This window comes from Mangrovibacterium diazotrophicum, assembly GCF_003610535.1.
In the GTDB taxonomy this organism is placed as follows: domain Bacteria; phylum Bacteroidota; class Bacteroidia; order Bacteroidales; family Prolixibacteraceae; genus Mangrovibacterium; species Mangrovibacterium diazotrophicum.
This window is the reverse complement of sequence record NZ_RAPN01000006.1, coordinates 1-57,671: the sequence shown is the minus strand read 5'-3', so window position 1 is coordinate 57,671 and position 57,671 is coordinate 1. Positions and strand designations below refer to the sequence as shown.

Below are 57,671 nucleotides of genomic sequence, written 5' to 3'. Positions count from 1 at the left end.
GCAGCGCCGCCGTTCTGCGGAAAGTCTTCTACTGCCGCAGCTTTCACCCACTCTTTTACTGTTGTGATTACTTGTGTTTCCATAGTTGTTATGCTTTGGCGGGCATTTTTTGGCCACGCATCGGTACGTATTTGATGTTTTCGTCGATTTGATCTGAGTTGACAAAGTGGCGGAATTTCTGGCGCATTTCCGGGTTGCGGACAACAGTCGTCCACTCACATTGGTAATGCGAAATCAGTTCTTCCATTTCCTGCTCCAGTTTTTCGCCAATGCCCAGTGAGTCTTTCACAATGACGTCTTTCAGGTAGCCCAATCCGCCTTCCAGTTCCGACAGCCATTTGGAGGTCCGGGTTAACGGGCCGGCTGTTTTGATGTAGAACATCAGGAAGCGGTCGAGGTATTTGATGCAGGTTTCTTTGTCGAGGTCGGAAGCCAACAGGTCGGCATGGCGCGGGTTGGCACCACCGTTTCCACAAACGAACAAGTTCCAGCCTTTATCGGTAGCAATGATGCCGAAGTCCTTGCCGCGTGCTTCAGCACATTCGCGTACACAGCCCGAAACGCCGCCTTTCAATTTGTGCGGAGAACGAAGTCCCTTGTAGCGGTTTTCAACGTCGATAGCAAAAGTCACCGAGTCGTCCATTCCGTAGCGGCACCAGGTTGAACCAACGCAGCTTTTTACGGTTCGCAATGCTTTACCGTAAGCGTGTCCGCTTTCAAATCCGGCATCAATCAGTTCTTCCCAAATGTTAGGCAGCTGATCAACCCGTGCACCAAACAGGTCGATACGCTGGCCGCCGGTGATCTTGGTGTACAAGTCGTATTTCTTTGCTACTTGTCCAATCACAATTAATTTGTCCGGGGTAATTTCTCCACCCGGAATACGCGGAACAACGGAGTACACGCCGCGTTGCTGGATGTTTGCCAGGAAGCGGTCGTTGGTGTCCTGAATGGTATCGTGCTTGGCAATCACTTCGTTCCAGATGCTGGCAAGCAGTGATGCTGTAACAGGCTTACAAATCTCGCAACCAGAGCCTTTCCCGTGGGCATGCAACAGCTCATTGAACGATTTAATCTCGTTCACCTTGATCAGGTCATATAATTCCTGGCGGGTGTAGTTGAAGTGTTCGCAAATGGTTTTGCGTACTTCACGTCCCTGAGACTTCATGTAATGTGTCAGCAAATCGTCGATCATGGGCACACAGCCACCACAACCGGTTCCGGCTTTGGTACACCTTTTAATCAACGGAACTGCTTCGGCACCGTCTTTTTCAATGGCCTGCAAAATCTGACCTTTGGTGATGTTTTCGCAGGAGCAAATGACGGCTGAGTCGGGCAGGTCGCCAACGCTGATGCCGGCACCACCTTCGCCACCGCGGGCACCCAAAATGAAATCTTCCGGGTTTTCAGGCAGTACCATTTTGTTGTTCACCACCTGCTTCAGCATATTGTATTCGTCGGCCTCGCCAACCAAAATTCCACCCAACAGGTATTTGCCGTCAGCCGAAAGATTGAGTCGTTTATACACGCCGCGCGCCTTGTTTTCGTACACAATTGTTTTCATTCCTTCCTGTGCTGAAAGAGCGTCGCCGAAGCTGGCCACATCGGTACCGATCAGTTTTAGTTTCGACGACAGGTCGAAGCCAAGGAATTCGGCAGAGTCGCCTTGCAGGTTTTTAACCAGCACTTCAGCCATTTCGTAGCATGGCGCAACCAGGCCCCACACCATATTATGCACCACCACACATTCACCGATGGCAAAGATGTTGGGGTCCAGTGTTTCCATTTTACTGTTTACCACAATTCCACCACGAGCGTGCACTTCCAAACCTGCATTTTTAGCGAGTTCGTCACGCGGACGAATCCCGGCTGAAATCACGAGCAGGTCAGCGTCGATGCTGCTTCCGTCGGTAAATTTCAAACCTTGAATTGATCCATTCCCAACGATGCATTCGGTGCTTTTATTCAGTAAAACTTCCAGGTTGAATTCTTCCAGTTTCGACTTTAGGATTTCGGCGCCTTGCGGGTCAAGCTGACGCGGCATCAGGCGGGGAGCGAACTCCACTATGCTGGTTGGCAATCCGTCGTCGAGTACTGCTTTTGCAGCTTCCAAGCCCAAAAGTCCGCCGCCGATTACCGCCGCCTTTTTGGCTTCGGGGATGTAAGCTTTTATTTTGTCGATATCGTCGAACGTGCGGTACACGAACACACCTTTCTTTTCAACTCCCTGAATGGGAGGAACAAATGCAGATGAGCCGGTTGACAGCACGAGGATGTCGTAATGATAAGTCAAGTCTCTTTCCGACTGGATGGTTTTGGCTTCGCGATCGATGCCCGTAATTCGTTCATGCGTGCGCAGTTCAATTCCGTGTTCGGTATACCAGCCGGCCGGAGCCAACAACAATTCCTCCGGAACAGTTCCGGTGTAGTAGGAGGTCAGGTGCACCCGGTCGTAAGCAGGGTGAGGTTCTTCACCAAAAACAAGCAGTTCGTAGTCCTGAACCAGTGGAGATGCCACAAATTTCTCGCAGAATTTGTAGCCGGTCATCCCGTTTCCGATTAATACAATTCGTTTTTTCATGTGAGTTTTGTGTTATTTTGTTTTTATTATTTCGACGTTATTTCAGGTTGCCATGTAACTTTTTGGTTGGCATCCTGTTATTTCTTTTAAAATTGACAAGCATGTATAGTTCTGTTTACCCTGTTGCTGTTGAGGCTTTGAAAGCGGCTCATCAGCAAGATCCTAACCTGGAGGCCGAAGGCACACCGGCGGAGTTGTTGTATAGCCAGCGTTTGGCTGATTGTTTGCAGAAAGTTTATGCCGACGCTTCTGAAGCTTTGGCGATTTCTGCCTGGTGCCAACACCTGTTTCGCTGGGAAATTGCCCGCAGCACTTATCCAGAAGGACGAATCGGTTATTACCAGTGGCGTAACTTTTTGGGCGACTACCAAGCCGACAAGGCTGCTGTTATTCTGAAAGAAGCCGGTTACGCGGACGACTTTATTTCCGAAGTGCGCGACATCCTGAAAAAGCTGAATATTCATCGTTTGGATGAAGCCCAGAAATTGGAAGATGTTGTTTGCCTGGTTTTCCTCGAGAACTACATGGCTGATTTCATGCCCGGAAAAACGGACGAACAGCTGGTTCAGATTGTGCAAAAAACCTGGGGTAAAATGTCTGCTCATGGTCATGAAATTGCTTTACAGTTAAACTTGTCCGAGCCGGTAAAACGAATCGTTGGTATGGCTCTGGCTTAGTAATTAAAAACCTGAAAACGGTTTTCGTTAATGGCGAAAACCAACAGTTTTCGGGAGAGCACCTCACCATATCCGGTGATGATTTTCAGTACTTCGTTGGCTTGCAGGCAACCGGCAATTCCGGGTAGCACGCCTACCAAACCAATTTCATCAGTTTTGTACAGGCCGTCTTTCGGTAAGCTTGGATAAAGCTCGCCGAAAGACGCTCCTTCGCTATAGTTGAAGACAGTCACCTGTCCTTCGTAATTCAATACCGAAGCGTAGGCTAGCGGTTTTTTCAGCCTCGCGCTAACATTTCCAATCAGTGCGCGGGTGGCGTAGTTGTCGGAACAGTCGGCAACCACGTCGCAATCCGAAATCAATTCTTCTGCGTTTTCGCTTGTCAGCCGCGTGTTGTAAGCCAAAATCCGGATTTCGGGATACAACTCGACCAACCGTTGTGCGGCCATCTCCACTTTCCGTAACCCGACCTGGGCCGTGGCATACAGAATCTGTCGCTGCAGGTTCGAAGCACTTACCACGTCATCGTCAACAATGGCAATGGAGCCGACTCCGGCAGCAGCCAGGTAAGTCAGCAACGGGCTGCCCAAGCCACCGGCGCCAATTACCAGCACCCGTGCATTTTTCAGCTTTTGCTGACCGCTTTCGCCAATCTCGGCCAGCGAGATGTGACGAGAAAAGCGGTTGTGATCTTCTGTCGTCAAGGTTCTCATTTGGCGTATTGGTGTTTGTGTTCGTGATGATGCGGATGCGATGGAGAGCTGCAATCGCAGTTTTGTCCCCACTCGCTGGTTCCGTCAGCAAAAAACTCATGTTTCCAAATCGGCGCCTCGTATTTCACCCGGTCGATGATGTAACGATTTGCTTCGTAAGCAGCTGCACGGTGTGCCGAGCTCGTGATCACAACCACAGCACAGCCCGAGATTTCAACTTTTCCAACCCGGTGCACACAAATCGCTTTGTTCAACGGCCATTTTTCGAAAGCATCGCGCAGAATATCTGCGATCATTTTCTCAGCCATCGGTTCGTAAGCCTCGTACTCCAAATGGGTCACAGCTCGTCCTTTGTTGTTGTCGCGAACTTCACCGCTGAACAGGACAACAGCACCGCTGTTCGGATCGCGGAAATCGACGAACAGATCAGCATAATTGATGGTATCTGGCGTTAGATGTTGCATTTGAGTTTGGGTTATGTGTTACAAGTTTCGAGTTAATCGGCAATCACTAATCGTTAATCATTCTTCAATTCGCTTATCCTCCGCTTGAAGGAGGAACGATGAAAATCGGTTCATCCGAAGTCATTAGCGACTTGAGCGGAACGAAAGTCTGGCAAGCGGCGATGCGACAGCTATCCAGAATCTCGGTTGCTTCGGGATTGATCCTTTTCATTTCTTCCAACACGTTCTCGTAAGCCGTGGGAAGAACTAGGTTTAAGGTCAGCTCTCCTGCAAAGTATTTTTTTAAGCCGGCGAAACAGGTTACTTGAATGGTTGATTCCATCTGTTATCCTCCAATATTGCGCATCGACAGCTTGCTCCCGTGAAATTTCACAGGTTGTTTCAACAGCAGCAGTTGACGAAGCTTTTGTATTAATAAGTCCTGATCTTCAATGAACGGCGCCAGCTTTTCGCCATGGGCGTTACTCAGGCAGCCGAAAAAGTATCCGCGGCTGTCCATGCGCAGCCGGTTGCAGTCGTGGCAGAATGGGGTCGACTCGTTGGCAATAATGCCAAAGGTTCGTTGTCCTCCTGCCGACCAGTAGTGTGCCGTGTCCGAAGCTTTACGCTCCAGTGGTTGAATGTTGTAGCTCCGGGAGATCGTTTCGAGAATCTCTTTTTCGGAGAAGAACAATTCATTCTGTCCTTGGAAAAGGTGTCCCATTTTCATCAGCTCGAGGAAGCGAATTTTAACGCCAATTTTTGCTGCGTAGTCCAGCAGCGGAATGATTTGCGAATCGTTTTGTCCGCGCATAATCACGGCGTTCAGCTTCACATTCAAGCCTGCTTCAACAGCCGCTTCAATGCCATCAAAAACCTTTTGCGGATTCTGGTGGCGGGAAATGGTTTTCATTAAATCTGCATCAATGGCATCGAGGGACACGTTGATGGAACGCACGCCTGATTTACTCAACTGATTGGCTGTCTGCTTCAGGTAGTAGCCGTTGGTTGTCAGGCGAATATCTTCAATTCCGATGTTCCTGATCTGTTCGATCAGCGGGAACAAATTCATATAAAGCAGCGGTTCGCCACCGGTCAGGCGGATGCTCTTCAGTCCGCAAACACGGTGCACGGCTGCAATCAGTTTGGCAAAGTCGTTGGTATCCAATTGTTCCTCGCGGAAAGCCGGCACCAGGCTGTTTTGCGTTGCATCCGGTCCGGAGCTCACACAGTAGGTGCACGAAAAATTGCAGGTGTTCAGCAAGCTAACCCGCAGCTTTTCAAAACGTCTTCCCATATGATCTTCAATTCGATACATCTATTTTAGTTTTAAGCACTGATGGCTTCGGTTATTTCCAATTCGTTAAATGTTGATTTTGGCGATTCGCACACCTGACAGCAATAGGTCTCCGGTAACAGCACGAATGAAGTGCCGGCCGGGACATCGGCGAGCTGATCACCGTAGCGCTCGTCGTAAACCGTTTTGCAAAAGCTACACTGGTGAACCAGGCGTTTTGCACCCTTATTTTCTTTCTGGCGTCCGGTTATCTCCGGGTTTTTCTGCACAAACAAGCGGGCGTAGTAGCGTTTGGTCAATTCGCTCAACGCATTTGGTAACTCACTTTTACTGAGGCGTGATTGAAAAGTCAGGTAGTGGTTGCTGTTTGGGTTGAAATCATATGCATGTTCGACACTGTAATTGCTGGTGAAATCGAACCTTCCCAGGAAAGGCAACCGACCATTTTTGCGAATGACCACGGTTGTGAAATTTCCCGCGGTTTTGTTTTGAATGGCAAAGGAGAGCCCGAATGTACGGATGTCGAACTTGTCGAACTCGGAAACCAGGTAGCGTTTCAGCTTCAGAGCTTCCTTATCCAGCAATGGCAAATGCCAGTTCAGCTCGAACGATGAGTGGCGCATGTTAATGCCGTAGCGACCAATCAACTCGTCCCAATACTTTTTGTCTTTAGCCTCAATATCCTTGATCAGGAACGTTTTCCAGGGGGTAAAGCTGATCTTTCCCACATTGGTTTTCATGCACAGCTCGCAAACCTCCTTCAAAAATTGAATTGGATATTGGTTGCTTCGCCAGTAAAAACCAGCCCAATACTGGCTTTTGCCGTCCATTTTTACCAGCCCCTCGTAGTACGGGAAAAAGCCTTTTGGCAGCGTTATCTTCGAATCCTTGTCCAGCGTGTTTTTTTGCAGGTTGGTCGAAGCCAAGGCTGTGCTTAGTTCGTTCACCGATTTCAATTGATCGACTAAAATCAGGTTTTCAAGCTTCGCTGCAAATTCTGCAATGTCTTCGGTAAAAACCAAACCCGGCCAGCTTTCAGGGCTCTTGCCATCTTTCAGATTTAAAAACAGGTGCCAGTAGTTGGGCACATCTGAAGCAATGAAATTAATCTGGCCGTAAAATAGCGGAACCATGTTCTGCCGCGGATCCACAATGTTCACCCGAAGCTGGTGATCGAACGTGAATTGGTCGAGTATTTTCAGGAAGGTTCCTGAATACACCCAGTTGGTAGAAGGCAAAATATCGACACAAACGTAGGATGAAACGACATTTTGCAGCCCCGAGCTTCGCTTTTGGATTGAAATGCCCGAGCCTTCAATCTTTGGCGTAGCATCTTTGGGCAGATCGAAAAGGATGTCCTGCCGCGAGCCGAGCAGCACATGCTTGTTGCTGGCTTCTTCAGCCAGTTTCAGCACGTCGGCAAACAGGGCAGGCGACAGAACACCACCTTTGCTGAGTACACGGTAAAGATATTTGTTGTTTGTCTTTTTCATTTTAGTTACTGCTAACAGGTTCGAGTTCTTCTTTTAACAGCTTTTGAACCTCGGGGCGGCAGCTTCCGCATCCCAATCCGGCACCGGTTGCCTCGCAAACAGCATCCAGATTCTGACAACCGCCACGGATGGCTTTTTGAATATTGCCGGCTCCCACGTTGTTGCACGAGCAAAGCAATTTGCCCATGACCGGTTCCACCGGTTTGCCTGTTCTGAGCAGTTTGTTGCGTAGCCCGGCCAACTCCGTTTTTTGCACAATCAGTTTTTTGAACTCGGCAAATTCGGCTTTGTCACCCATCAGGATCGCACCCATTAAAACGTCATCCTTCACAATACATTTCTTGTAGTAGCGGGCAGCTTTATCGATGAAAACAACTTCCTCGAAACCTTTCGATCCGTCAGGAATGGAGGTCAGTCCAACAGAACAAAGATCAATGCCCGGGAATTTGAGGATGTTCATGGAAACCGTGCCGTAATATTCGCTCATCGGGTTGCCCAGTAGGTGGTTGGCCAATACGGTGGCTTGTTCCTCGGCAGCGGCAGTAATGCCGAAAAGGTTTCCGTTCAGTTCTGCAATTTCGCCAATGGCATAAATATCTTCACGGCTGGTTTGCAGATGTTCGTTAACAATGATTCCACGACGGGTGTCGACGACATTTTTCGCAAAATCGATGTTTGGTTTTGTACCGATGGCGAAAACAATGGCATCAAAATTCAGTCGTTTACCACTTTTAAAGCTCACCTGGTGTTGATCCTGCCAGTCATAATTGATTTGACTGAGTTCGTCGTTGAACAGGATTTGTACACCTTTTTCAGTGAGAATTTCTTTTAGAAGGATGGCCGAGTCGTTGTCGAGCTGGCGATCCATCAGGCGCGGGTTCCGATTTACCAGGGTTACGTTGACATCTAGCTCAAGCAGTGATGCTGCCATTTCAAGTCCCAGCAAACCGCCGCCCACAACCAATACGCGTTGATCCGCTTTGATCTCTTTACGGAAGCGATCGGCATCATAACGGTTCCGGATGGTGTAAGTTGACGGGAATTGCATCCACGCTGAGTTGGCAACATTGGGGCTCGAACCGGTTGCCAAAATGAGTTTTCCGTAGGTATAAATTTTACCGTTCGAGCATTTCACCGTTTTTGCCTCGGCATCAATCGACTTCATGCTCACACCAGCTTCAAGCTGAATATTCAGACTTTTGATTTCGTCGTCGTTCGTTTTTTGCAGGGCTTGCCAGCTTAGGCTACCTGAAATATAATCGGGCAACAAAACCCGGTTGTAGAACGGATGCGTTTCTTTTGAAATGACCAAAATCTGGTCGGCCTGATTTTTCTCGCGATAGCTGCGTACAAATTGAAGGGCAGCTGCGCCCGCACCAACAACAATGATTTGCTCGGCTGGCTTGGCATATTTTTCAATTTGAACAGTACTGTATTTGAAATCTGGTTCTTTCGATTTTGGGTCGACGCGATCGAAAGTCAAGTTATTTGTTCTTGCATGATTCCCGGCCAACACTTTTCCCCAGTGCATGGGCAGGAAAACAACGCCCGGACGAACTGTCTCGCTCACTTTGGCCGCAGCGTTCACTTCGCCCATCCGGTTTTTAATGGTGACGACATCGTCGTTTTCAATTCCCAGTTTTTCGGCATCGGTTGGGTGAATTTCCAGGAATGGTTTGTCGATGTGCTGCTGCAAACGTTTCACTTTACCTGTGCGCGTCATGGTGTGCCATTGGTCACGAATCCGGCCGGTTGTCAGGATGAACGGATAGTCATCGCTCGGTTTTTCCGAATCGTTGGTTGGCTCCACCGCAAACAGGTTTGCTTTTTGCGTGGGAGTGTAAAATTTCTTGTCTTCGAATAAACGAGCGGTGCTTCTGCCGTTTCTAAAAGGCCATTGCACCGACCCTTTTTCACGAAGGTGGTTGTAGCTCAACTCACCAATTGAAATGTTGGTGCCGAGTGTCAGCTGTTTATATTCGTCGAATACTTCTTGTGCATTTTTAAAGTTGAAGCCGGAGTAGCCCATTTTCCGAGCCACACGGCACATGATTTCAAAGTCGGGGAGTGCTTCGCCTGGTGCTTTTACGACTTGGCTCAGGTAGGTGATTCGGCGTTCCGAATTGGTCATTGTACCTTCTTTCTCTAACCAGCCGGCAGCCGGGAAAACAACGTCTGCAAAAGGCACGGTGTCCGAGTTTTTTGAGATGTCCTGAACCACGACGAACTTGGCGTTTTTCAAGGCACGCTCTACTTTGTGCGAGTTCGGCAGGCTCACCATCGGGTTGGTGCAAATCACCCAAACTGCTTTCAATTGGCCGCTTTCCAGAGCATCAATCATTTCGGTTGCACTGTAGCCCGGTTTGGCTGGTACTTCGGCAACGTTCCAAAATTCAGCTACTTCGCGGCGGTGTTTTTCGTTGTCCAAATTGCGATGTGCTGGTAATAGGTTACACATGCCGCCCACTTCGCGTCCACCCATGGCATTGGGTTGCCCGGTGAGCGAAAACGGTCCGTTACCCGGTTTGCCAATTTTGCCGGTGATGAGCGAAAGGTTGATGAGCGACAAGTTCTTTTTCACCCCAATCACACTTTGGTTGAGGCCCATGGCCCACATCGAAATAAAGCCTTTTGCTTCGCCGATGTACTTTGCTGCCAGTCGAATGTCGTCAGCTTCAAGACCACAAATTTCAGCGGCCTCTTCTACCGAAGTTGCCATCACTTCAGCCTGCATTTCTTCAATGCCGTTGGTGTGGTGACGGATGAAATCCCAGTCGGCATAGCCGTTTTCAAGCAGCACTCGGGCGATGGCATTGTTGAGATACACATCGGTGCCCGGTTTTAGTTGAAGGTGCAGGTCGGCCAATTCGCAGCTTTGTGTGCGGCGAGGGTCAGCAACGACGATCTTCACGTCCGGATTGGCGTTTTTTCGTGCTTCAATGCGGCGAAACAAAATAGGGTGGCACCAGGCCGGGTTTGCTCCGGTAATGAAGAAGCAATCAGCCAGGTCGATATCTTCGTAGGAGGCCGGAACAGCATCCTCTCCAAGTTGCATTTTGTAGCCAACTACTGCGGAACTCATACAGAGGCGCGAGTTGGTGTCGATGTTGTTGGTTCCCCAAAATCCTTTGGCCAGTTTCGAAGCCACGTAGTATTCTTCGGTGAGGCATTGGCCGGATACATAAAATGCCACCGAGTCGGGACCGAATTTCTGGATTAATGAGCTAAAAACGGTGGCTACGCGGGCGATTGCCTCGGGCCACTCCACTGTTTTAAGCGGGTGACCTTTCCCCAAACGCATTTGCGGAACCAACAGGCGGTCGTCCTGGTTGTTGACAACGTAGTGCAGATTCAAACCTTTGGAACACAGTTTTCCCTGGTTCACGGGGTGCTCCCGGTCGCCGCGCACTGTCACTTTCCCGTCGGGCATTTTTGAGACAATGATTCCGCAGCCTACTCCGCAATAAGAGCAAGTTGATTTGTATTCTCCGGCCTTCATGGTCTTAGATTTTATACATTCCTTTTTTAGCGTAGCTGTAGATGAAAACAGGCTTTGGCTGAACGACATCGTTAAGCGAATACACCTCTGAAAGTTCTTTGCGGGCTTCTTCTTCAGCCTCTTCTGTAAATCGAACCAGGAAGGCAAACAGAGAGATGACGCAGACAATTATCCCGATGATAAACAAAGCCTGCGGGTAGGAAACGTTTTCCATTTTGAACAGGAATCCTGCAGCAACTGCACCCGCGTTTCCGCCGGCACCAACGATTCCGGAAACAGTTCCGATAGCCTTCTTATTAATGAAAGGAACAACCGAGAAGGTGGCGCCTTCAGACATTTGGACGAACAGGCTGAACACAATCATGCTGAAAATGGCGATTGGCAGGATTGTCATTTTACTGAAGGCAATCAAGGCGAATCCTTCCAGCAAAAGAACAATAAAGAGGAAATAAACCCGGCCTTTCAATCCCCATTTGATACCGGCTTTGTCGCCGAAGATACCGCCCAGGGATCGTGCAAACAGGTTCATCAATCCGAATAAACCGGCAATTAAACCAGCTGTTTTTACATCGAGGTTGAAATAGTCTTTGTAATAAAGTGAGGCAATATTGTTGATGGTAAGTTCAATACCGAAACAAGCGCCGTAAATCAGGAACAAGCCCCAAACACGGTAATCTTTCAGCGCCGCCAGGAATTGTCCTTTTTCAGCTTTTTTCTTGATGGCAAAATCCGGATCTGCTTTCTTCAGATCTTTCAGGTTTCCTTCCGGGGTGTCGGTCGTAAATTTATAATAGACCAGCCCCATAATAATCATGAGTACTCCCGGAACAACCATGGCATAGCGCCAGGCCTCGCTGCTAACGTAGCCGAGAGACACAAAAGCAGCGAAAATAAGTGGCATCACCATTTGCGTTACTCCTCCGCCCAGGTTTCCCCAGCCTGCAGTAGTTGCATTGGCTGTACCAACCACATTGGGAGCAAACATCAGCGAGGTGTGGAATTGGGTAATCACGAAAGATGCGCCAATGACACCGATGAGCAAACGGAAAATCAGGAAAGATGTATAATCATTACTGAGCCCAATTAGCATGACCGGAAGCGACCCGATGATCAGCAGCCAGGTGTAAGTAATTCGAGGTCCTATTTTATCGGCAATCCAACCGATGAGCAAACGGGCGAAAATGGTAATCATCACCGAAGAGATGATGATGTTTCCGATTTGTGATTTGGAGAGCATCAATTCTTCACGAATAACAGCCATCAACGGAGCTACCCCAAACCATCCGAAGAAACAGAGGAAAAAAGAAAACCAGGTAATGTGAAAGGTTTTCATTTGGACAGATTTCAAACTGAACAAGTCAATTTTAGTTGCTTTTGAAGATTTAAAATTTTCCATACCGATCTGCTTTTTTACAAATAAAGGACTGATTTGTCTTTATATCTACAAAGAAACAAAATGAATTCTTTCAAAAAGATTAGAAAGAGGTAGATTTGCTTAAAAAGTGATTTAAAATCACAAATAAATACGATTAAAAGACAATAAAAACATGTATAAAAACCATAAAATAAAATGACTCGTGGCTTGTTTTTATGTCGTTTGTCTGTGTTAATAAACTGTTTTATAGAGTTTTAGGTGTTTTTGTCCTGCTGGTGGTTTTGTTAGTTGGGTAGATTTTCATTGAAATTAAGATCAAAATGCGCTTAGTGTTAAGAAAATATTAACAAGATGATTTGGAAGTGAGGCTGAATTTGTCAATTTGAAATGTGTCAGTGGCGATTGACGAAAATGGTCTAAAACAGATGCTGTAACTTGCATTTTGACAGATCACAAAAACAAAAAAAGTCCGGATTCAATCGAATCTGGACTTTCAAGGAATTATTTCCCGAATTATTTGAATAATTTTTTCAGTTCATCACCAATTTTCTTGGCTGATTTTTCAAGTTCTTCTTTGGTCGACTTTTTAACTTCCTCCGCAATTTGATCTTTGGCTTTGCTCAAATCCAGCGAAACTTTGGGCGAGCTCAATTCTCCGGTAACACCAACACCAATATCGAGCTTCGAAATATTACTACTTCCCGGCAGGAAGCTTAGTGCATTGGAAATATCGCCGGTCAGGTCGTCCTTGTTGACTTTGAAAGCTAAATCCATGTCGAGCGTTTGGTCAACCAAAACCTGGCCGGATACCGTGACTTCCTGGTCGGCAATATTTGTTTGGAACGGATCAACAAGCAGGTTTCCGTTCTCCAATCGGAATTTCGACGTGAAATCTTCAACCTTCACATTTTTCAATTTTTCACTTTTGATGAAGTTTTTCACCTGGTCGAAAGTAGGAGAGTCGACAATCTGCAAATTCTGCGTACTTAAAAAGCCATTTCCGTTCAATGAAGTTGGAATTATCGATAGCGACTCGTTCATTTTCCCTTTGAACTTGATCTGCGAGGAAATTTTACCGGTACTTTTCGCAGCAATCGGCATGTAGTGTTGCATGGTTCCGATCGACTGGTAGGCCACCGGAATATCGAAAGAATTGATTTGCACATTAAAATCGAAATCGGGTTGGTTTTTCTCGCTGCTGATGTAATTGCCGTCGATGGTTAACTCGCCACCAAGCATATTCATATCCAGTTTTTGGAGTTGCAGCATTTTATTTTTCACGACAATCAAACCGTCGATATTGCTAATGTCCATTTGGTCAAAACTTGCTTTGGCTATCTTTGAGCGGAACGTCAGATCGAGATTTCCCGGAACCTGAAAAGCGATTACGCTGTCGCTGGTTGCGGTTGTTGTCGTTGTATCTTCCGCCATCAGCGACGACAATTCATCCAGATTAAGGTAGTTGGACTGCAGGTTGAAATCGCCGCGAAGCGTTTGGTCGTTCAGGAAATAAGGGAGGTAATTAGACAGTTTTCCGTTAAGTGTAAAATCGCTGCTTCCGGTTTTGGCAGCAAAAGAACTCACTGCAATTTCCTGATTATTTATTTTCACCGTTCCCGAGCTCAGTTCAAACGGCTTGGTAATTTGTGGCGTTTGAACATGGATGTTACTGAAGGTGAAGTTTCCATTCGAGGTAATTTTCGTGAAATCTTCTGCTTCAACGGCCGACATGGTTCCTTTCAAACTCAGGTTACCCGCTAAAACACCCGACAGGTCGATGCTGTCCATCGGAATGGCTCCGGCCAACGTACTGAAATCGATTTTACCGTTTAAGGCTGCGTCAAAGGCCATATCACTCATTGGTGTTGTTAGCAGCAGGTGCATATCGATCGGGTTTTCACGTATCTGTGCATGGGCTTTCGAAATTTCAACTTTCAGCAGATCCAGGTCACCTTGAGGCTTTGTAATTGCAGTTTCCAGTGCAATTGCGCTGATTTTCTCCGGGAGGTCCTGGTATTTCAGATCTGCATTTTTAATGTACAGGCGGGCATTGATCTCCGGATAATCTTCCTCGTAGAACCAACCTTTCACGCTGGCTTCGAAACCGGCATCACCATTTGCCGTTACACCGTCGAGGTAAGATTGATAATCTTTCGGAACCAAAGCCAGTAAGGTTTTGAAGCTACTTTCGGGTTGCTTCAGCTGAAGATCGAAATACATACTGTCGGACGGCATTTCGAAGCGGCCACTCAAGTCGAGCGGCAGGTCATTCAGGTAAAGGCGGGATTCGCCAAATTCGAAGACCATTTTATCGTAATCGGCTGTCAGCTCACTGTTCGCTTTCAAAACTGTATTCGCGATGTATTGCGTTGAATCGTAATTCAATACAAATTCACCAACTTCAGCATCGAGCTTAAAGCGGGTAATTGTACCTTCCACTTCACCCGAAGCATCGAGGTTGGCATCTTTTAGTTGAACGATTGTGGTTGTGGCTTCATCGTTATAGGTCAGGTTGAGTCCACGAACTTCGATTGATTGCAACGAAATTGCCATGTCTGATTGGGTCGTGTCAACAGTTGTTTCTTCCTCGGTTGGCATGGCGATATCCCAATTCACCAGGCCATCAGCTGTCGATAACAGGTTAATGTTCGCCTTGTCGATCAGGATGGATGAGATCTTCAAATCGTTGGCGTTAAATAAATCTGACAGCGAAAGATTCGTGGCAATTGAGCCGGCGCTGAACAAGGTATCGGTTTGGAACTGGTCTTTCCCGGTTATGCTGAGGTCGACGATTTCCGCCTGAACTTTCGGGAAAGCTTTGAAAAGACTTAGGTTGAAATCATTGAATTCGACTGTGGCATTCACATTCTTGTTGATCGCGGTTTTCACCTTTTCCATCAATGTATCTTTAAACAATACCGGAATTAAAACGGCAGATCCGATTAGAACAACAAAAATGATGGTAATAATCAGCAGGACTTTTTTCATGGCGATATGTATTTCAAGTTTTAAGTTTCGGGTTGCTACTGCCTCAATAACGTTGAAAGCTTCGTTTTCGTTCGTTATTTAACTCATTTTAATTCAGACTTCATTTCCGAAATCAATAACTGACGTAACATATTTAGTGCCGTTTGGCTGCTTCGTTGAATATTGCGTTCGCGGTTATGATGAAAAACGAAGCGTTCCACGACGGTTTCCTGTTTTCCGGAAACGGCAATCCAAACTGTTCCAACCGGCTTGTCGGCACTGCCTCCGTCCGGGCCTGCAATGCCTGTCGTTGCAATGCCATAATCGGTGTTGAGGGCTTTTTTTACACCCTGCACCATTTCCAGTGCGGTTTCGCGGCTCACTGCTCCGTGAGCTTCCAATGTTTCCGGTTTTACACCCAAAGCAGCCATTTTTACTTCGTTGGAGTAGGCTACTACACCTCCCCGGAAGTAGGCCGATGAACCGGGGATTTCTGTATACAGGTGTGCAATATTTCCGCCAGTACAGCTTTCGGCAGTTGCAACGAAAGAGCCCGTTTTTTGCAACAGTTTTCCGGTGATGCCCGAAATAGTGTCATTGTTGTAACCAAAAATATTATTGGGGATGAGTTGCTCCAACTCCCGAACTTTTTGATCAACCAACGCTTTTAGTTCTTCCATATCGTTTCCGTAGGCGCTGAGCCGAAGTCGGATCATCAGTTGGTTGGGCAGGTAGGCCAGTTTAACGAAAGAGGGGAGGGCGGACTCCCATTCATCGAGCTGTTCGGCGAGCATCGATTCGGGAATACCGTAAACCAGCACAGTTTGGTGGTAAATTGATTTTAGTTTGCCGTTCTTTCTTAAACGGGGTAAAACTTCCTCCACCATTATTCCTTGCATTTCAAAAGGCACGCCGGGCATGGAAACGAAAATGGTGTCGTCCTTTTCAAACCACATTCCCGGTGCAGTTCCGTTCGAATTTTGCAAAACGGTGCAAACGTCGGGCACCAAAGCCTGGTCCTTATTCAATTGGTTGATGGTGACGTTTCGTTTCGATAATCGCTCGATAACTTGCTGCAATGTTTTTTCGTCGCGATGCATGCCACATTGAAAGTAATCGCACAGCGCTTTTTTCGTGATATCGTCCTTCGTGGGACCAAGGCCTCCGGTAATCAGGATCAAATCTGCGCGGCTTTCTGCATCGGCGAAGGCTCTCAGAATATGTTCGTGGTCGTCGTGAACTGAAGTGACCTGATAAACTTCAATGCCATTCAAGTTCAGTTGTTCAGCCATCCAGGCCGAGTTGGTGTCAACGATTTGACCGATCAGGATTTCGTCGCCTATGGTAATTATTTCTGCTTTCATGTATTGAGTTACTAGTTACGGGTCACGAGTTTCGAGTTTTCTTTGATTGCAATCGTTTATACAAGCTCTCAAAAAATAGAAATCTATTGTGAACTCTGTGTCTATGTGTTTTTTTGCATCGCATTTAATCGTTGCAATAAAGTTGGATGCGAGTAGTGCACGAATACATAGGCCGGGTGTGGGCGGAGGTTACTCAGGTTGTTCACCGAAAGTTTTTTCAGCGCGGTTGCCAACGGTTCGGCACTATAATTTTTTGCAGCGAATTCGTCAGCTTCATACTCGTTTTTACGCGAAAAGATATTCATGCCAATACCGATGATTGAAGACAACGGAGAGTACAAAATTCCAAATGCAATCAGCCCGATATGGAAATACGCTTTGTCGACGCCCAGGGCTTGCGATAACTCCGGACTATCGATAACCAGCGAAAAAATATAAAGCATCAGCCCGGTTTGCAGAATTCCCAGAATCAGGCTCCAGATGATGTGTTTCTTTTTGTAATGCCCAATTTCGTGCGCCAAAACTGCTACCAGTTCGGGGATTTCCATGTCCTTAATTAGCGTGTCGTATAATACGATGCGCTTTTTACTGCCCAGCCCGGTGAAATACGCATTGGCTTTGGTTGAGCGTTTCGATCCGTCAATCACAAAAATATTGTCGAGTTTAAAACCGACTTTCGTGGCAAATTCATTGATCGCCGATTTCAACTCACCATCTTCCAACGGTGTTTGCTTGTTGAATAGTGGAACAATGAGGCTGGAATAGAACATGGCCATGAATATCGAAAATCCGCTAATGACCAACCAAACCCACAGCCAGAAGTTCTCGCCTGTTTTCGTGTAAATCCAAATGATCAATGCCATGAGTCCTCCGCCAATTAGTCCGCCGAGGATCCATGCTTTCAATTTATCCAGAATGAAGGTTTTTAATGAGGTTTTGTTGAAGCCGAATTTTTCTTCGATAACGAAAGTGCTGTAGAGGCTGAACGGGGTATTTAAAATATCAGAGGCGAGAATCAAAATTCCGAAGAAGACCATCGCCGACAGAATCGGGTTTTCTGAAACAGACAAGGCCCATGCGTTAACCAGGGCAAAGCCCTGGAAATAAAGCATCGCCATAATCAGCAGAAAGCTGAAGGAACTGGTTAACATACCGAAGCGGTGATTGACTTTTGAGTAAGCTTGCTGTTTGCGATATTTTTCTTCATCATATATCCCTTTCAGTTCCAGAGGTACCTGATCGCTCCATCGGGTGGTGTTCAAATAATCGAGTACACGTTCCAACACAAAATCAAAAACAAGGATGGCAATGATTAGCCAGAAAATCGTAGTCATTCTATCTTAATTTATTAAGCACTCAAAGTTAGAAAAAGGAAGATGATGAGGTAGCGTCGTGGTCAATTCTTTTGGAGACGCTTTTTAAACGGTACTCGCGGATGAGCTTTTTTAGGCTAAAATTTACCCTTAATGTATTTTTAACGTTTAGTTAACGGCTTGACATGTTTTTCAGCATATCTTTGTCGTAGATTTTATTTCATAAGTTTAGGTTTGATTAGTTTTATTGGTTTAGTTAGGTTTGAAAAGGGTAGATAGAGATCTACTCTTTTTTTTGCTCTAAACCGAGATCAACTACTTTTCTCGTCTTTCCCGAAACTACCCCGATTCTCCTCTTTTTTACCCCAATCTGCTAACAGCTTTCTTCATTGTCTATAGCAAAGAAAGCCAACAACATGTCGCTATCGGCCTTCTTCTATTTAGAATGACAAGGTGTTTATTTTCGGATTAATTTACCGCTGTAAGTTTCGTTTGTCAATGTTACCCGGTAAACCAGGACATCGTTGTTTAAACTTTGGGCATTGCATTCGATCCTGTAGGATTGATTTGCTTTTATCTCCTGTTCTTTCACCAGTTGAATCAGCTTGCCGTTGAGGTCGAATAGTTCGATTCGAAGATTGTCGTCCGTCGTTCGGCTGATTTCAAAATAAATATTGTCTGTGAACGGGTTTGGATAGACGTTGAAAAGTTCATCGGTTGCAGCTTTCATACTGGCAGACTTCAGACTGCTTTCGCAAGCACTAACCGGTGAGTTAAACTCGAATCCTGCTTTGGAAACTCCTGTAATATCGAGGCACCATTCACCAACCGGGCTGCGGATTGAACGCGATGTTAACGTAACAGTTCCATCGGAACCTGTACTTCCGCTTACACTTTCGTTTGTTGCCCCGGAGAAACTGCCGGAGACCAAAGCTCCGGAAATACCTGCTCCGTTATCGTCGGTCATGTTTACAAGGGCCGTAACATACTCTTTGCTGCCTTTTGCTGATCCCCGGGTGAAGCTCAAAATATTGGCATAGATCGGCATAAGGGGAGGAGTCGGTGGAGTTCCCCACTCTTCTTCGCACATAACGACAGGAGCCGATTTCCCGTTTGCTGCCCATAAATCGAAAAGGAGCTGCCCGGCATTGTTGGTTGCATTTTCATCCCGTAGAAATTCGACGTATTCTTTCGAAACAGTCTGATACAGTAAACTTGCTTTCACATAACTAATTCCCGACGGCAGCACGTATTGTGAGATGTCGTAGTTTTGGCCGTCAGCGTAACTGTAGCCGACAACCGGCGATTGAATGGCAATGAATTTCTCGTTGGTAAATCCCAGGGGAGGAATCCGGTTATCTTTAACCACTTTGTTATTCAGTACAAAATGGAAAGACTCACCTGTAACCGGGTCACCTGATACGCCCGCAGCGGCTTCGACTTCATCCGTCATCCCTAAATTGATTTCATAAATCTTGGTGTTTTCCTCATCCAATTCAGCAGTTCCCGTGTCGTAGGCTCCTGATTCGAAAACCAGGTTGTCCGATGTATCGTAAGCTTTCAGGTTAATCCAGATTCGTCGTCCTTCCGGATAGCCAGATGGGAGTTTATGTCCCGTGTTGTTGGTAACCGTTACGGTTGCCACATCGTTGGCGACGGATAGATGGAGACTTGCCGCATGCTGCAGCATATACATGGCGCGTTGTTTGCCTGCATCCAATGCGGATGCATTTACTTCGTCCGGGTATAGCAGGGCAACAAGATCCGGAATAAATGTATTGCCACCGGTCATGTCGTGCAAGGGTAAATTGTCCCGATACACTGTTCCTCTTTTGTTGGCAGCATATCCCGAAACATCCATCATGTGACAGTCCTGGCAGGTGGAGACGTTGGTTTTATTGCCACCGAAATCGGCAGAAGCGACTCCTGAGGACGAATTGAAAGCACTCATTTCCCATTCGCTGAAAGTTCGTTCAATGGGGAGCATATTGGTGGTTTGGAAAGCGCTGATGTCCTTGTTGATTCCACCCAGTGAGAAATTACCGTCCTTATCGATAGCGGGGCTACTTACATCGTGGCAGGTTCCGCACAGATCTGATTGACTATGGAATGGTGAATAGAAGATCTGGTGTTTTGCAGCGGCATCCGTAAACGGACCTCGTTTGGCATTGGAAGAATGAGCAACGTACATGCCGTTTCCCGACTGGGGAGGAATCAGGGTAATGACCCCTAAATAGTCCTGGTCTGATTGATAGGTTCCGGTGGTGTAAGCAATGTCATCTGGAAAAGGATTAAGCCCGATATCGGTTGGCTTGACCAATTTGTGGCAAAAGTCGCACTGCACACCTTCGCGGTCGTTGTTGTTTAAAGCTGAGCCGTCAGTTGGTGTAGATCTTCCTGCCAGCCAACCATCGGGAGCATGGCAACGAATACATAGATCTCCCGAACCGGGTGCATCCTGTTCGGCAATTGCCAGACAAGCATAAAATAAAGGATCACGGGCTGCCTGTGCCATCATGCTTCCCCGCCAGTTAAAGGCAGGTTCTATAGCCTGGTCATATCCTCCGTGACAGTTATCGCATTTATCGGGATGTTCAATGTTCCCGGATTCGCCGGGCTGTGATCCTGGCATGAAGAAGTCGATGAGGGTGGTCGATACTGCTGCAATGAGAACAACAGCCAGAAATATCGGTAGCAGGCTAAGTAGACGTTTTCTCATAAGCTGATGGTTTTTTTATTATATATAGCTTACGGAAAAACGAGCGCCAGGGCTGACTTTTATGTTTGGCAATCAGTAGTTTGTATTCGATATAAATAAAATAGCAAAGGCACCCGCTTGGATGCCTCTGCAATAGGAAATCTATCAGCGAAAACGTGTTAGCGTTTAAAAATTACCTTGCCGGTGAATGTTTCATTACCAATGGTGCAATGATAGAGGTAGGTTCCGGAAACCTGTTCTGCCGGAATAAAGTCCGCCTGATTCATCACATTACCTTCGATGGTGCCTTCGAACACCGTTTTTACCAATCGCCCATTCATGTCGTACAGATCGATTCGTGCATCAACCGTTTCCGGCGAAGCAAACTCAAAACGCAAACGGTCGGAGAATGGATTCGGGTACACGGTGAGGGTCGGGGACTCGACGGTCGAAATTAAAGAAGAAGTAATTTCCGCAGATTTATTTTTACTTCCGGTATGAACCTGAATATTGCCGCCATCTAGAAATTCGAGAGTATTTGCCTGATCTGGCGTAGTGTAATAGGATACTAATAAGTTTCCTTTACTATCCTTTATTACAATACCAATTTCATCAGGCCCACCATCTGGTGTCCCATTCGAACCAGGTTCACTCCGATCAACAACTGAAATAGCTATCGTCCCGCTACCTTCAGCGCCGCCGGCATTGTTGGTTTCCAATTGTCTGACATTTGCACTTGTGTACAAAACCTCAGCGCGATAAACACCCTCCTCGTCAGTTAATTCATAAATTAAAAATGGTAGAGAAGCACTATTCGATTTTGCCTGCCACTTTTCGCCACCTTTTCTCCAGATAATATTTACTCCGCCGGTAACTTTTTGATTTTTGCCTTTTGTTGTCATTTTAGCTGCTAAGCCGAAGTTGACTCTAGATGTTTCATCCGCTCCTATAGAACCACCTGTATTTGCAGGATCAGGATAATAGTAACCTCCTCCAGTAACAAAATTATCTGTTGGTCTTGCAACTGCCCCGATAGCCATCACCTCATCGCAATCTCCAAGAGTATAATTTCCTGATAATTCCCAGGTAATCTCTAAAGGTGAACCCTCGATATCATCCAAATCAATTGACCAGTCTTGAGAATATGTATACAGACCATTATGTAATTCTGAGCGTTGAACAGAACTCGACGATTCAGCATCTGCTTGATTATCATCTGGTTTAATATTGAAGGTGACAATAACATCATCTGGATTCATACTTCCAACTAGATCATTTGCTTGTACATCAATGCTTACCGTGAAAACAGCGGGGGAACTTCCGTCTTGGGTAACAAATAGAGATCCATTGTACAGAGCACAAATTTGGTAAGGATTAACGGTGAAAGCACCTTTCGTGTAAGTGATCGAGTAGTTACCCAGCCCTGAGCCGACAGCCGCACTGATGTTGATATCGTATGTAGAACCGGCAACCGTGGCAGTTGCGGGAGCACCGTCACTAGTAATGGTAGCAGAAGTTACCGCATCTGAATTCACCAGTCCGACAGTTGTGAATTCTGTTCCTGCGAAAGTGAAAGCAGAGCCGTAAGTTTTGGTTTGGTTGTCCGCAATCACTTCAAGAGCTTTTGGATTAACGGTGAAAGCACCTTTCGTGTAAGTGATTGTATAGTTACCCAGCCCTGAGCCGACAGCCGCACTGATGTTGATATCGTATGTAGAACCGGCAACCGTGGCAGTTGCGGGAGCACCGTCACTAGTAATGGTAGCAGAAGTTACCGCATCTGAATTCACCAGTCCGACAGTTGTGAATTCTGTTCCTAAGAAAGTGAAAGCAGAGCCGTAAGTTTTGCTTTGGTTGTCCGCAATCACTTCAAGAGCTTTTGGATTCACCGTTAATGTCGCCGCTGCTGAAGTTGCAGTCGGATTACATTGCCCGGTTACAACACACTGGTATTGGTAACTACTCATTGCAACAGTTGGGCCTGTAATTGTTAGTGTTGGAGATGTTGCACCGGAGTACACACCTCCATTTACGATATTTATATAGCCACTTCCTTCATCAACCTGCCATTGATAACCTAATGGAGCGGTTCCACTTGCGGTTATTGTAAAAGTTGCATCACTGCCATATGTAATGGTCTGATTAGTCGGATCGGTATTAACAGTAGGTGAGGAACAACCAATATTGAATTGATCTTTAAAAGTATCTGTAAAATATGTTGACGTTCCCTTATTATCCCAATATCCATTAACTGTGACATAAACTAATCCCGATCCATTTGGCACTGTAACTGTTATAGTTTTTCCATCAACATCTAAAGAAATATTAGTACCATAGTCTAATCCAAATAAAACAGAACTTATAGAAGTCGCAGGTTGATTTAATACAATTGTAATATCATCACCCGCAACACCTGATAAAGGTGTGATACTGTTGATTTTTGGTTCACTACCATCCGTAAACGTTGTTTCGGCAAACAAGCCAGTGGTTGTTCCGGTTGCGGTCAACCAAAAGGTAGTTCCTAGTTCATCATCAAATACGAACCATTCGTCATATATCTCGCCATTGGCATCGGGGTAGAGGTACCAGGGATCATGCGTATGATCCGGGATATTGGGCTCGATGTGTGTTAGGTTAATCAATACACTTTCGTCATTTTCCCAGCCCGAGCCGGTAATAACAACCCATTCTCCGGGGTAGTAGTCGTCTTTATCTGTGAAAATGGTCACTTCCTGGGCAAAACCAGTGGGCGCAAGCATCGCCACATAAGCGATAAGCATCAAGAGTTTCCATGCAGTTTTACGAGGTAGAATTTTCGCTTTCATAAGCATTCGGTTTTATTGTTAGATTGTTTTTTGACGGACGGAATCTTCCCAAGACAGATTTATCCTGAATAAAAAAGGAGATAAGAAGTAACGGAATGACGCTTTTAGAGTCAGACAATTTTAGTATACCACATACCTACTTCGCCAGAAGTAGTTCTAATAACATCATCGGATTTTCCCACCAATCGAACTACGCTGAAAAATCAATAACCCGAATTCGGATCACCACGTTCCGGAGATTTTATTTGAACCAGTTTAAGAGGGGTGGATAAAGTAATAACGCTTTTAAAATTCCGGAAGAAAAAGTTAGGGGTAATCTGGCTAAAAGACAAGGAAACATAAGGTTGTTAAACTGGAAGGTAACCCATTTTGGTGTTTCACTTTTCAAAGAGGAGTTTCGGGCAATCAAAACGATTGTTCGATTGAACTAATAATGAGTGTTTGTGGGCTATTCGCAGAGAGTTTTGTAAAATTATGTTTCATTTGATCTGGTTGTGGACCGGATTGTTACTACAAAAGCAAGGGGAAACTTGTAATTCGCGTTTGCTACCAGACCTAAAGTTCTGATTAACGGATTAACCAGCGGAAACCAATATGCTTTCGCGTACTGGCGATGGGGAGCAACCCCCAGAGTAACTGGAGCGACGAAGTAAGCAGTTACGTGTTGTTATCCGGCTACGTGAAACCAATAATAGGGGAGAACAAACAACAGCAATCCGGTTTTCGAGGACTCAACCAACAAAACCAGTAAAAAAGGGAGGCTACAGCTTCCCTTTTTACGTTGGCTGAGTTATTTGGAATGGGGATAAATTATTTTTGGTTAAGGTAAACTTAAGAGAGGTTTTGTAAATTCGGAAACAAACTGGACAAGGTGCCCTTACTCCTGTTATTTCATGTTATGAACGCACCTTTGAAACCGATAAAGCAGATATAAACGCCGTAAAATTTTATAACGACGTTAGCGGTGATTTAAATGAAGCAAAATTGGATACATAAAGCGACTGTTATTGACAGCGAACCATTCAAAATAAAAGGTATGAATATCTGGTCATATGACTGGAAATATGTAGGAAAATCGATAAAAGTAAAAGACCCTAACTATGGACAATCATATACTTTTAGGATTTATGAAATAATAGAAGGAACTAAAAAGGTTCAATTTGCCGCTGGCGGATTTTCTAATTGTGTTTGAGGAATTTATATCGAAAAATGATGACGAAGTTTGAATTAACAAAATACAAAATAAAGGAAACTGGAGCAGATGGTGGTCATAAATATATTTCTGCAATAGTTGACTTTAATGGGAATGAGAGAGATATAACAATCATATTCAAAGACAAAATTGAGTAACTTAAACTTGTTCAAAAAAGAAAATGCAAGTAGAAGGAAAACTTCAAGACGAAAGACAACAATTTTCCTTGACGCTTTTGGAAAGTAAAATTATAAGTTATGTGTAAGCATTGCTTTGACAACGAATTTCCTTCTTTTCCCAGTGAAGATGATTGGCTAAAATTTGACCTTGAATTAACAAAGAAACTGGGTAGTGATAAAATGAAACAAATTGAGTTTAGGCCTGATGGTATAAGGGATAAGGATGATGGAGAGTATATTTATCAGTGTAATTTTTGCCATGAAAAATGGAAATTAAAAGACCCAGACTATTCTTTTAGAGGATACTTTATGAAAACAAAATAAAAAACAACCGCTAACATTTTGGAATATTGCATGGCGGGTAACCGGGGGGGCGTAGCTTTCCATCTCGCGTCTGGCCTTCCTTCGGTCGACACTGACCCTCGCCGCATTCGCCACGCAACATCCAATTTTCCGTTGACGGTAATTGTAAAGAAATAATGCAAACGAAGACTCAATTTATTATAGCACTAACTTTTTGTAATTCTAATGAATAATTGCTCAGGATAAATACAGAATTTACCACAGGAAAATCTATAACATGACACAAAAATTATTTCAGGTAATTGTTATAATTCTTATCGCATCAAGTTGTGATTATTATGATAATCGTCTGGTGATTGCAAACAAGACTGATAAACCAATCTGTTATGATTATGATTTAGATACAATTCTTGATGTATCTTCAACAAACAGAAAAGACTACATTTTAAATAATAGCATACAACCGAACGAGACAAGAAGTATTTCAATACCTGGCAGTACAGACATGTGGATAAGGAAAATATATCAAAGCAAAGACACTACTATGAGTTTTTATATATTTGACTATGAGACTGTATTGCTCTCAGATTGGGATAGTTTGAGATTGAATAATGGCTATGTTAAAAGACTAGATTATGAGTTAGTTGAGTTAGAAAAAATTGATTGGAAAATTGAAATCAAATAAGCAACATACCGCCAAAACAGTAGATATTACAAGGCGGGCTTAGGTGGTACGCCAACTGCGGATTCTCGTTTCGCAATTCCGTGTCCTGTCGGACGCTCTCCGACATCCGCAACGACAACATGTACCAACTGTCAGCAAACATTTAAAATCATGATGAAACTGCGACTAGAATTAATATTGCTATTAATATATTTTGGACTGAACCAAGCTTTTGGAAAGCAAGCAATTTATCAATCGAACTTTCCAGAAGGACTTTATCAGACAAAAGAAGATTTTCTAAAAAAGACACCTTCTCTGTTTCTGCAACTGACAATTGACAAAATTAAATTGGTTAATGACTCAGACTCTCTGGCGCGTAGATGTTTCTTTAAAGAGAAAGATACCAATAAAAAAATCAAAAAGGTATTTGCAATTTCTCATAATGGACAGCTTTATTTTAGCAATTGGGCAATTTTGGACAATAAAAGCCAAAAGGACAAATCAGTTTCACCTGTTGAATCTATGAATTCATTTGTTCGTGTGCTAATCGGAGGAGACAACTTTTTATACGCTGAAGGCGCATTCGTAAATCCATGGCAAACGGGATTTAGTGCTGGTGTTGCCGAAGGAGTTGGTGGCATCATTGGTAGTGAATTAGGAAATGCCATTGATAAGTCTTATCCAATAACAACCTTTGGTGGCACTGGCGTTGTCTGGGACATAAAAAACGAAGAATTTAATATTTTTAGAAACTGTTCAGACTTTAATGACTTTGTGGAAAACTTTCCTGTCGAGAAAATTGATTGTGGAAAACAAATATTTGAACTTAAGCAAATCAGAGAAATTTTGAATAAAATAAAGTAATAAAATAAGAAACGTGTTGCTAACACGGTCATAAGGCATGCCGGTGTTGCGCAATAGTTAATGGCGGATTAATCGTAAATCTGCCATGACCACCTACTACTAACCGTTGTAACAATATAAAAATCGGAAACTGAAATGATACCAGAGAATTTATTAAAGCAAATCGAGTTCATTAAAGAAATTGATAAAATCAAATACATTCAGAGAAGGACAAAATTGTTTGCCAGCGACCGAAACGAAAATGATGCTGAACATAGTTGGCACTTAGCCATGATGGCCATTGTGTTAAGTGAATATTCTGATGCGGAAATTGATCTAATGAAGGTCGTAAAGATGGTATTAATACACGATATCGTCGAAATAGATGCCGGCGACACCTTTATATACGACCAGAATAAAAATCACGATAATACCGAGGAAGAGCTGAAATCTGCCAAACGGATTTTTGGTATTCTACCTGAAGAGCAAGCGAAAGAATTTATTGAAATCTGGACAGAGTTTGAAGATGGCATTTCTAATGAGGCAAAATTTGCCAGATCAATGGATCGGCTTGAACCTTTATTACAGAATACATCAAATAATGGTGGGACTTGGGAAGAATTTGGCGTGAAATATCAAGCGGTTTACGAAAAGAAAAAAATAATAAAAAATGGTTCGACAGAACTATGGAATTATGCCGAAAGCCTTATTGAGGATAGCGTTGAAAAAGGCATTTTAAAGAAATAAATACTGTTGCCAAGAATGTTGCATTAAATAGTCCCTGCTACCGCGAAAATCCCTTAACAGCGTGTTTAATAACCACACGAGACTTTAGTGCGTTAGCGGGTAACATCCGGTTAAAATTGAATTTGTCTCAGTTCAAAATATTAAAGCAATGCGATTAGAAGAATCAAATTTTGAAAAGAGTAAACGGGAAAGCGAAGGAAAGTATAAATTGGGGATGTTTTATTCAAATGAAAACGATGACCGGGTTGTTGTCCCGGATCGGTGGGGCATTGGAAATGGAGAAATAAACATTGCACATCCTAAATTCAGAAGGTTTTTACTTTTCGTTGTTATTTTCATATTAGCCGGTGTTCTTATTTTTGAATACATAATCTAACGAGTATTGTTGTCCCGCTATCGCGGATTTGTAAATCGTAATTCGTTAAATGAGGATGCTTTTACGAACCAAAACATTAATCTATTTATTTTGATGTAATGGGATGAAATGATTGTTGACAAGTGGACTTTGACGAAAAATATAAATAACGACATAAACGAAAATGAAAGAATATAAACTAGCAAAAGGTTGGGCGATTTTTATATATCTATTGGCCCCAATACTAGTGAGCCTTTTTGCTTGGCTTCTGATACTTCCCTTTCAAAATGGGGATTTCTTATTGAAATTAGGTTGGCTTTTGATTCCAGTTGCGCTGGCGATGATTGCTTTAATGATTATAGGTGTCTTAGACGCTTACAATGGACGCCTGATTATTGGGAAAAACAGGATAATCTCAATTAGCACGCTTTCAAAACGAGAATTGAAACTTGAGGAGATAAAAGGTTATACGGTAAATGAGCAATACATATTTGTAGAACCAAACAGTAGCAGTAAAAAGAGTATTAAAATCAGCAAATACACTGGCGGTTACCGTGAAATTTTACATTGGCTTTCGCTTAGTTACCCGGATCTCGACGTGACAAATGCCCTTGAAGAAGAACAAGAGATATTACAAGATGAATCTGTTGGTTGGACAAAAGAAGTGAGAGAAGAAAAACTTGCGAAAGCCAGACAGCGGGCGAAGCTGCTTAATTGGGTTGGTGGATTAACGACGGCCTGGATTTTTTTCTATCCAACCCCGTATAGTTATTCTATATTGGCTGCTATGCTTATTCCAATTGTAGCATTGGCGGTCGTCAAGCTTTCCGATGGTTTAATAAGAATTGACGAGAAAAAGGGAAGTGCATACCCTTCGTTATTTTACGCTTTAATTTACCCTTCTTTGGGTATCATGCTTCGAGTACTTTTAGACTTCGATATTTTTGACTATTCACACGTTTGGCCTGTATCAGGTCTGATTACATTAGCTTTCTTGTTTTTGCTGCTCATAAATCAAAAGGAATTTACTTTTAAGAAGAAAGTTGATTACTTAACTGTTTCAATTTTAGCGCTTATTCTTTTTGCCTATAGTTTTGGGGCGGTAATACACATCAACTGTTATTATGACCACTCGGAAGCAGAACACTACACCGCCAAAATACTTGATAAACGAATAAGTTCGGGGAAATCTAGATCCTACTATCTAAAGCTTTCGACATGGGGGCGCCAAAACGAAATTGATGATGTAAGTGTAAGCAAAGCACTTTACAACAGAGCAGAGGTTGGAGCCGAAGTAAATATCTATTTTAGAAACGGTATTCTTGATATACCTTGGTTTAAAGTAACAGACAAATAAAGAAAACACCTTATTACCGCTAAATATTGGGGCGAAACCACCGCTATCGCTCGAATCATTTAGCATGGTATTCAAACCCGAATCGATGTTGTAACAAATAAAAACCAATACAAATGAAAAAACGAAGACTGACGAACCGGCTAATTTTAGGAATTGCAACCTGCTTTGCCGTGATGTTGGGTGCTAAAACTACCTACGGACAGGTAACCAAAGTTTGGGAAACTCAACCCCTGTTTATGGCGTCGGAATCGGTAGTCTTCGACTCCATTCGTCATTGTTTGTATGTGAGTAATTTCAACGATGAAGGAGGCTTTATTAAAAAGCCCGATACCTTGCGCAACGAGTTTATTTCGAAACTCAGCCCGGAAGGAAAGCTGGAAGAGCTGAGATGGATTGATCATTTACACAATCCAACCGGAATGACCATCTTTCACGACAAACTGTACATTGTTGAACGGGAAGGACTCACCATTGTGGATCTGGAAAATCAAAAGATTGAAAAACGAACACCTGTTACAGATGCTGTTTTTCTAAACGACATTGCGGTGGATCAGGATGGCACGGTCTATATTTCCGACACCTTTAAGCCTTGTATTCACCGGTTGAAAGATGGAATAAGCGAAGTGTGGTACGCCGACAGTCTTATGAAATCGTCGAACGGATTACTGATTGACAACGGGCATCTGCTGGTGGGGAACAGGGGGGTGGAGAATCTCCTTTCCATTTCGCTGAAAGATAAAACGGCAACAATTATAGCGAACGAGCTATCGGACAACATCGATGGGATCAAGAAATGCAAGGATGGCTATTTGTTATCCTGGAAATCGGAATTGTACCTACTGGAACAAGGCAACAAAAAGTTGTTGTATGAATTGGACGACAAAAACGATTTCCTCGCTGATTTTGAGTTTATACCGGAAAGTAAGCTCATTATCATTCCGCAGTTGATGTCCAATAAGGTCATTGCCTTGCAACTCGACGATTGACAAAAAGGAGAATCGACTTACTTCGTCCCGACAGCCCGAATTACAGCTGCTTTTCCCCTGTGGAATTCACCTTCCTGCAATTCCGTTTCCAACAGTTCAATTTTCAACGTTGAAAGGGCTGCAAAATCACCCTCCAGTTCTTCTTGCGACCAAAGCATGTTAATGTCTTTCGGGCCACCGGTTGAGTTGTGGATTTGTTCTTTCGAGAAACCTTCCAAAATAAGGTAACCACCGGGCTTCAGGAAGCGGGCAAACTTCTGATGATATTCCCGGCGCATTTGGGCCGGAATGTGGGTGTAAATTAAGACCAATGCATCGAAGCTTTCGGCTTGGAAATTGGCCTCGTGATAGGCTTTCAACTGGTAGTCGATTTCAACATCTTTTGATTTTGCCAACCGCTCCGCTTTTGCTTTCCCTTCGGAACTGCTGTCGAATGCAGTGACTTCCCAACCCATTTGGGCCGCGAAAACAGCATTGCGGCCTTCGCCTTCTCCAGGGAATAAAATCTTACCGGGTTGCAGTCGTTGAAGCTGTTCTTTTAAAAATGCGTTCGGCTCAGTGCCGTAAGCATAATCTTCGGCAGCATATCGTTCGTTCCAAAAGTTGTTCATATTCGAGTTACGAGTTACGAGTTACGAGTTTCGGGTTTTGAGTTCCACGTTTCAAGCTATTGGCACTTGTTGAATTGTTGAACCGCTGAACTGTTGAATTGTTCGGTTTTCGGAATCGCAGAGAATGCAAAGTAGGTGCAGTGTTTTGCATAAACTGAAAACTGAATACTGCGACTGACCACTTCTTCTCAGTTCTCACCCTCCCAGTGCTCTTCGCTCTTCGCCCCAAGCCCTCTGCTCCTTGCTCTCTGCTCTCTGCTCCCTGCTACTTCAGCGCGTTGTACAAAATCTCCACCGGGTGCAAAGCTTCCCGACCGGTTCCATGTTTAATGTGGTGGCGACACGAAGTTCCCGGAGCAGCAATCAGTTCTTTGGCGGATGCTTCGCGCACGGCAGGGAAAAGTTTCATCTCGCCGATTTTCATGCTTAGTTCATAGTGTTCTTTTTCGTAGCCAAATGAGCCTGCCATTCCGCAGCAGCTGGTTTGGATCTCAGTCACTTTGTAGTTCGATGGTATTTCGAGCATTTTTCGGGTTGGCCCGGTAGAGGCGACCGCCTTTTGCTGGCAATGTCCATGCAGCTTGATGCCAACTTTATCCAGGGTGAAAAGATGCTTGTTTATTTTTCCTTTTTCATGTTGTCCCGCCAAAAACTCATCAATCAGCAAAGTGTTTTTTGCCAGTTCCTGTGCTTTTGTTTTTAGCTCGCCCTCCAATAAATCCGGATATTCGTCGCGAAAGGTGAGCAGGGCCGAAGGTTCAATCCCGATCAGTGGTGTTTTCGCAGAAATCAAATCTGTGAGCATCTCAATATTCTCGCGGGCAATTTCTTTGGCGGTCTTCAATAGACCTTTCGACAAAAACGTGCGACCACTTTCGCGATGCTTCGGAATAACCACTTCGTATCCGAGCTTATTCAGTAAAAGGATTGCTTTAACACCAATGTCGCTTTCGTTTTCATTGGTGAATTCATCGGCAAACAGGTACACTTTGCCCAACACATTGCCGTTTAACTCGGCCGGTTTCCGGTACCATTTTCGAAGTGTGAGTTTCGATAGTTGCGGGACTTCGCGTTCCGGTGCAAAACCAATGGCTTTTTTGAACCAGGCTGCGTTGCTGATTTTATTGGTGATTGGTCGGAAAGGACGACCGATTCGGTAAAGCCGCGGCAGGTAGGCGATGAGTTTTGTTCGCATTGGGATACCGTGTTCCTGGTAGTAGTGTTGCAAGAACTCAGCTTTCAGCTTCGCCATGTCCACATTCGACGGACACTCGGCTTTACAAGCTTTACAGGAAATACACAGATCCATTACCTGGTAAATCTCCTCGTGATCAAAGCGGTTCGCTTTTCCCGAACGACTTAAAAACTCGCGCAGTACGTTCGCCCGTCCGCGAGTGGATTTGTCTTCGTCCTTGGTGGCCATAAAGGTCGGGCACATGGTACCGCCAATTAGAACACTTTTGCGGCAATCGGCCGAGCCGTTACACATTTCAACGGCTCGAAGCAGTCCTTCGTTGGAGGCGAAATCGAAAGTTGTTTTAAATTCAGGTTGCTTGCCTACCAGGTAACGCAGGTTTTCGGTGATTGGCGGTGTATCGACAATTTTTCCGGGATTGAGAATATTCTGCGGGTCCCAGGTCTTTTTCAGCTTTTTAATCAACCTGTAGTTGTGTTCGCCCAACATAAACGGGATGAATTCACCTCGCAGTCGTCCGTCGCCGTGCTCGCCGCTAAGCGATCCCTTGAACTTCTTCACCAAAGCAGCAATTTCTTTGGCAATGGTGTGGTACAGGTCCACATCGGCATCATCCTTCAAATTTAGTAGGGGGCGCAGGTGAATTTCTCCGGTGGCAATGTGCGCATATTTCACGCAGCTCAATCCGTATTTGGCAAGAATCTGGTCAAACTCTTCCATGTAGTCGGGCAGGTATTCGGGAGCAACAGCGGTATCTTCAATAACGGTAACACTGCGTTTATCACCAGGGATATTGGAAAGCAATCCAAGTCCGGCAGTACGCAAGGCCCACACTTTCTTAATGTTGTCATCGCCCTGTACCAAAGGAAAATGGTAGCCCAGTCCGGCAATGCGGTAGTCGGCTTCCAGGTCGGCAGCTTTTTGAAGCAGTTCCTCCAGGGTTTCGCAGGCAAACTCAATCATCAGCATCGCTGCAGGATCGCCCGATACAAAGAAACGGTTTTTGCGTTGCTCGATATTTTCCTTCGTGCAATTCATGATGATTTCGTCCATCAGCTCAATTGCAGTAGGGCCATGTTTCAATGCAATCAGGTTGCCATGGTAGGCTTCTTTCAAACTTGAGAAATGGGCGCAAACCAAACCTCGGTGTGACGGAGGCAATGGAATGAGGTTTAATTTCAAGCGGGTTGAAAAAGCCAGTGTACCTTCGCTTCCGGCCAACAACTTACAAACGTTTATTTGCTCACCGTTTCCGGTAAACGGATCGGTTTCGAGCAACACATCGATGGCATAACCATTGTTGCGACGTTTCACTTTCGGGTCGGGAAACTCTTTTCGAATTTGCTCCTGGTTGTGTTTGGTTGAAAGGGTTTCGAAAATATTTTGGTAAATGCGTGTTTCCAGTAGGGCAGGGTCGCCTTCGCATTTTGCTTCAAATTCCTTGTTGCTAAGTGCTTTGAACGTTACGGATGATCCGTCGGACAGAATGCAGTCGGCTTCCAGCAGGTGATCGCGGGCGCTGCCGTAAACCAGCGAATGCAAGCCGCACGAATTGTTACCAACCATGCCACCAATACAGCAGCGATTGGCGGTTGACGTCTCCGGCCCGAATTGTAAACCATGCGGCGCCAAAAACTGGTTCAGTTCGGCAAGGTTTACACCCGGTTCAACCCAAACCCACTGTTCGGTTGGATTGAATTCCAGGATCTTATTCATGTACTTCGAAATATCGACCACAATGCCGGGACCAACAACCTGCCCGGCTAACGATGTACCCGCAGCGCGAGGAATGACAGACGTGCCTTTGTCGGCAGCAAACTTGATGATGGCGCGGATATCGTCGGCCGTTTTGGGTTTGCAAACAGCTTGCGGAATTTCACGATACGACGAGGCGTCGGTGGCGTACAATACGCGTTGAACATTTTCAGTAAAAAGATCTCCGGTGAGTTTTTCTTTTAAAATATCGTAGGTTTCAATTTGGCTCATAATTTTTGGAAGTAGGACGAAAACAAAGGTAACCATTTAATTTGTCGGGAGCCGGGTATATGCTCAGAATGATCGAATGTAAAGTTTAAGAAAAATTAATATTGACGGTTAAAATTCGCAATTACTTCTAAATACAATACAATCGATTGCACAAGCTTCCTTGAATTGTAGACGAATATCATTAAAAGTTCGATTTTTGCTGGTGTTTTCAATTAAAAAGCCGGTTATCTGTATAGGCTCGGCTAATTTTCGTTACTTTTGCAAACAGTACAATTCAGCCTTTAAAGAATTTACAGACTGACCAGTTTTTGAAGACGTTTTACCCCGTTTTACCCGTTGAAATTTCTTGGTAGCTTCGAATAGGCAAGTACCTGGATAATCATTTCACTTCGGGATAACAGAGAAGATTAAAAAGGTATAATAAATATAGCTCTATACAAATGAAACTACTTGAACGTGTCATTAAAAATGCTCAGGAGTACCAAAAGAGAATCGTTCTTCCGGAAGGAACCGAACCACGTACTTTGAGAGCGACCGAAATCATTTTAAAAGATAATATCGCACGGATTATTCTGCTGGGAAATCCAGGAGAAATCGCCAAAGTTGCCGAAGAAATCGGCGTTAACATTAAAGGCGCCGTTATTGTTGACCCAAAAACAGACAGCCGTCGCAGCGCTTATGCTGATGTGATGGTTGAAATTCGCAAATCAAAAGGCTTGACTAAAGAACAAGCTTTGGATATGTTGAATGATCCGCTGGTGTTTGCACCGGTTATGATTAAATGTGGTGATGCAGATGGCGAAATCGCCGGTGCGATCAATGCGACAGGCGATGTGTTGCGCCCGGCATTCCAGTTTGTAAAAACTTTGCCAGGTGTGAGCGTCGTTTCCGGAGCATTCATCATGTTCGTGAACGATCCTCATTTTGGACACGATGGTATCCTGATGTTTGCCGACTGTGCTGTAATGCCTGATCCGGACGAACGTCAATTGGCAGAAATCGCTGTAACAACTGCAAAAACTGCCCGGGCAATCGTTGGTATGGAACCACGTATTGCCATGTTGAGCTTCTCAACAAAAGGAAGTGCTTCTCACCCCTTGGTTGACAAAGTTGCCAATGCAACAAAAATCGCCAAAGAAATGGACGGAAGCTTGAAAATTGATGGCGAAATGCAGTTGGATGCTGCCCTGATGCCTGAAGTTGCCAAGTTGAAAGCTCCGGACAGCGAAGTTGCCGGACGTGCCAACGTATTGGTTTTCCCCGGATTGGAAGCTGCTAATATCGGTTACAAACTGGTACAACGTTTGGCCGGTGCCGAAGCAATTGGACCAATCCTTCAAGGAATGGCTGCACCAATCAACGACTTGTCGAGAGGTTGTTCTGTGAGTGATATCGTGAATTTGGTTGCCATAACCTGTAACCAGGCTGCTGCCTTTGAAAACTAGAAGTTATGTCGAGCGAAGTTTTATACGAAGCCATTGAGGACTTTGGCTTAATAAAGAAAGAGAAATCGAAAACCCTGTTTTCAAAAATCGGGATCGTAGGATGTGGTATTGTCGGACAAAATTTTGCCCGCGTTGCCAGTTTCTACGGAATTGAAGTTGTATTTATCGAAGTTAGCGAAGAAAAAATTCGCGAAGCTTATCGCAATATTGGTAAAGTGCTGGATCAACGCATCGAACACTGGGGCTTGACTTCCGGTGAAAAACGTGCGATCCTGTCGCGTATTAAAGGCTCGCTGGATTACAAAGATCTGGCTGGTTGCGACTTTGTGGTTGAAGCTATTCGTGCGGTTGACCGCGGAGGTAAACTGAAAGAACGCAAAGCGATCTTCAAACAAATCGAACAGGTGGTTGACGAAGATTGTATCATCGCCACCAACTCAACAACGATTGTGATCACCGAGCTGGCTTCAGAATTGGTTCATCGCGAACGCTGCGTAAGTATCCACTTCCTGATCGCTTCTTCAGAAGCCAAAATGGTCGAAGTTGTTAAAGGTTTGTATACTTCAGAAGAAGCTTATGCAAAAGTATGCAAGTTCGTTCAACTGATTAACCGGAAAGTTATTCCTGTTGAAGAATCAGCCGGTTTGATTGCCGTGCGTATGTTCGTAGTCATGCTGAATGAAGCTTGCGAAATGCTGATGGAAGGAATTTCATCGATTGAACACATCGACGAAACCATGCGGATTGGTTTTGGTATGCGTCTTAGCCCATTCGCGATGGCCGATAAAATGGGATTGGACAAAATCGTCCGTTGGATGGATAATATCTACAACGAATTTGGCGATGTCCGTTACAAGCCTTCTCCATATATCAAACGTTTGGTTCGCGCCAAACAGCTGGGCGAAGTTACCGGTAAAGGTTTCTACGAATATGACGAAGAAGGAAACCGGATTGTTCAAACAGATGCAAAATGCTAGTAAATCAGTAAGAAATGAAAATTTTAGTACTAAACTGCGGAAGTAGTTCAATAAAATACCAGCTCTTCAATATGGAAGACCGCCACGTAATAGCCAAAGGTGGTATTGAAAAGTTGGGCATGAAAGGGTCGTTCCTGAAGCACAAAACCGAGGATGGAAGAACCATCGTTTTCGAAGGTGAAATTTTGGATCACAAAGCGGGCGTTGAATACGTACTGGGTATTTTGACCAGCGAAAAATACGGCTGTTTGAAAAGCTTCGACGAGATTGATGCTGTTGGACACCGTGTGGTGCATGGTGGCGAATATTTCAGCTCGAGTGAGTTTGTGACCGATGAAGTAATCGATGCTTTGGTAAAATGTACAGATTTAGCTCCGTTGCATAACCCGCCAAACATTAAAGGTATCAACGCCATGGAAGAATTGATTCCGGGCATTCCTCAGGTTGGTGTGTTCGACACGGCCTTCCACCAAACCATGGACGCAAAAGCCTACATGTACGGCATTCCTTACGTGTTGTACAAAAAATACGGTATTCGTCGTTACGGATTCCACGGTACCAGCCACCGTTATGTGTCGGCCCGTGCCTGCGAAATCCTGGGCCGCGATTACAATTCAACCCGGATTATTTCATGCCACTTGGGTAACGGTGCATCCATTGCAGCCATTAAAAACGGTAAGTCTGTTGATACGTCAATGGGATTCACGCCGCTTGAAGGTCTGATTATGGGAACCCGTTCAGGTGACCTGGACGTTGGTGCCGCTACTTTCATCATGGAAAAAGAAGACATCGGTATGAAAACCCTGAATACGCTGTTGAACAAGCATAGCGGTATGTTGGGACTGACCGGAATTTCTTCGGACATGAGGGAGATTCGTGAAGCTTCTCAAAATGGCAACGAAAAAGCACTGGAGGCGATTGATATCTATTGCTATAAAATTAAAAAGTACATCGGATCATACATCGCCGCAATGGGTGGCGTAGATGCGATTCTGTTTACCGGAGGAATTGGTGAGTTTGCAACTTATGTTCGTGAGAACGTTTGTTCTGATTTGGAGTTCCTGGGCGTTGAATTGGATGTCGACAAAAACGCTTCGGTGTACGGCGATGAAGGTATCGTTAGCAAAGAAGGTTCGCGTGTTAAAGTAATGATTGTTCCAACCGACGAAGAATTGATGATTGCTTTGGACACTGAAAAAATCGTCAAAGAAAAAGTGAAAGCTTAAAGCCTTTGTTTTCTTTTAGACTGTAAAAGAAGATAAAAGCTGTAAATAATTTTGAAAATCCGACACTGCCAAGTGTCGGATTTTTTGTTTTATAGCAGCGGAGATGTAATGAAACATTGACAAATTTTAGGGAATAATCTTCGTGGATGTAGTAACTTCACTACAAAATCTGGTTGCTATGATTAAAAATCTCGACGAACTGATCGTTGCGGCGCAAAGTCAGGTGCGCAAAAAAATGGTGTTGGTAAATGGTATCGATGCACATAGCCTCGAAGCAGCTTCCAAGGCGGCTGATTTGGGCTTGGTAGATGTCATTGTGACGGGCGATCAGCAACAGATTGAACAGATTTGCGGGGAGCTGGAAATTCCAACAAACACGTTTCAATGTATCAACGCAAAAACGGAAGACGAAGCCGCGGGTTTGGCTTTGGAATTGATTGCCGAGGGTAAAGCAAACTGCATCATGAAAGGCCTAATCAGTACCGACAAATACATGCGCGCCCTGTTGAATAAAGAGCTTGGCATGATTGGTTCGAAAGGGCTGTTGAGCCATGTAACTGTCGTTGAAAATCGAAATTACCACAAACTTCTTTTCGTAAGTGATGTCGCGATCATTCCATACCCGGATTTAAAGCAAAAGACCGTGATGATCAGTTACCTGATTGAAACAGCAAATAAGTTCGGGATTGATTTGCCCAAAGTAGCTTTGATTGCAGCTACGGAGCAGGTTTTACCATCCATTCCGGCTTGTGTTGAAGCAGCCATGTTGTCGAAAATGGCTGATCGCGGGCAAATTACCGGAGCACTGGTTGATGGCCCGATGGCGCTGGATGTCGCTATCGATGAGGAGTCGGCCCGCATTAAAAAAATTAGTTCGCCGGTGGCCGGAGATGCAGATTGTTTACTATTCCCCAACATTGACGCGGGAAATGTGTTTTATAAATTAAGCACGAAATTATGTGAATCCAACCAGGCGGCGGTTGTCGTAGGTGCCAGGGTTCCCGCAGTGCTGTCTTCTCGTGGCGATAGTGTTCAAACCAAACTAAATTCAATTGCATTGGCAGCTTTGTTAAGCAGCTGATAAAACAGATCGATCCTAACAATGAAGGAATGATTTGTAAGAAATAGTATTGATTGTCTATGAGTGAGCATCATATTTTAGCGATAAACCCCGGATCTACATCCACGAAGTTTGCCGTTTACCGAAACGAACAGTGTGTGCTGAATAAAACCTTACGTCATTCTGTGGATGAGTTGTCAGCTTATGCCGATATCATCGAACAGTTTGGTTACCGTAAAGGGATGATTATTGATGCCTTGGTAGAAGAAGGGATCGAGATTGATCGAATCAAAAATATTATAGGTAGGGGAGGATTGACCTACCCGCTCGAATCGGGTGTTTACCTGGTCGACCAGCTCATGCTTCAACATGCCCGGGCCGGTATTTACGGAAAACATGCCAGCAACCTCGGGCCTATTATTGCCGATTACATTGCCAGTCAAATTCCGGGAGCCCACGCTTACATTGCAGACCCGGTTGTTACTGACGAGCTTGAAGATATTGCCCGCATAACCGGTCATCCCAAATTCCGGAAACGCTCCATATTTCATGCATTGAATCAAAAAGCAACAGCTCGGGTGCATGCCCGCAAAACCGGGCGCGCCTACGAGGAAATGCGGCTGATTGTTGTCCATCTTGGCGGTGGCGTTTCAGTTGGAGCCCATTTAAACGGCCGGGTGGTTGACGTGAATAATGCGCTTGACGGTGATGGACCATTCAGTCCTGAACGATCCGGGTCCTTGCCGGTAGGGCAGTTGATCGATCTGTGTTATAGCGGAAAATATTCTCAGGCCGAAATTTACCGGATGATTGTTGGCGAGGGCGGCTACGTTGCCTACCTGGGCACAAACAACGCGCTGGAAGTTAAGAATCGGGCAGAGGCTGGTGATGAAGCAGCCCGGATGATTGAGCAGGCATTGGGCTACCAGGTTGCCAAATCGATCGGTGAAATGGCTGTGGTGTTAACCGGGCAGGTTGACGGCATCCTCTTGACCGGTGGTATGGCTTACAATGAAACGCTGGTGAACCAGATTAAGGAGCGTGTCGGTTTTATCGCTTCCGTTTTCGTGTATCCGGGTGAGGATGAACTGGAAGCTTTAGCCATGAATGCACTGATGGTAGCCCGCGGTGAACTGAAAGCCCGGAAATACGCTCCCCGAATGGATTTGTAGTGTCTTCAATTTCCGATTTATTTATTCCTGTTTTGAAAGTTAACAGAAGATATTAGTATCTTTCTGAAGTTAAAACCAGAAATTTTATGAGCTCTTACCTCTTCGTGATAGGCCTTTGCGTCGTCATTATAATTTCATTCATATTTAATATTATTGCCCGCAAAACGAATGTTCCCAGCGTGTTAATGTTGATTTTTCTGGGAATGGGTTTACGCCAGCTTTTAAACCATTTCGGCACTGAGCCCGAATATTTCAACACCCTCGAGGTGCTTGGAATTGTCGGGTTGATCATGATTGTGCTCGAGGCAGCGCTGGATTTGCAATTGAGTCGCGAAAAATGGCCGATTATCTGGAAATCGTTGCTGATTGCCCTGTTTTCGCTGATCGGTTCCAGCTTGATGATTAGCTGGTTGATTCAAATGTTTATTCAGAATATCGGGTTCTTACCGGCACTTATTTACGCCATACCATTTTCGATTATGAGCAGCGCCATTATCATCCCCAGTGTGAATAACCTCGGGAAGTACAAGCGCGAATTCATGATTTACGAGAGTACTTTTTCAGACATCCTGGGAATCATGTTCTTCTATTTTTTGGTCGAAAATTTCAATCTTGATGGTGCGGGTGCAGTGGCACTAGTCTTTAGTGGAAACCTTGTGCTGACAATTGGTCTGGCACTTGTGCTTAGTTATTTGCTCGTCCTGATTATGCAGAATATAACGGCACAAGCACGTTTTTTCCTGTTCCTGTCGGTCTTGGTACTCATGTATGCTGTCGCCAAACTTTTCCACCTTTCCTCGCTGTTAATCATCTTGGTATTTGGTTTACTGTTGGGGAATTACAAAGTATTGCTTTGGGGGAAACTGAAGCGATGGCTGAAAGCTGACGCAATCGACGGGCTGTTTGAAAATTTTAAGATGATTACCATCGAGACCTCTTTCATTGTCCGGACTTTCTTTTTCGTGGTCTTCGGTATCAGCTTTTCGCTCGAAACGTTGACGCATCCTGAGATCTGGATGTTGAGCGGTGCTCTAATTCTTATCCTCTATGTGATTCGGGTTATCTTGTTTTGGGCAATCGACCGGAAAGATATTATTCCGCAGATCTTTTTGGCCCCACGCGGTTTGATTTCGATCCTGTTGTTTTATGCCATTCCCAAGGAATTTGTGGTCGATGAGTTTGAAAGCGGCACATTGCTGTTGGTCATCATGGCCTCCAGTATCATTATGGCCGGCGCGCTAATCATCGATCGAAAAAAGCAGAATGGCGATGTTGCCGAGAGTCTTCCTGAATAAACCTAAAGCGAACCAAAACCTAACTTCATGAAACTTTCACTGACACTCCTGTTCGTTTTCCTATTGTTGAATTCGCATGCCCAATCTACCAAATCGAATGTGGATGAAGAGTTGGTACCGCAATATGAGTTGCCCGAGATTTTGGTGAGTGAAAAAGGACGAAAGATTAAAAAGCCGGAACAATGGGAAAAGATTCGCCGACCAGAGATACTTCATCTGTTTGTGCAGGAAGTTTATGGCAAAGTGCCCGGGGAGATTGCACCGCCTGAAGTTATCGTTTACGAGGATCGTGGAGAGGCTTTTGGTGGGAAAGCGATCCGCAAACAAATTGATTTGGTCTTCGAAGGAAACGGTCGAACGCTTTCGGTTGGAGTACTGATGTATCTGCCTAAAGCAGCTTCACCTGCGCCGGTAATCTTGGGATATAATTTTCTGGGAAATCACGCAATTGTTGATGATCCGGAAATTAGGATTAGCGAGTCGTGGGTGAGGAATAATCCTTCACTGGGAATCGTAAATAATCATTTTACCGAACAATCGCGTGGATTCGATGCAGAGAGTTGGCCGGTTGAAAAAATGCTGGATGCAGGTTTTGGACTGGTTACGGTGTATTATGGTGAAGTTGACCCGGATTACGATGATTTTGAGAATGGCATTCATCCACTTTTTTACAAAGAAGGACAGGATCATCCTGCGGCTGACGAGTGGGCGTCGATTGGGGCCTGGGCCTGGGGACTATCCCGCGTGATGGATTATTTAGAGACCGATTCGGATGTAAATGCAAAGCAAGTCATTGTTTTCGGACATTCCCGACTCGGAAAAACAGCGCTTTGGGCGGTGGCGAGCGATCAGCGGTTTGCGGCTTGTATTTCAAATGATTCCGGTTGTATGGGGGCGGCATTGTCCCGTCGTCGGTTTGGCGAAACAATTGGCATTGCCAATAAAAACTTCCCACAGTGGTTTTGCGGTAATTTTAAAAAGTACAGTGGTTTCGAGGATTACCTTCCGATTGATCAGCACATGTTGCTTGCGTTGATTGCTCCCCGGCCATTGTATGTGGCGAGCGCCACCGAAGACTTGTGGAGCGACCCCAAAGGTGAATTTCTTTCCGCACAAGCGGCCTCAGCAGTCTATCGTTTGTACGGATTGACTGCGATTGACGATGAGCAGATGCCTAGTCCTGAGCACCCGGTTGGTGGTGTACTTTCCTATCATCTTCGTACCGGCAAGCACGCTGTAAAGCCTTTCGATTGGGAACAATATCTCCAATGGGCCAAGGAATACGTGGTTCACTGAATCCTGAAATTCAAATTTTTCAAAGAAATATCAGCACACATCAGCATAGTTGAGTGGAAATCGTTATTTTCGGTTTTCAAACCAATCAAATCTGACTATGCCAACGCATCATTTTCTGGCCTTCGACCTGGGAGCTTCCAGCGGACGTGCCATCCTGGGAACACTCGAAAAATCGAATCTTCAACTTACCGAAGTACACCGTTTCGTGAATCAAATGCAACGGATCAACGGTCATTATTTCTGGAATATTTTCAGCCTTTTTCAGGAGTTGAAAACAGGTTTGAGCAAGTGCGTGCGTGAGTTGGGTATTCAACCAGAATCAATTGCGGTGGATACCTGGGGAGTTGATTTCGCACATATTGGGGCCGACGGAATGATTCTTTCGTTGCCCTATGCCTACCGGGATCCGAGGACCAATTCGGCAATGGATGATCTATTTCAGCTGGTTCCAAAGAATGAGGTTTACAGACAGACCGGAATTCAATTTATGCAGTTCAACAGTTTGTTTCAGCTTTATTCAATGGTCAAATCCGGCAGTTCGCTGCTGCCGGTTACGAAGCAGATTTTGTTTACGCCCGACGCGCTGAATTATTTGTTTTCCGGAGTGGCGGCTACTGAATTTACCATTGCCAGCACCAGTCAGATGTTGGTGCCCGGTAAATGTGAATGGCAGAAGAATTTGATAGAAGCTGCCGGTATTCCATTGAATATTTTGGGCAAGGTGATTCTTCCCGGTCAGCAGATTGGGACACTTTTGCCTGAGATCGCTGAAGAAACAGGAAGCAGCCAAATACCAGTTGTTGCTGTTGCCGGGCACGATACAGCTTCAGCCATCGCCTCGGTTCCGGCGGAGGACGCGAATTTCGCCTACATTAGTTCCGGCACCTGGTCGATTTTTGGTATTGAAACAACGGAGCCAATTATTTCGGACAAAACGCTTGAACTGAATTTCACCAATGAAGGTGGAGTCGAAGGGACTACGCGTTTTCTGAAAAACATTATGGGGATGTGGTTGATCCAGGAGTGCCGCCGGATTTGGGCGAGGGAGAAAGAGTACAGCTGGCCCGAGATGGTGGAACTTGCAAAGACCGCCGAACCTTTTCGTTTTGTAATTGATCCGGATGACAACAGATTCTTAAACCCCGAGAATATGCCGGAAGCCGTGGTTGTGTTTTGTGAAGAAACGGGACAGGGCAAGCCGGAGTCGCATGCTCAGATTATTCGCTGCATCTACGATAGTTTGGCGCTGAAATACCGGCAGGTATTGGATGAGATCCGTTCGGTGACGGATAAGAGGATTGAACGAATTCACATGATTGGTGGTGGTTGTAACAACGATTTTCTGAATCAACTCACTGCCGATGTTTGTGAACTGCCTGTTTTTGCCGGGCCAACAGAAGCGACAGCCACAGGGAATATTCTGATGCAGGCCAAAGCACTTGGTGTGCTTAGCTCCTTGAACGAAATTCGAAAGATTGTTCGGGAGTCGTTCAAGCTCAAAATATTTCAGCCCTCGGGAGACCAAAGCTGGCGCAAGGCTTATCAAATTAAAACAAGCGAATAACTTTTTGTGCAGATTAATTTGAGACGTAAATTGGAAATTTTTCGTTCCGATTTTGGCTTGTTTTGATCGTCTTTCTGTTTGAAATACAGTAAGATCAGATTTTATTCCCGTATTTTTGAAATCCCCTATTCATATTTGCTTGTTTTAGAAGTAGTTTAAGCTGTTTGTTCGGGCGACACATATTCCTATATTTGTAGTATATCTAAATCAATAATCGAACGAAAATGCTTAAACAATTGCTTTCCGTAGCCTTGTTTACTCTTGTCGGTTTCGGCGGGGTACAGGCACAAAACAATCAGAAAACTTCGGACATAGACAAAAAGGTCGAGGACCTGTTGTCGAAAATGACACTGGATGAAAAAATAGGCCAGTTGAATCAGTATACGGCTCGTTGGGAAATGACTGGACCGGCACCGGCAGGTAGCAGTGAACAGCAACTCTTGGACGAGATTAAAAGTGGCAAGGTGGGCTCGATGCTGAATGTTACCGGCGCTGATGCGACGATGAAAGCTCAAAAGCTGGCTGTAGAAAATACCCGTTTGGGCATTCCTTTAATTTTTGGATACGACGTTATTCACGGGTACAAAACCATGTTCCCTATTCCGTTGGCAACGGCTGCCAGCTGGGATCCTTCGGCTGCGGAGTTGAGCGCTCATGTGGCTGCGGTTGAAACAGCCGCTTCGGGTGTGCATTGGACTTTTGCGCCAATGGTTGATATTTCGCGCGATGCCCGTTGGGGACGTGTGATGGAAGGTGCAGGTGAAGATACTTACCTGGGTGAAAAAATGGCTGCTGCGCAGGTGCGAGGTTTTCAGGGTAACGATCTGAATTCGGACAACACCATTGCTGCATGTGCCAAACATTTTGCTGCTTATGGTTTTGCCGAAGCTGGCCGCGATTACAACACAGTTGATATTTCAGAATACACACTTCAAAATGTCGTGCTGCCACCTTTCAAGGCTGCAGTTGACGCTGGCGTAGCGACGTTGATGAACTCTTTCAATGTGATCGGCGGCGTGCCTTCTACTGCCAATCCGCATTTGTTGCGCGATATGTTGAAAGATGGTTGGGGATTTGAAGGTTTCGTGGTTTCGGACTGGAACTCGATTGGCGAGATCAAGAATCACGGTGTGGCTCCCGACTTGAAAGAAGCTGCCCGTCTGGCGATGAATGCCGGTTCGGACATGGATATGGAAGGATATGCTTATGTCCCTTATTTGAAAGAGTTGGTTGAAGAAGGACTGGTTGATGAAGCCTTGATTGACGATGCTGCACGCCGTGTGTTGCGGGTGAAGTTTGAGTTGGGGTTATTCGACGATCCTTACAAATACAGCAAGCTTGACGAAAAAGGGCTTGTGATGAACGCTGAAAATCTGGCAGCTGCTCGTGAAGTAGCAAAGAAGAGTATCGTCTTGTTGAAAAATGAAGCGGGCTTGTTGCCGCTGAAAAAAGAAGGACAGAAAATTGCTGTAATTGGCGATTTGGCTGACGATAAAGATTCGCCGCTGGGAAGTTGGCGTGCGCAAGCGATTACCGGTTCGGCAGTTTCGTTGCTGGAAGGAGTCGAAAACGCAGTGACCGATAAAAGTTCGGTTGTATTTGAACAGGGACCAGTGTTTGTCGCCAACGATCCGGTATTTACTCAACATTTGAAATACAACGAAACTGATCCGTCCGGAATTGATAAAGCCGTTGAATTGGCTAAAAAGATGGATGTCGTCGTTATGGCTTTGGGCGAAAACTGTTTCCAGACCGGTGAAGGTCGTAGCCAAACAGACATTACATTGAAAGGCTATCAACAGCAATTATTGGAAGCTGTTTACGCGGTGAATAAAAATGTTGTAGTCGTGTTGATGAACGGCCGCCCGCTGGTGATTGACTGGATGGCAGAACATGTTCCGGCCATTGTAGAAGCATGGCATTTAGGCTCTGAAGCCGGTAATGCGATTGCTGACGTGCTGTTTGGCGATTACAACCCAAGCGGGAAGTTGCCAATGTCATTCCCGCGTTCGGTTGGCCAATGCCCGATTTATTACAACCACTTTAGTACTGGCCGTGCCGACGATACCGGAACCGTTTTCTGGTCTCATTATACCGACGAATCAAACACTCCGCTCTACCCGTTTGGCTATGGTCTGAGTTATACCACTTTTGATTATTCAGATTTGAAATTGAGCGCTAATGAGATTACGGGTGATCAAAAGTTAAAAGTAAGCGTCAGTGTGAAAAATATTGGTGGTGTAGAAGGCGAAGAAGTGGTGCAGTTGTATGTGCAGGACCTTTACGGAAGCATTGCCCGCCCGGTAAAAGAGCTGAAGGGATTTGAGAAGATCGCCTTGAAAGCCGGCGAAAGTAAAACTGTTGAATTTGAAATCAGTGCAGCCGATCTTGCTTTCTTCGGGGCTGATAAGACCTGGAAAGCTGAGGCCGGTGATTTCAACCTTTGGGTGGGAACAAATTCGCAAACGGGCTTGAAAGGCCAGTTTAAACTGAAATAGAGTGTAAACTTCTCCAGTAGATTTACAACCATAGCAAAAAAGCCGGCGAAAGTCGGCTTTTTTATTGTCCTGAAAATTAATCCTAATATCTGGGTGTACCTTTATAAACACGTGACAGTGGCAGTGGAACTATTTGTCCCAGGTAGGTAAGTTTTCCGCTCCGGGTACTGCCAATGGTTGCGGTAACAGCCTGACCATCGGCATTACTGCTGATGTTGATGTCGTAAATTCCGGCGCTGGACATGCAGGTCATCTGAATCGAGTAGCCTCCGTTTTTGGGATTCTTTTTGACTTCCATTTTAGTAATTCGGGCATCGACCGAGACTCCGCCAACACCGTTTGTACCAACCGCCGAATTTGAGCCAATTTGGATAAATGCTGATTCCCCGTGGACGGCTATAAAATTAAGATTAGAGGGCACGTTTATCGTTACGCCGCGTTTGCTTTGCAAACGGTCGGCTTCCAGCACATAAGCGGACGAGTCGATTGCCAGCGCAACCATGGCAATGTTTTGTTGCTCAATTTTAGCCCGTTCTTCTTTTTTCGCTTGTTTCTTCGATTTCTTGTCCTGTTCCTGTGCATTTGCACTGTTTGCTAACAGGCATACAGTCAAAATCAGTGATAATGAAAGTAAATGTTTCATAACGAAATAATTAGAACCTTAAGTTAACGAATAATACGTATCGGTGCAAGTCAATTTTTAGTAAGAGGTGTTAAAAATGTTTTGTCAGCAGAGCTGATTGTCAATATTTCTGAATCAGAAAGATTCCGCCAAGCAATAAAAGAATCCCGGCTATTCGTCCGGGGTTGATGTGGTGCACTGCCAGTCCAAACAATCCAAAGTGATCGATGAAGGAAGCTGCAATGAGTTGGCCTGCAATTGCTGCTGCCAGCACTGTTGTAACGCCGATTTTGGGAATGAAAAAGATAACCGACGAGACAAAAATTGCGCCTAGCATACCACCGGCAAACAGGTACCAGGGAGCTGTCCTCACAGTTCCCCAATCAGGGACTTGAGTTCGGAAAATGAAATTGAGCCCGACCAAACAGATAAAGCCGACCATAAAATTGACCAATGCACCCTGCAGCGGATGACGTAAGAAGGTTGTCAGCTGGGTATTAATACTTCCCTGGATAGCCAGAAAGGTTCCAATAACCAGAACGATGAACGTGTATATAATCTTCATGAGAATTACTTTTTCTCACAAAGGTATATTTTATGCTTTGGCCGGAAAAGAGTATCGTTATTGGTAGCCTCTTTTCTGCAGTTCTTTTACGGTGATAACGCGCAATTCTGAATTTAACTGAAGTTGCTGTTTGTATTTTCGAATGAGATAGGCGCAGTCATTGTAAACATAGTCCAATGCGACAAATATTTCGGAACTTCTTCGCAGTTGCTCATAGTTTACAGGTTCCGCTTTTTCCAAGGTGCGGAACGACTTGAAATATTTGGGGTAAATATTTTGACGCCAATAAGTTGTTGCTTTAAACTCAAGCGAAACATTTTCAGTGTGTGCCGATGCTGTGTAATAGTGCAAAATAGATTGTCGTAGTTCGTTATTTCGGATTTTCGTCAAGTTGGTTAAATTCAGATTTTGGTAGGCAACATTGTTTCCTGAAAAGGTTTTTATAGTGGAAATAGTTGCGAAACTTTTGGAAAGCGTATCGTTGTATTCGGCCAGGCTTTGCATCGTTGTTTTAAGGCTTTCAGAAAGGGTTTGTAGTTCCCGCAGGGTCACAATCAGTTTGGATAGTTCGGTCGAATCTTTTAAGAGGGAAGTATGCATTTCGTTCAGCAGGAGTAACCCGTACCTTTCGGATTTACGATTCTCGCTTAAATTATTTGCTTGTAACGCGATTAATATACCAACGATTATCAGCGCAACCTCTCCAAGCGCATATTTAATATAGCTGATTAATTTTTCGTTTTTAGGCAGTTTTATTCGAAAAACCCGAATTAAATTTCTCATCAGGAATAGCTTAGTGCAAGGTTCTATTTTACTTTACAATTTCGGTATTATCCTGAGAAATTTATACTATCTCATTAAAAAATAGTTGTTTCAAAAAGCCAATTTGTGATGATAAGTGCAGTTTTTACCTGAGAAATTATTTAGGAAGTTCGTGCGACATAACCTAGCGATTCCGGCAGTTGTCGCATTTAAACCATATCCGAAGCTGGTTTGTAATGACGTTTCAGCCAATGTGCCAGTCCGTCCAAACCAGGGAAAAGCACCCGCTCGGTAATGTTGGCCTGGTCGAGTTTATCGCGGACTTCCCATTTCAATTCCTTGGGGATAATCAACCGTCGGTAGAGATCGGGATGCTGGATCAGCCATTCATCCAAAATAGCCGTAGGGTTGGACATGACCGAGAAGAAAGCAAACTGGTTTACGATGCGTTCGTCCATAGATGGCGGTTCGAAGAAGACAACCTGGTTATTGCCCATCACCTTTTCGAAGTCAGGAAGCGACTGGATGTTTTCTTCCAGCATTTCAATCGTAAAGGCATTGCACTTTTCTTCAAACAGTTTTTGATGAAGCGGGTCGCTAATCAGTCGATTCGCTTTTACAAAATCGACTTTCCAAATCACACCATCCAGATCGTATTTTTCCGTGTTCGTGGTTGCAAAATGCATGGCAATGAACGGCGAATAAGTCCAGTCGAGCAGGCGGGTAGGCAGCCCGTGGTGTTGCGCCATCACAAGTGCGCGCCAAAACGAACCGGACAGTTGTGCTTCTTTCGAAATCGAATATTTCCGGAAGTTTCGCAGCAAGTGATACTCTAGTTCCGGCCGTGAACCGCAGTTGCGTAAAAAGCTGTTTTTTAGTTCGTAGCTGCTGTCGGAAAGCCCCCGGAAAGCGTAATCAGAGCGGTACCGGCCCATGCCCGGTTTCCAGGCATCGTGATACACTTCTTCGCACAATTCTTCCCAACTGCTAACGACGTAGTCGTTTTGATAAATTGCTTTGGCTTCCATCCGGTTTTCTTCGTTCAAGTTATTGATTATGGTTGGTAGAAAGGCTACCAAAAACCAACGAAAGTTATCAATTTTCGTTGAGCATAAAATTGAAAACCGTCAATTTTACACTTTCTTTACAATTGAAAGCGCTATTTTAGAAAACTCATACCGAAAGAATAAATATGGTTTTGCGATTCCGGTTTTTCACACTCAGTTTCCTGTTACTTGCTTTTGCAGCAAAGTCGCAGGTTGTTGAGAGCCAAAACAGGATGTTGCAGTTCCCGATTTATTTTTCGGGGATTAATCCCGACCATGCTATTGGGATTTTTGAGCTCGATCTGCCTTTCTATTTTCCGGCCGATAATAGTCCCCAAAATCAGTTCTCGCTTTCGTATTCAATGGCCAACACCTGGCATCCCCAGGCTTGGTTTTACTACCCGCAGAACCTGACGCCCGAACAGCAAAAGGTAAACAGCGAACTTTACATGACCTGGCGTCCAACTTACTTTGAGACGGTTGGTGCCGAAACTGAAGTGAAGACTTTTCAATCCGACGGGGTTTTGCAGCACTTTCGGTTTGCGTGGATTCGAAAGTGGAAGGAGAAAAACAGTTTCATCTTGAACATGAATGCGCATTTGCTGAGTGGAGGAGGCTCTCCGCTGCATTATTTGGTGAGCGATCATTTCATTGAAGCTTTTCATTCCAGTTTCGCGGTTGATGACAATTATGGCCGAAAGTTGTACCCGTTTAATCGAGCCAACATTCAGTTTATAGACGAAGAAGGTAATACCTATCGTAAGGATAAAGGTGATTGGTTTACGAGTGTTGTCGACATGCATTATTACCGACAGTTGTTTAACCGAAATACGGAGAACACACACATCCAGGTCAATGGTGGAGTGCATTTGTCGTTGCCGCTGAATAGTTTGCATCGGTACATTATTCCGGGTTTGTCGGCGGGGTTTCGGCTGGATAAGTTGACGAGTGAAAAAACGTCGGTTACGTTGGCTGGCGATCTGGGATTTACCAATCCCACTTTCCTTAAAACCGGCACAAGTGTCAATGCGATTGATCAGGCATTTCGTCAGGCCTATAAAATATATTTCGGAGCCAATGTTGCTGTTTCTCAAAAGAGCGTTCTTCAGTTTGGTCTGCTGAATAATATCCAAGGCGCTTTAATGAAGGGGGGCCATAACAATTGGGGGCAGGAGGGCTACGACCAAATTGGTATTGGCTTCCTCGAGGCTGGCGATATCTGGGAAGGTGAGGAGATTAGCCAGGAATTTTGGTTGGCCCGGATTACTCCTGCTTCGTTGTATTATTTTTCGTACAAAGCGTTTTTTGTCATCGGCTGGCAGCGCAATGCGCATCAATTCAACTTTTACGTTGGCGAAGATTTCTTCTACATTAACAATGCACCCGATTTCCAGATCGGATTCGAATATGTAATCCCACTGTTCGGACGAAAATAAGCCGGACTTCTGCATCTTTTTTTATGAACAAGCTCGCTATTTTCTTGTTTACAGGTCAAAACTTATTTTGAAACGAGCCATCAACATAAAATATCCCGTGAGGGGTGTTTATTATGGTGAGTTCCGTTCGTTGTCGATGCAGTAAAATGAAATGCAGCAGCATACGAGAATTAAAGAAATGTAGGTTGAAGAAATAAATAAAGGAAATGACTGATATCTCAAATGCGCGGGAGCGATTGCCCCGGTGGATGAAATCGCAACTGCCTAGTGGCGAGAACTATTCGAAAGTAAAACGACTGATTACTGAACACAAACTGAATACGATTTGTACCAGCGGAAATTGCCCGAACAAGGGCGAATGCTGGAATGCCGGAACGGCTAGTTTTATGATTATGGGCGACCGTTGTACCCGTAACTGCCGATTCTGTTATGTTTCGAACCTGATTCCAAATCCGCTGGATTGGGATGAACCGCGCCGTTTGGCAGAAACCATTAAAACGTTAAACTTAAAGCACTGTGTGATTACCTCGGTTGACCGGGACGATTTACCCGATGGAGGTGCACGTTTTTGGGCTGAAACAATTCGTCAGATCAAAGAATTGAACCCGAACACAACGATGGAGACTTTGATTCCTGATTTTCACGCGAAGAAGGAATTGGTGCAAAAAGTAATCGATGCCAAGCCGGAAGTAATTTCGCACAACCTGGAAACCGTAAAACGGCTGACCCCGAAGATTCGGAGCACGGCGCGTTACGACCGGAGTTTGAAAGTAATCTCTTACATCGCAGAAGCCGGAATTGTACCAAAATCGGGTATCATGCTGGGATTGGGTGAAACGCCGGAGGAGGTGTTGGAAGCCATGGACGATTTGAAAGCTGCCGGCTGTAAAGTGTTGACATTGGGGCAATACCTGCAACCCGACGAGCACCTGATGAAAGTGGTTGAGTACATTACACCGGAGCAATTCGAAACTTATCGCAAAGAAGCCTACAAACGTGGTTTCCGTTATGTGGAGAGCAGCCCGCTGGTTCGCTCGTCCTACCATGCCGAGAGACACGTGAATGCATAAACCATTTTACTTATGAATAAGTCAATACACAAACTAATTGAGTTAGAGGAGCTCACGCCGGAAACTTTTGTCCTGCATTTCGATCGTGCAGGTTTTCAATTTACACCCGGTCAGTACGTTGTACTGCGCAACCCCGAAACAGGAGAAGGACGAGAATATTCGATTTACAGTTCGGATAAAGAAGATCGGCTTTCTTTCCTGATTCGTGAGGTGGAGGACGGCGAGTTTTCGCGTTACTTGCGTCACCTGAAAGTTGGTTCGAATATTCAAATTGAAGGGCCCCGCGGATTTTTTGTGTTGGACGATAAGGTGAGAGACGGCCACCCGACGCTTTTTATTGCAACGGGCACGGGCATCTCACCATTTCGTTCTTTCGTTCGCAGTTACCCAAGTCTGAATTACCGTTTGCTGCACGGCGTTCATTTCGCTGATGAAGCCTACGGGCGCGAAGCATTTAAACCTTATCGTTATTGCTTGTGCACATCGCGCGAGGAAAGCGAAAATTACTTCGGTCGCGTTACTTTCTATCTGAAGGAGAACCCGGTTGAAAAGGATACAATCTGTTATCTCTGTGGTAATTCGGATATGATTGAAGAAGTGACCGACCTGTTGGAACAATTCGGAGTTAGTGCCGAAAATATTCGTTCTGAAGTGTTTTTCTAAGAAATTACATTGCCTATTTATAGTTAAGAAGTTACATTTTTAGAGAAGAATAGCAGCCAAGCGCTGCTATTTTTTATTTTTGCTAATCTGTTTCGCTCTCGGATACTCAAATCATAAAAGTATCCGGATTAAAGCCGGAGCGATGAATTTTCAAGATGAAGAATATTAAGATTTCAGAAGAACTGGCCGATAAATGCCCCGACATTTATTTGTCGTGCATTGAATGTAATGTTAGGGTTGAATTGTTTCGGGAAGATTTATGGCGGTTGATCGAAGCCAAGTGTCGGGAAATTTCATCTCGAATGGAAGTTGAAGACATTCGGCACATCGAAGCCATTGCGACATCGCGCGATGCCTACAAAACTTGTGGTAAGGATCCGGCTCGCTATCGCCTTTCAGCCGAAGCATTGCTCCGCCGCGTGGTGAGTAAAAAGGGCCTCTACCAGATTAACAATGTGGTTGATGCGCTCAATTTTGTTTCCATCAGTTCCGGTTTGTCTATCGGCGGTTACGATGCCGATCAGATTAAAGGAAAAGTGACGATGGGAATCGGAAAAGCGAATGAGCCTTACGAAGGTTTAGGTCGGGGAGAGCTGAACATTGAAGGAATGCCTGTTTTTCGTGATGAAATTGGAGCTTTCGGTACGCCGACTTCCGATTCGGAACGCACTGGCGTGAGGCCTGATACCAAACGATTCCTGATGATTTTGGTGTCGTACAAAGGCGTGCACATGCTTTACGAACCCAGCCAGATTGCCGTGAAACTACTAAGCGATTACGCGTCAGCAACTTATTTCGAAACTTATCAAATTACTGTATAATATTATGCAAGCTATTTGTCGTTTTTTGTTGAAGCTCCTGGGCTGGAAAGCCGTGAGTGGAGTGATGCCCCACAAAAAAGCGATTATCATCGGCGTGCCTCATACAAGCGCCTGGGATTTCATTATTTCTTATTTGTATTATACTTCGGTTGGCGGAGTCGCGAATATTGTCATCAAAAAAGAGTTTTTCTTTTGGCCGGTCGGCTTCTTCTTGCGTAAAGCCGGTGCTATTCCTATCGATCGCTCCAAAGGAGCATCGGTCGTTAAACAGATTATCGCAGAAATGAATAAGCGGGAAGTGATGCACCTGGCCATTACCCCTGAAGGAACTCGGGAGAAAACGACCAGATGGAAAGCTGGTTTTCATACCATCGCAAAAGCAACGGGCGCAGTCGTTTACCTGGGCTTCTTCGATTTTGGCAGAAAGGAAATTGGCTGGTACGAGACGCTGGAATTGACCGATAACCCGCAGGAAGACATTAAACGTATGAAAGCTTACTACCGTACACGCGGATTAATTGGTAAGCATCCAGACATGTCTACATTCGACGATTAATTTCTTTTGGTATGGCTGAATCAGATCAAATATTGACACTTTCCCTAATCCAAATTGATTTGGTTTGGGAGAATGTAGCGGCCAATCTTGCCAATTTTGAAGCTTTATTTCAGGATCTTCCCGCTGATGTTGATCTGGTGGTATTGCCTGAGATGTTTTCTACTGGCTTTTCGATGCAGGTTTCCGATTTTGCCGAAACGATGGATGGAAAAACCGTTGGATGGATGAAAAAACAAGCTACTTCGCGGAATGCGGTTGTTGCGGGTAGTTTGATGATTCGGCAGGAAACGAAATTCTACAACCGCTTTCTTTTTGTAAAACCTTGCGGCGAGATTGAATATTACGATAAGCGACATTTATTTTCGATTGGGGAGGAGGATTTCCATTTCATGCCCGGTAAAGAGCGGAAGATCATCCAATTGAAAGGTTTTCGGATTTTACCCCAGGTTTGTTACGATTTGAGATTTCCTGTTTTTGCACGAAATCGGAACGATTACGATCTATATTTGAATTGCGCGAACTGGCCGGCACCCAGACAAGCGGTTTGGGAGTGTTTGCTAAAAGCCCGGGCTATTGAGAATCAGGTTTATGTTGCGGGGGTAAATCGTATCGGTAACGACGGCAATGGAATTATTCATAGCGGAGGTAGTGTTGTTTTTGACGCCCGCGGTTCTGTGCTCGCAGAAGCAAGCGGATCCACACAGATTTTGTCAACGAAGCTTTCGTTGAATTTACTCCATGATTTTCGCCGGAAGTTCCCTGTTTTGCAGGATGCAGACAATTTTACAATAAGTCTTTAGATGGCTCCTCGTATTAATGGACTGATTTAGCCGAACTTATTGTAAATATGCGGTCTTCGCATATCCGGAAAATCCCGTACTTTTTTTCAGAATTGACAAAAATCTGACGTTTTAAGGACTTGTTTTAACATAAAATCACACGGAAAAACAGTTTTTTTCGCCTTATTTGTTAACAATACTAAATATTTCGATTCCCCATTTGCCTATTTTGGTACCTCAAATACTCCATTTGTCCAATATCGAGGGGCTCTTCGCAGCTGCCTATTGATTTTAATCTGCGCATCGCCGTATCTTGCTCATACAGTTTTCAACATAATCTACTGTTGAAAATTTCTAGAAGCGATACGTGGGAAAAAAGCAAATGCGGTGTGCTTGAAATTGCCGCAAGACAGACTAAGCGAAAGTGTATGAATGAAATTTCTACGTGGAATTTTTATTTAACTGGTGAATTATGTTTTGTTTCTGCTTTTTTTATTACAATCAGAAATGAGAAGTTAAATTGGAAACAAGACAACTTTCCTGCGGACATCATTATTTCATTGATTTCCAAATTCAAGTTTTCGTATTGTCGCATTTTGCCAAAGGGGTCGGATGGCGTTGAATCGCTTTTTACACAATTAGTGCGAGCGTCATTTGCTAAGAAGTTTAATGTGAATTATTTAGATAGTACTCATCTGAGAGATTGTCGCAATCTGCTTGACGGCGAAGAAGACAAATCTCTTAAGATACTCGACTAGACTATGCTATTGTGCCTGTTGACTGTTTAACGCAATTATTCTTTTCAACCGGCACGAAACTTTGGTGAAAAAAAATGTTAGACTATGAAAGCGAATATTTACCTCGTGTTTTGGAAGTATGTTAAGGCGCTAGCTTTTTCAATCGTACTTTTGATTTCTTCTTTGACGGTTTTTGCAGATGAAGACCTAAGAATCACAATTTCTGGTCCTGATGAGGCAGATCCTGGTGAACATCTTACCTATACGGTGCTATTCTACAACGCAGGTACTACTCCAGCAGCAAATGTGGCAATTGATGTAACTTTGCCATCGACTGCGGGGCAATATACTTTTGATTCGTCTTCTCCGGCAGGAACAGTTGCTGGAGGTCACATTACATGGGATAAGAGTCAAATTGGTTATTTGGAGAGCCTAGGTGCAGGGGCCCATACGATTTCTTTTAGCATAATTGCCGGAACTCAGTCCCATACAGCGGATGGGTCTGCCGGTTATTACATGCCACAAAGCGGAACGAATTCATTGAATTTATCAGCTTCTATTCAAAGCGATGGTACGACTACTCCAGTTGTAACAAATCCTATTCAGACTACAGCGGTTGTCGAAAGTCAGTCGGTCGAATTGATAGATAATTTGCAAGGAGTTATAAAATCATCCACTGGAACTGTCATTGTATACCAATTGCAGGTAACAAATAAGGGGAATGTGTATGATAAATATGATTTAGCTGCTGTAAATCGCCAATGTGATTCAAGTCTTCAGTTTGATCCGTTAGACTTCCGATTCTTGGATATTTCAGGTAATCCAATAACGAGTATTGGTTGGTTGGAACCAGGTGAATCCAGAATTATTTTATTCGAACTTACAGCGCCGATAGGGTCAAACCCAGGGAAATGGAGCTGTCACGATGTTACAGCTACTTCCGTATTAGACGATCAAGTATCAGCTGAAAAAACCATAACAACGGAAATCGTTGGTAGCCCGAATTATCCACTAGTCAATCTATCTGTAATTGACGATCAAGATCCTGTTCAGAGCGGTGATACACTTACTTATACAATTTTTGCATACAACTCAAACGATAAAAACGTAGCGAATAACTTTGTTGTTACTAATGAGTTTGATTCAAATGTGACGTTTTTGTCTTCATCTCCGAGTGCAACTACAGGTAGCGGTTCTACAGCGACTTGGTCGTTGGGAACTTTAAATTATGGATTGGTTGGTTCAAAGACGATAACAGTGAAAGTGCTTGTCAATGATTTAGCTAATTTTTCTTGCACTGGTTCGATCGTAAACAATGCTTATGCTACCTATAATTATGGAAATAACTCTACCGGTCGTTATCCGACGTCGGGGACAATAAAAACGACGACGACAGTTGAAAATAAACCAGATCTTCAACTGAAGAAGACAGCCAATGTTTCTGAAGCTGATTTTGCCGAAGCTGTGACGTATACATTGACTTATGAAAATATTGGAACTTGTACGGCTACTAGCGTCGGCATTGCTGATATTTTCGATAGTTCACACGCAACTTTCACTTCTGCCAGTAATGGAGGAACAGAAAGTGCTGGCGAAATTATCTGGACGGTTCCGGATATTGAGCCAGGCGAGTCAGGTTCAGTTTCCTATACCCTGACAATTAAGGATGCATTAAATTTTAACCCAGGAACAACTCCGGTCATCAACTTAGCTTCCATAGATTGTTCGGATCAAGAGGATGATGATCAGAATAACTTTAGTTCATGGATTGTATATGTATATAAATTGCCGAATCTTAAAGTTGAAAAGTCGATCGTGGGGGATCCGTCTTATTTGGAGCCCAGTGTAGATTACGTTTATCAAATATCGGTTGAGAATATTGGTATTATTGCTCAAGACAACGTTGTTGTTACGGACACTATTCCTGATGGACTGACTGTTACGAATAGCTATTCTGCTAATGACCTGGGAAATGGAATTTATACATGGAATGTGGCACAACTAGGTGCAGGTCAGACCAGAGTGGGATTATTGGCAGTGCAGGCAAATCAGTGTAGCATGGTGGGGAGTTCGGTGACGAATAAAGCCTTTGCACAAGGTGACTATAACGATGCTGATGAAACAGATAATAGCGATCATTTAACTACTCCTATTGAAGATAAAGTTGCCCCGGCTGTCGAATGCCAGAACATCACCGTTCAGCTGGATGAAACAGGCAATGTTTCCATCACCGCAGCCGATGTTACAAAATCAGCATCAGATGCTTGTGGTATTGCTTCCAGCGTAATCGATAATGACACATTCACTTGTGATAACGTCGGACCCAATAATGTTGAACTGACTGTAACTGATGTCAACGGAAACGTATCAACATGCACTGCAGTTGTAACAGTCGAAGATAAAGTTGCCCCGGCAGTC

Annotated in this window: 44 protein-coding genes and 1 pseudogene (1 of these 45 running past the window's edge); 25 read left to right on the top strand and 20 right to left on the bottom strand. The window is 44.5% G+C overall.

Features of this window, described 5'->3' with window-relative positions; all coding sequences use genetic code 11:
• Together nirD and nirB are read right to left on the bottom strand one after the other, a co-directional pair.
• Nucleotides 1-83: the beginning of a nitrite reductase small subunit NirD gene (gene nirD, locus BC643_RS22575; protein WP_120275696.1), read on the bottom strand. It extends 271 nt beyond the left edge of the window; only the first 83 of its 354 coding nucleotides appear in the window; the start codon lies at nucleotides 81-83; its stop codon lies beyond the left edge, outside the window.
• A gap of 5 nt (nucleotides 84-88) precedes the next feature.
• Nucleotides 89-2,581: a nitrite reductase large subunit NirB gene (gene nirB / locus BC643_RS22570; RefSeq protein ID WP_120275695.1), complete on the bottom strand. Its 2,493-nt coding sequence runs from the start codon at nucleotides 2,579-2,581 to the stop codon at nucleotides 89-91.
• 101 nt (nucleotides 2,582-2,682) lie between these two features.
• Here nirB and BC643_RS22565 point away from each other — a divergent pair, with 101 nt between their 5' ends.
• Entirely contained in the window at nucleotides 2,683-3,258 is a 576-nt protein-coding gene (locus BC643_RS22565; RefSeq protein ID WP_170154662.1) for a DUF4202 domain-containing protein, read from the top strand.
• Here the strand turns inward: BC643_RS22565 and BC643_RS22560 are convergent.
• The 12 genes from BC643_RS22560 to BC643_RS22505 form a co-directional block, all read right to left on the bottom strand.
• A complete protein-coding gene (locus BC643_RS22560) occupies nucleotides 3,255-3,971 on the bottom strand; it encodes a HesA/MoeB/ThiF family protein (protein ID WP_211338178.1) in 717 nt (238 codons plus the stop codon). The two genes, BC643_RS22565 and BC643_RS22560, sit on opposite strands and share 4 nt — an antisense overlap.
• Nucleotides 3,968-4,435: a molybdenum cofactor biosynthesis protein MoaE gene (locus BC643_RS22555; protein WP_120275691.1), complete on the bottom strand. Its 468-nt coding sequence runs from the start codon at nucleotides 4,433-4,435 to the stop codon at nucleotides 3,968-3,970. Before BC643_RS22555 ends, BC643_RS22560 begins: the two co-directional genes overlap by 4 nt.
• Nucleotides 4,436-4,508: 73 nt before the next feature.
• Nucleotides 4,509-4,757, bottom strand: a complete 249-nt coding sequence (locus BC643_RS22550; protein ID WP_120275689.1) for a ubiquitin family protein — start codon at nucleotides 4,755-4,757, stop codon at nucleotides 4,509-4,511.
• A gap of 3 nt (nucleotides 4,758-4,760) precedes the next feature.
• Nucleotides 4,761-5,732: a GTP 3',8-cyclase MoaA gene (locus BC643_RS22545; RefSeq protein ID WP_120275688.1), complete on the bottom strand. Its 972-nt coding sequence runs from the start codon at nucleotides 5,730-5,732 to the stop codon at nucleotides 4,761-4,763.
• An 11-nt stretch (nucleotides 5,733-5,743) separates the two neighbouring features.
• Nucleotides 5,744-7,204, bottom strand: coding sequence for a rubredoxin domain-containing protein (locus BC643_RS22540; RefSeq protein ID WP_120275680.1), 1,461 nt, complete (start codon nucleotides 7,202-7,204; stop codon nucleotides 5,744-5,746).
• 1 nt (nucleotide 7,205) lies between these two features.
• Entirely contained in the window at nucleotides 7,206-10,703 is a 3,498-nt protein-coding gene (locus tag BC643_RS22535; protein WP_120275679.1) for a nitrate reductase, read from the bottom strand.
• A 4-nt stretch (nucleotides 10,704-10,707) separates the two neighbouring features.
• On the bottom strand, nucleotides 10,708-12,036 hold the full coding sequence (locus tag BC643_RS22530) for an MFS transporter (RefSeq protein WP_120275867.1): 1,329 nt from the start codon (nucleotides 12,034-12,036) through the stop codon (nucleotides 10,708-10,710).
• A gap of 555 nt (nucleotides 12,037-12,591) precedes the next feature.
• Entirely contained in the window at nucleotides 12,592-15,066 is a 2,475-nt protein-coding gene (locus BC643_RS22525) for an AsmA family protein (RefSeq protein WP_120275677.1), read from the bottom strand.
• A gap of 83 nt (nucleotides 15,067-15,149) precedes the next feature.
• Nucleotides 15,150-16,409 carry a competence/damage-inducible protein A gene (locus BC643_RS22520; RefSeq protein WP_120275676.1) on the bottom strand — a complete coding sequence of 420 codons (1,260 nt, stop codon included), beginning with the start codon at nucleotides 16,407-16,409 and terminating at the stop codon, nucleotides 15,150-15,152.
• Between the two features lie 101 nt (nucleotides 16,410-16,510).
• Nucleotides 16,511-17,743 (bottom strand): M48 family metallopeptidase, encoded by a 1,233-nt coding sequence (locus tag BC643_RS22515; RefSeq protein ID WP_120275674.1) that lies wholly within the window; start codon nucleotides 17,741-17,743, stop codon nucleotides 16,511-16,513.
• 436 nt (nucleotides 17,744-18,179) lie between these two features.
• The gene (locus BC643_RS22510; protein WP_120275673.1) at nucleotides 18,180-20,441 is read right to left on the bottom strand and encodes a T9SS type A sorting domain-containing protein; all 2,262 of its coding nucleotides are present in this window, start codon (nucleotides 20,439-20,441) and stop codon (nucleotides 18,180-18,182) included.
• A gap of 158 nt (nucleotides 20,442-20,599) precedes the next feature.
• Nucleotides 20,600-23,245 carry an MBG domain-containing protein gene (locus tag BC643_RS22505; protein WP_170154661.1) on the bottom strand — a complete coding sequence of 882 codons (2,646 nt, stop codon included), beginning with the start codon at nucleotides 23,243-23,245 and terminating at the stop codon, nucleotides 20,600-20,602.
• Nucleotides 23,246-24,218: 973 nt separating this feature from the next.
• On the opposite strand from BC643_RS22505, the gene BC643_RS22500 reads away from it, so the two are divergent.
• From BC643_RS22500 to BC643_RS22465, 8 genes are all read left to right on the top strand, one after another.
• Nucleotides 24,219-24,437, top strand: coding sequence for a hypothetical protein (locus BC643_RS22500; RefSeq protein WP_120275670.1), 219 nt, complete (start codon nucleotides 24,219-24,221; stop codon nucleotides 24,435-24,437).
• Nucleotides 24,438-24,694: 257 nt separating this feature from the next.
• A complete protein-coding gene (locus BC643_RS22495) occupies nucleotides 24,695-24,940 on the top strand; it encodes a hypothetical protein (protein WP_120275668.1) in 246 nt (81 codons plus the stop codon).
• 256 nt (nucleotides 24,941-25,196) lie between these two features.
• Nucleotides 25,197-25,604 (top strand): hypothetical protein, encoded by a 408-nt coding sequence (locus BC643_RS22490; protein ID WP_120275667.1) that lies wholly within the window; start codon nucleotides 25,197-25,199, stop codon nucleotides 25,602-25,604.
• Nucleotides 25,605-25,754: 150 nt separating this feature from the next.
• Nucleotides 25,755-26,447 carry a hypothetical protein gene (locus tag BC643_RS22485; RefSeq protein ID WP_120275665.1) on the top strand — a complete coding sequence of 231 codons (693 nt, stop codon included), beginning with the start codon at nucleotides 25,755-25,757 and terminating at the stop codon, nucleotides 26,445-26,447.
• 135 nt (nucleotides 26,448-26,582) lie between these two features.
• Nucleotides 26,583-27,173, top strand: coding sequence for an HD domain-containing protein (locus BC643_RS22480; RefSeq protein ID WP_120275663.1), 591 nt, complete (start codon nucleotides 26,583-26,585; stop codon nucleotides 27,171-27,173).
• A gap of 148 nt (nucleotides 27,174-27,321) precedes the next feature.
• Nucleotides 27,322-27,549 (top strand): hypothetical protein, encoded by a 228-nt coding sequence (locus BC643_RS22475; protein WP_120275662.1) that lies wholly within the window; start codon nucleotides 27,322-27,324, stop codon nucleotides 27,547-27,549.
• A 163-nt stretch (nucleotides 27,550-27,712) separates the two neighbouring features.
• On the top strand, nucleotides 27,713-28,885 hold the full coding sequence (locus BC643_RS22470; protein ID WP_120275661.1) for a hypothetical protein: 1,173 nt from the start codon (nucleotides 27,713-27,715) through the stop codon (nucleotides 28,883-28,885).
• A gap of 113 nt (nucleotides 28,886-28,998) precedes the next feature.
• Entirely contained in the window at nucleotides 28,999-29,871 is an 873-nt protein-coding gene (locus BC643_RS22465) for an SMP-30/gluconolactonase/LRE family protein (protein WP_147377310.1), read from the top strand.
• Nucleotides 29,872-29,888: 17 nt separating this feature from the next.
• Here BC643_RS22465 and BC643_RS22460 read toward each other — a convergent pair whose 3' ends face one another.
• Both BC643_RS22460 and BC643_RS22455 read right to left on the bottom strand, forming a co-directional pair.
• Complete coding sequence (locus BC643_RS22460; RefSeq protein ID WP_120275657.1) at nucleotides 29,889-30,482, bottom strand: class I SAM-dependent methyltransferase; 594 nt, start codon at nucleotides 30,480-30,482, stop codon at nucleotides 29,889-29,891.
• 265 nt (nucleotides 30,483-30,747) lie between these two features.
• Complete coding sequence (locus BC643_RS22455) at nucleotides 30,748-33,663, bottom strand: FAD-binding and (Fe-S)-binding domain-containing protein (RefSeq protein WP_120275656.1); 2,916 nt, start codon at nucleotides 33,661-33,663, stop codon at nucleotides 30,748-30,750.
• A gap of 440 nt (nucleotides 33,664-34,103) precedes the next feature.
• On the opposite strand from BC643_RS22455, the gene pta reads away from it, so the two are divergent.
• The 9 genes from pta to bglX all read left to right on the top strand — a co-directional run bounded on the left by pta (nucleotide 34,104) and on the right by bglX (nucleotide 46,196).
• Nucleotides 34,104-35,108, top strand: a complete 1,005-nt coding sequence (gene pta / locus BC643_RS22450) for a phosphate acetyltransferase (RefSeq protein WP_120275654.1) — start codon at nucleotides 34,104-34,106, stop codon at nucleotides 35,106-35,108.
• Nucleotides 35,109-35,113: 5 nt separating this feature from the next.
• Nucleotides 35,114-36,085 (top strand): 3-hydroxyacyl-CoA dehydrogenase family protein, encoded by a 972-nt coding sequence (locus BC643_RS22445; RefSeq protein WP_120275653.1) that lies wholly within the window; start codon nucleotides 35,114-35,116, stop codon nucleotides 36,083-36,085.
• Between the two features lie 14 nt (nucleotides 36,086-36,099).
• Nucleotides 36,100-37,311 (top strand): acetate/propionate family kinase, encoded by a 1,212-nt coding sequence (locus BC643_RS22440; RefSeq protein WP_120275652.1) that lies wholly within the window; start codon nucleotides 36,100-36,102, stop codon nucleotides 37,309-37,311.
• 178 nt (nucleotides 37,312-37,489) lie between these two features.
• Nucleotides 37,490-38,392, top strand: a complete 903-nt coding sequence (locus BC643_RS22435; protein WP_120275866.1) for a phosphate acyltransferase — start codon at nucleotides 37,490-37,492, stop codon at nucleotides 38,390-38,392.
• A 59-nt stretch (nucleotides 38,393-38,451) separates the two neighbouring features.
• Nucleotides 38,452-39,543, top strand: coding sequence for a butyrate kinase (buk, locus tag BC643_RS22430; protein WP_120275651.1), 1,092 nt, complete (start codon nucleotides 38,452-38,454; stop codon nucleotides 39,541-39,543).
• Nucleotides 39,544-39,629: 86 nt separating this feature from the next.
• Nucleotides 39,630-40,838 carry a cation:proton antiporter domain-containing protein gene (locus BC643_RS22425; protein WP_120275650.1) on the top strand — a complete coding sequence of 403 codons (1,209 nt, stop codon included), beginning with the start codon at nucleotides 39,630-39,632 and terminating at the stop codon, nucleotides 40,836-40,838.
• Nucleotides 40,839-40,865: 27 nt separating this feature from the next.
• Nucleotides 40,866-42,134, top strand: coding sequence for a glucuronyl esterase domain-containing protein (locus BC643_RS22420; protein ID WP_120275648.1), 1,269 nt, complete (start codon nucleotides 40,866-40,868; stop codon nucleotides 42,132-42,134).
• Between the two features lie 97 nt (nucleotides 42,135-42,231).
• Complete coding sequence (rhaB, locus tag BC643_RS22415; RefSeq protein ID WP_120275647.1) at nucleotides 42,232-43,698, top strand: rhamnulokinase; 1,467 nt, start codon at nucleotides 42,232-42,234, stop codon at nucleotides 43,696-43,698.
• Between the two features lie 224 nt (nucleotides 43,699-43,922).
• Nucleotides 43,923-46,196, top strand: a complete 2,274-nt coding sequence (gene bglX / locus BC643_RS22410) for a beta-glucosidase BglX (RefSeq protein ID WP_120275645.1) — start codon at nucleotides 43,923-43,925, stop codon at nucleotides 46,194-46,196.
• Nucleotides 46,197-46,278: 82 nt separating this feature from the next.
• Here bglX and BC643_RS22405 read toward each other — a convergent pair whose 3' ends face one another.
• From BC643_RS22405 to BC643_RS22390, 4 genes are all read right to left on the bottom strand, one after another.
• On the bottom strand, nucleotides 46,279-46,839 hold the full coding sequence (locus tag BC643_RS22405; RefSeq protein WP_120275644.1) for a DUF4251 domain-containing protein: 561 nt from the start codon (nucleotides 46,837-46,839) through the stop codon (nucleotides 46,279-46,281).
• Between the two features lie 100 nt (nucleotides 46,840-46,939).
• On the bottom strand, nucleotides 46,940-47,383 hold the full coding sequence (locus BC643_RS22400) for a DMT family transporter (protein ID WP_120275642.1): 444 nt from the start codon (nucleotides 47,381-47,383) through the stop codon (nucleotides 46,940-46,942).
• A 57-nt stretch (nucleotides 47,384-47,440) separates the two neighbouring features.
• Nucleotides 47,441-48,166 carry a DUF6090 family protein gene (locus BC643_RS22395; RefSeq protein ID WP_120275640.1) on the bottom strand — a complete coding sequence of 242 codons (726 nt, stop codon included), beginning with the start codon at nucleotides 48,164-48,166 and terminating at the stop codon, nucleotides 47,441-47,443.
• Nucleotides 48,167-48,354: 188 nt separating this feature from the next.
• Nucleotides 48,355-49,191, bottom strand: a complete 837-nt coding sequence (locus tag BC643_RS22390; protein WP_211338177.1) for an FRG domain-containing protein — start codon at nucleotides 49,189-49,191, stop codon at nucleotides 48,355-48,357.
• Nucleotides 49,192-49,337: 146 nt separating this feature from the next.
• Here BC643_RS22390 and BC643_RS22385 point away from each other — a divergent pair, with 146 nt between their 5' ends.
• From BC643_RS22385 to BC643_RS22350, 7 genes and pseudogenes are all read left to right on the top strand, one after another.
• Nucleotides 49,338-50,627 (top strand): hypothetical protein, encoded by a 1,290-nt coding sequence (locus tag BC643_RS22385; protein WP_120275639.1) that lies wholly within the window; start codon nucleotides 49,338-49,340, stop codon nucleotides 50,625-50,627.
• 206 nt (nucleotides 50,628-50,833) lie between these two features.
• Nucleotides 50,834-51,697, top strand: coding sequence for a lipoyl synthase (gene lipA, locus BC643_RS22380; protein WP_120275637.1), 864 nt, complete (start codon nucleotides 50,834-50,836; stop codon nucleotides 51,695-51,697).
• Nucleotides 51,698-51,709: 12 nt separating this feature from the next.
• The gene (locus BC643_RS22375) at nucleotides 51,710-52,360 is read left to right on the top strand and encodes a ferredoxin--NADP reductase (RefSeq protein WP_120275635.1); all 651 of its coding nucleotides are present in this window, start codon (nucleotides 51,710-51,712) and stop codon (nucleotides 52,358-52,360) included.
• Nucleotides 52,361-52,515: 155 nt separating this feature from the next.
• A complete protein-coding gene (locus tag BC643_RS22370; RefSeq protein WP_120275633.1) occupies nucleotides 52,516-53,181 on the top strand; it encodes a B3/B4 domain-containing protein in 666 nt (221 codons plus the stop codon).
• Between the two features lie 4 nt (nucleotides 53,182-53,185).
• Complete coding sequence (locus BC643_RS22365) at nucleotides 53,186-53,737, top strand: 1-acyl-sn-glycerol-3-phosphate acyltransferase (RefSeq protein ID WP_120275632.1); 552 nt, start codon at nucleotides 53,186-53,188, stop codon at nucleotides 53,735-53,737.
• A gap of 11 nt (nucleotides 53,738-53,748) precedes the next feature.
• Complete coding sequence (locus BC643_RS22360; protein WP_120275630.1) at nucleotides 53,749-54,537, top strand: amidohydrolase; 789 nt, start codon at nucleotides 53,749-53,751, stop codon at nucleotides 54,535-54,537.
• A gap of 821 nt (nucleotides 54,538-55,358) precedes the next feature.
• Nucleotides 55,359-57,671, top strand: a pseudogene (locus BC643_RS22350) (DUF11 domain-containing protein); the annotation flags it as partial.

Coding starts and splice junctions, on each gene's coding strand:
- BC643_RS22490 (WP_120275667.1), top strand. CDS start 25,197: ATGACACAAAAATTATTTCAGGTAATTGTTATAATTCTTATCGCATCA.
- bglX (WP_120275645.1), top strand. CDS start 43,923: ATGCTTAAACAATTGCTTTCCGTAGCCTTGTTTACTCTTGTCGGTTTC.
- BC643_RS22485 (WP_120275665.1), top strand. CDS start 25,755: ATGATGAAACTGCGACTAGAATTAATATTGCTATTAATATATTTTGGA.
- BC643_RS22395 (WP_120275640.1), bottom strand. CDS start 48,166: ATGAGAAATTTAATTCGGGTTTTTCGAATAAAACTGCCTAAAAACGAA.
- BC643_RS22370 (WP_120275633.1), top strand. CDS start 52,516: ATGAAGAATATTAAGATTTCAGAAGAACTGGCCGATAAATGCCCCGAC.
- BC643_RS22555 (WP_120275691.1), bottom strand. CDS start 4,435: ATGCAACATCTAACGCCAGATACCATCAATTATGCTGATCTGTTCGTC.
- BC643_RS22440 (WP_120275652.1), top strand. CDS start 36,100: ATGAAAATTTTAGTACTAAACTGCGGAAGTAGTTCAATAAAATACCAG.
- BC643_RS22400 (WP_120275642.1), bottom strand. CDS start 47,383: ATGAAGATTATATACACGTTCATCGTTCTGGTTATTGGAACCTTTCTG.
- BC643_RS22520 (WP_120275676.1), bottom strand. CDS start 16,409: ATGAAAGCAGAAATAATTACCATAGGCGACGAAATCCTGATCGGTCAA.
- BC643_RS22525 (WP_120275677.1), bottom strand. CDS start 15,066: ATGAAAAAAGTCCTGCTGATTATTACCATCATTTTTGTTGTTCTAATC.
- BC643_RS22545 (WP_120275688.1), bottom strand. CDS start 5,732: ATGTATCGAATTGAAGATCATATGGGAAGACGTTTTGAAAAGCTGCGG.
- BC643_RS22505 (WP_170154661.1), bottom strand. CDS start 23,245: ATGAAAGCGAAAATTCTACCTCGTAAAACTGCATGGAAACTCTTGATG.
- BC643_RS22465 (WP_147377310.1), top strand. CDS start 28,999: ATGAAAAAACGAAGACTGACGAACCGGCTAATTTTAGGAATTGCAACC.
- BC643_RS22535 (WP_120275679.1), bottom strand. CDS start 10,703: ATGAAGGCCGGAGAATACAAATCAACTTGCTCTTATTGCGGAGTAGGC.
- BC643_RS22510 (WP_120275673.1), bottom strand. CDS start 20,441: ATGAGAAAACGTCTACTTAGCCTGCTACCGATATTTCTGGCTGTTGTT.
- BC643_RS22435 (WP_120275866.1), top strand. CDS start 37,490: ATGATTAAAAATCTCGACGAACTGATCGTTGCGGCGCAAAGTCAGGTG.
- BC643_RS22445 (WP_120275653.1), top strand. CDS start 35,114: ATGTCGAGCGAAGTTTTATACGAAGCCATTGAGGACTTTGGCTTAATA.
- nirB (WP_120275695.1), bottom strand. CDS start 2,581: ATGAAAAAACGAATTGTATTAATCGGAAACGGGATGACCGGCTACAAA.
- BC643_RS22550 (WP_120275689.1), bottom strand. CDS start 4,757: ATGGAATCAACCATTCAAGTAACCTGTTTCGCCGGCTTAAAAAAATAC.
- BC643_RS22480 (WP_120275663.1), top strand. CDS start 26,583: ATGATACCAGAGAATTTATTAAAGCAAATCGAGTTCATTAAAGAAATT.
- BC643_RS22360 (WP_120275630.1), top strand. CDS start 53,749: ATGGCTGAATCAGATCAAATATTGACACTTTCCCTAATCCAAATTGAT.
- BC643_RS22475 (WP_120275662.1), top strand. CDS start 27,322: ATGCGATTAGAAGAATCAAATTTTGAAAAGAGTAAACGGGAAAGCGAA.
- BC643_RS22495 (WP_120275668.1), top strand. CDS start 24,695: ATGTGTAAGCATTGCTTTGACAACGAATTTCCTTCTTTTCCCAGTGAA.
- BC643_RS22460 (WP_120275657.1), bottom strand. CDS start 30,482: ATGAACAACTTTTGGAACGAACGATATGCTGCCGAAGATTATGCTTAC.
- BC643_RS22420 (WP_120275648.1), top strand. CDS start 40,866: ATGAAACTTTCACTGACACTCCTGTTCGTTTTCCTATTGTTGAATTCG.
- buk (WP_120275651.1), top strand. CDS start 38,452: ATGAGTGAGCATCATATTTTAGCGATAAACCCCGGATCTACATCCACG.
- BC643_RS22405 (WP_120275644.1), bottom strand. CDS start 46,839: ATGAAACATTTACTTTCATTATCACTGATTTTGACTGTATGCCTGTTA.
- BC643_RS22425 (WP_120275650.1), top strand. CDS start 39,630: ATGAGCTCTTACCTCTTCGTGATAGGCCTTTGCGTCGTCATTATAATT.
- BC643_RS22530 (WP_120275867.1), bottom strand. CDS start 12,036: ATGAAAACCTTTCACATTACCTGGTTTTCTTTTTTCCTCTGTTTCTTC.
- BC643_RS22565 (WP_170154662.1), top strand. CDS start 2,683: ATGTATAGTTCTGTTTACCCTGTTGCTGTTGAGGCTTTGAAAGCGGCT.
- BC643_RS22455 (WP_120275656.1), bottom strand. CDS start 33,663: ATGAGCCAAATTGAAACCTACGATATTTTAAAAGAAAAACTCACCGGA.
- BC643_RS22385 (WP_120275639.1), top strand. CDS start 49,338: ATGGTTTTGCGATTCCGGTTTTTCACACTCAGTTTCCTGTTACTTGCT.
- BC643_RS22375 (WP_120275635.1), top strand. CDS start 51,710: ATGAATAAGTCAATACACAAACTAATTGAGTTAGAGGAGCTCACGCCG.
- BC643_RS22540 (WP_120275680.1), bottom strand. CDS start 7,204: ATGAAAAAGACAAACAACAAATATCTTTACCGTGTACTCAGCAAAGGT.
- rhaB (WP_120275647.1), top strand. CDS start 42,232: ATGCCAACGCATCATTTTCTGGCCTTCGACCTGGGAGCTTCCAGCGGA.
- pta (WP_120275654.1), top strand. CDS start 34,104: ATGAAACTACTTGAACGTGTCATTAAAAATGCTCAGGAGTACCAAAAG.
- BC643_RS22515 (WP_120275674.1), bottom strand. CDS start 17,743: ATGACTACGATTTTCTGGCTAATCATTGCCATCCTTGTTTTTGATTTT.
- lipA (WP_120275637.1), top strand. CDS start 50,834: ATGACTGATATCTCAAATGCGCGGGAGCGATTGCCCCGGTGGATGAAA.
- BC643_RS22500 (WP_120275670.1), top strand. CDS start 24,219: ATGAAGCAAAATTGGATACATAAAGCGACTGTTATTGACAGCGAACCA.
- BC643_RS22560 (WP_211338178.1), bottom strand. CDS start 3,971: ATGAGAACCTTGACGACAGAAGATCACAACCGCTTTTCTCGTCACATC.
- BC643_RS22365 (WP_120275632.1), top strand. CDS start 53,186: ATGCAAGCTATTTGTCGTTTTTTGTTGAAGCTCCTGGGCTGGAAAGCC.
- BC643_RS22470 (WP_120275661.1), top strand. CDS start 27,713: ATGAAAGAATATAAACTAGCAAAAGGTTGGGCGATTTTTATATATCTA.